Annotated in this window: 60 protein-coding genes, 1 other RNA gene and 1 pseudogene (2 of these 62 only partly in view); 49 read left to right on the top strand and 13 right to left on the bottom strand. The window is 49.2% G+C overall.

Annotated features, from left to right (window positions below):
- Positions 1-630 carry the final stretch of a DNA gyrase/topoisomerase IV subunit A gene (locus VSQ62_RS16920; RefSeq protein ID WP_334635957.1) on the top strand. 1,611 nt of this gene lie to the left of the window's left edge, so the window shows 630 of its 2,241 coding nt (coding positions 1,612-2,241); its start codon lies beyond the left edge, outside the window; its stop codon occupies positions 628-630.
- 4 nt (positions 631-634) lie between these two features.
- Complete coding sequence (gene nudC, locus VSQ62_RS16915; RefSeq protein ID WP_334635956.1) at positions 635-1,516, top strand: NAD(+) diphosphatase; 882 nt, start codon at positions 635-637, stop codon at positions 1,514-1,516.
- Between the two features lie 50 nt (positions 1,517-1,566).
- Here nudC and VSQ62_RS16910 read toward each other — a convergent pair whose 3' ends face one another.
- Complete coding sequence (locus VSQ62_RS16910) at positions 1,567-3,354, bottom strand: aminopeptidase P family protein (RefSeq protein WP_334635955.1); 1,788 nt, start codon at positions 3,352-3,354, stop codon at positions 1,567-1,569.
- 287 nt (positions 3,355-3,641) lie between these two features.
- On the opposite strand from VSQ62_RS16910, the gene VSQ62_RS16905 reads away from it, so the two are divergent.
- From VSQ62_RS16905 to VSQ62_RS16875, 7 genes are all read left to right on the top strand, one after another.
- Positions 3,642-4,499, top strand: a complete 858-nt coding sequence (locus tag VSQ62_RS16905; RefSeq protein WP_334635954.1) for a metallophosphoesterase — start codon at positions 3,642-3,644, stop codon at positions 4,497-4,499.
- Between the two features lie 88 nt (positions 4,500-4,587).
- Positions 4,588-5,337, top strand: a complete 750-nt coding sequence (locus VSQ62_RS16900; protein WP_334635953.1) for a segregation and condensation protein A — start codon at positions 4,588-4,590, stop codon at positions 5,335-5,337.
- Positions 5,338-5,408: 71 nt separating this feature from the next.
- Complete coding sequence (scpB, locus tag VSQ62_RS16895; RefSeq protein ID WP_334637694.1) at positions 5,409-5,987, top strand: SMC-Scp complex subunit ScpB; 579 nt, start codon at positions 5,409-5,411, stop codon at positions 5,985-5,987.
- 39 nt (positions 5,988-6,026) lie between these two features.
- Positions 6,027-6,557: a dCTP deaminase/dUTPase family protein gene (locus VSQ62_RS16890; protein ID WP_334635952.1), complete on the top strand. Its 531-nt coding sequence runs from the start codon at positions 6,027-6,029 to the stop codon at positions 6,555-6,557.
- 129 nt (positions 6,558-6,686) lie between these two features.
- Positions 6,687-8,048 (top strand): spore germination protein, encoded by a 1,362-nt coding sequence (locus tag VSQ62_RS16885; protein ID WP_334635951.1) that lies wholly within the window; start codon positions 6,687-6,689, stop codon positions 8,046-8,048.
- A 178-nt stretch (positions 8,049-8,226) separates the two neighbouring features.
- Positions 8,227-9,609: an MATE family efflux transporter gene (locus VSQ62_RS16880; protein WP_334635950.1), complete on the top strand. Its 1,383-nt coding sequence runs from the start codon at positions 8,227-8,229 to the stop codon at positions 9,607-9,609.
- The gene (locus VSQ62_RS16875; RefSeq protein WP_334635949.1) at positions 9,606-10,469 is read left to right on the top strand and encodes a DegV family protein; all 864 of its coding nucleotides are present in this window, start codon (positions 9,606-9,608) and stop codon (positions 10,467-10,469) included. The genes VSQ62_RS16880 and VSQ62_RS16875 overlap by 4 nt, the downstream gene beginning before the upstream one ends.
- Positions 10,470-10,500: 31 nt before the next feature.
- Here the strand turns inward: VSQ62_RS16875 and VSQ62_RS16870 are convergent, their stop codons facing one another.
- The gene (locus VSQ62_RS16870; protein ID WP_334635948.1) at positions 10,501-11,370 is read right to left on the bottom strand and encodes a LysR family transcriptional regulator; all 870 of its coding nucleotides are present in this window, start codon (positions 11,368-11,370) and stop codon (positions 10,501-10,503) included.
- Between the two features lie 21 nt (positions 11,371-11,391).
- A complete protein-coding gene (locus tag VSQ62_RS16865; protein WP_334635947.1) occupies positions 11,392-12,747 on the bottom strand; it encodes a sodium-dependent transporter in 1,356 nt (451 codons plus the stop codon).
- Between the two features lie 357 nt (positions 12,748-13,104).
- Here VSQ62_RS16865 and infC point away from each other — a divergent pair, with 357 nt between their 5' ends.
- Genes infC through rplT form a run of 3 tightly spaced genes read left to right on the top strand, consistent with a single transcriptional unit; the run spans position 13,105 to position 14,224 of the window.
- Positions 13,105-13,599 (top strand): translation initiation factor IF-3, encoded by a 495-nt coding sequence (gene infC / locus VSQ62_RS16860; protein WP_159750712.1) that lies wholly within the window; start codon positions 13,105-13,107, stop codon positions 13,597-13,599.
- Positions 13,600-13,633: 34 nt separating this feature from the next.
- Positions 13,634-13,831, top strand: coding sequence for a 50S ribosomal protein L35 (gene rpmI, locus VSQ62_RS16855; RefSeq protein ID WP_334635946.1), 198 nt, complete (start codon positions 13,634-13,636; stop codon positions 13,829-13,831).
- A gap of 36 nt (positions 13,832-13,867) precedes the next feature.
- The gene (gene rplT, locus VSQ62_RS16850) at positions 13,868-14,224 is read left to right on the top strand and encodes a 50S ribosomal protein L20 (protein WP_334635945.1); all 357 of its coding nucleotides are present in this window, start codon (positions 13,868-13,870) and stop codon (positions 14,222-14,224) included.
- Positions 14,225-14,325: 101 nt separating this feature from the next.
- Here rplT and VSQ62_RS16845 read toward each other — a convergent pair whose 3' ends face one another.
- Positions 14,326-14,751 (bottom strand): hypothetical protein, encoded by a 426-nt coding sequence (locus VSQ62_RS16845; protein WP_334635944.1) that lies wholly within the window; start codon positions 14,749-14,751, stop codon positions 14,326-14,328.
- A 135-nt stretch (positions 14,752-14,886) separates the two neighbouring features.
- On the opposite strand from VSQ62_RS16845, the gene VSQ62_RS16840 reads away from it, so the two are divergent.
- Positions 14,887-15,777, top strand: a complete 891-nt coding sequence (locus VSQ62_RS16840; protein ID WP_334635943.1) for a LysR family transcriptional regulator — start codon at positions 14,887-14,889, stop codon at positions 15,775-15,777.
- A 68-nt stretch (positions 15,778-15,845) separates the two neighbouring features.
- Here VSQ62_RS16840 and VSQ62_RS16835 read toward each other — a convergent pair whose 3' ends face one another.
- Complete coding sequence (locus VSQ62_RS16835) at positions 15,846-17,564, bottom strand: L-lactate permease (RefSeq protein WP_334635942.1); 1,719 nt, start codon at positions 17,562-17,564, stop codon at positions 15,846-15,848.
- A gap of 340 nt (positions 17,565-17,904) precedes the next feature.
- Here VSQ62_RS16835 and VSQ62_RS16830 point away from each other — a divergent pair, with 340 nt between their 5' ends.
- From VSQ62_RS16830 to rnpB, 14 genes are all read left to right on the top strand, one after another.
- Positions 17,905-18,540, top strand: coding sequence for a TetR/AcrR family transcriptional regulator C-terminal domain-containing protein (locus tag VSQ62_RS16830; RefSeq protein ID WP_334635941.1), 636 nt, complete (start codon positions 17,905-17,907; stop codon positions 18,538-18,540).
- A complete protein-coding gene (locus tag VSQ62_RS16825; RefSeq protein WP_334635940.1) occupies positions 18,534-19,361 on the top strand; it encodes a glycine/betaine/sarcosine/D-proline family reductase selenoprotein B in 828 nt (275 codons plus the stop codon). Before VSQ62_RS16830 ends, VSQ62_RS16825 begins: the two co-directional genes overlap by 7 nt.
- Before the next feature lie 374 nt (positions 19,362-19,735).
- Positions 19,736-21,019 (top strand): fluoroacetate reductase subunit FarE, encoded by a 1,284-nt coding sequence (farE, locus tag VSQ62_RS16820; RefSeq protein WP_334635939.1) that lies wholly within the window; start codon positions 19,736-19,738, stop codon positions 21,017-21,019.
- 12 nt (positions 21,020-21,031) lie between these two features.
- Positions 21,032-22,351, top strand: coding sequence for a glycine/betaine/sarcosine/D-proline family reductase selenoprotein B (locus VSQ62_RS16815; protein ID WP_334635938.1), 1,320 nt, complete (start codon positions 21,032-21,034; stop codon positions 22,349-22,351).
- Between the two features lie 136 nt (positions 22,352-22,487).
- Positions 22,488-23,663, top strand: coding sequence for a M20 metallopeptidase family protein (locus VSQ62_RS16810; protein WP_334635937.1), 1,176 nt, complete (start codon positions 22,488-22,490; stop codon positions 23,661-23,663).
- A gap of 321 nt (positions 23,664-23,984) precedes the next feature.
- Complete coding sequence (locus VSQ62_RS16805) at positions 23,985-25,076, top strand: alpha/beta hydrolase (protein ID WP_334635936.1); 1,092 nt, start codon at positions 23,985-23,987, stop codon at positions 25,074-25,076.
- Positions 25,077-25,114: 38 nt separating this feature from the next.
- Positions 25,115-25,531, top strand: coding sequence for a hypothetical protein (locus tag VSQ62_RS16800; protein ID WP_334635935.1), 417 nt, complete (start codon positions 25,115-25,117; stop codon positions 25,529-25,531).
- 29 nt (positions 25,532-25,560) lie between these two features.
- Positions 25,561-26,691 carry an alpha/beta hydrolase gene (locus VSQ62_RS16795; protein WP_334635934.1) on the top strand — a complete coding sequence of 377 codons (1,131 nt, stop codon included), beginning with the start codon at positions 25,561-25,563 and terminating at the stop codon, positions 26,689-26,691.
- Positions 26,692-26,719: 28 nt separating this feature from the next.
- Positions 26,720-27,136 carry a hypothetical protein gene (locus VSQ62_RS16790; RefSeq protein ID WP_334635933.1) on the top strand — a complete coding sequence of 139 codons (417 nt, stop codon included), beginning with the start codon at positions 26,720-26,722 and terminating at the stop codon, positions 27,134-27,136.
- A 138-nt stretch (positions 27,137-27,274) separates the two neighbouring features.
- Positions 27,275-27,745, top strand: coding sequence for a MogA/MoaB family molybdenum cofactor biosynthesis protein (locus VSQ62_RS16785; RefSeq protein ID WP_334635932.1), 471 nt, complete (start codon positions 27,275-27,277; stop codon positions 27,743-27,745).
- Positions 27,746-27,827: 82 nt separating this feature from the next.
- Positions 27,828-28,511 (top strand): MBL fold metallo-hydrolase, encoded by a 684-nt coding sequence (locus VSQ62_RS16780; RefSeq protein ID WP_334635931.1) that lies wholly within the window; start codon positions 27,828-27,830, stop codon positions 28,509-28,511.
- Positions 28,512-28,534: 23 nt separating this feature from the next.
- Complete coding sequence (gene rnhA / locus VSQ62_RS16775) at positions 28,535-29,008, top strand: ribonuclease HI (protein ID WP_334637693.1); 474 nt, start codon at positions 28,535-28,537, stop codon at positions 29,006-29,008.
- A 24-nt stretch (positions 29,009-29,032) separates the two neighbouring features.
- Positions 29,033-29,971 carry a glutaminase A gene (gene glsA, locus VSQ62_RS16770; protein ID WP_334635930.1) on the top strand — a complete coding sequence of 313 codons (939 nt, stop codon included), beginning with the start codon at positions 29,033-29,035 and terminating at the stop codon, positions 29,969-29,971.
- Positions 29,972-30,016: 45 nt separating this feature from the next.
- Positions 30,017-30,370: RNase P RNA component class A (rnpB, locus tag VSQ62_RS16765), an RNA gene on the top strand.
- Positions 30,371-30,462: 92 nt separating this feature from the next.
- On the opposite strand, the gene VSQ62_RS16760 is transcribed toward rnpB, so the two are convergent.
- From VSQ62_RS16760 to VSQ62_RS16750, 3 genes are all read right to left on the bottom strand, one after another.
- Positions 30,463-30,909, bottom strand: coding sequence for an aspartate carbamoyltransferase regulatory subunit (locus tag VSQ62_RS16760; RefSeq protein ID WP_334635929.1), 447 nt, complete (start codon positions 30,907-30,909; stop codon positions 30,463-30,465).
- A gap of 12 nt (positions 30,910-30,921) precedes the next feature.
- Complete coding sequence (pyrB, locus tag VSQ62_RS16755) at positions 30,922-31,839, bottom strand: aspartate carbamoyltransferase (protein WP_334635928.1); 918 nt, start codon at positions 31,837-31,839, stop codon at positions 30,922-30,924.
- A gap of 356 nt (positions 31,840-32,195) precedes the next feature.
- The gene (locus VSQ62_RS16750) at positions 32,196-32,579 is read right to left on the bottom strand and encodes a putative ABC transporter permease (RefSeq protein ID WP_334635927.1); all 384 of its coding nucleotides are present in this window, start codon (positions 32,577-32,579) and stop codon (positions 32,196-32,198) included.
- Between the two features lie 116 nt (positions 32,580-32,695).
- Between VSQ62_RS16750 and pheA the strand changes: the two genes are divergently transcribed.
- The 3 genes from pheA (at position 32,696) to VSQ62_RS16735 (ending at position 35,594) form a co-directional block, all read left to right on the top strand.
- Positions 32,696-33,826 carry a prephenate dehydratase gene (gene pheA / locus VSQ62_RS16745; RefSeq protein WP_334635926.1) on the top strand — a complete coding sequence of 377 codons (1,131 nt, stop codon included), beginning with the start codon at positions 32,696-32,698 and terminating at the stop codon, positions 33,824-33,826.
- 31 nt (positions 33,827-33,857) lie between these two features.
- Positions 33,858-35,150, top strand: a complete 1,293-nt coding sequence (locus tag VSQ62_RS16740) for an ATP-binding protein (protein WP_334635925.1) — start codon at positions 33,858-33,860, stop codon at positions 35,148-35,150.
- Positions 35,151-35,234: 84 nt separating this feature from the next.
- Complete coding sequence (locus VSQ62_RS16735) at positions 35,235-35,594, top strand: hypothetical protein (RefSeq protein ID WP_334635924.1); 360 nt, start codon at positions 35,235-35,237, stop codon at positions 35,592-35,594.
- Between the two features lie 56 nt (positions 35,595-35,650).
- Here VSQ62_RS16735 and VSQ62_RS16730 read toward each other — a convergent pair whose 3' ends face one another.
- Positions 35,651-37,396, bottom strand: coding sequence for an Rqc2 family fibronectin-binding protein (locus VSQ62_RS16730; protein WP_334635923.1), 1,746 nt, complete (start codon positions 37,394-37,396; stop codon positions 35,651-35,653).
- Positions 37,397-37,536: 140 nt separating this feature from the next.
- Between VSQ62_RS16730 and VSQ62_RS16725 the strand changes: the two genes are divergently transcribed.
- The 8 genes from VSQ62_RS16725 to saoC all read left to right on the top strand — a co-directional run bounded on the left by VSQ62_RS16725 (position 37,537) and on the right by saoC (position 44,741).
- A complete protein-coding gene (locus VSQ62_RS16725) occupies positions 37,537-38,418 on the top strand; it encodes a YicC/YloC family endoribonuclease (RefSeq protein WP_334637691.1) in 882 nt (293 codons plus the stop codon).
- 13 nt (positions 38,419-38,431) lie between these two features.
- Complete coding sequence (gene gmk / locus VSQ62_RS16720; protein WP_334635922.1) at positions 38,432-39,052, top strand: guanylate kinase; 621 nt, start codon at positions 38,432-38,434, stop codon at positions 39,050-39,052.
- Between the two features lie 3 nt (positions 39,053-39,055).
- Entirely contained in the window at positions 39,056-39,328 is a 273-nt protein-coding gene (gene rpoZ / locus VSQ62_RS16715; RefSeq protein ID WP_334635921.1) for a DNA-directed RNA polymerase subunit omega, read from the top strand.
- 94 nt (positions 39,329-39,422) lie between these two features.
- Positions 39,423-40,748 carry a 30S ribosomal protein S12 methylthiotransferase RimO gene (gene rimO, locus VSQ62_RS16710; RefSeq protein ID WP_334635920.1) on the top strand — a complete coding sequence of 442 codons (1,326 nt, stop codon included), beginning with the start codon at positions 39,423-39,425 and terminating at the stop codon, positions 40,746-40,748.
- Positions 40,745-41,287 carry a CDP-diacylglycerol--glycerol-3-phosphate 3-phosphatidyltransferase gene (gene pgsA / locus VSQ62_RS16705; protein ID WP_334635919.1) on the top strand — a complete coding sequence of 181 codons (543 nt, stop codon included), beginning with the start codon at positions 40,745-40,747 and terminating at the stop codon, positions 41,285-41,287. Before rimO ends, pgsA begins: the two co-directional genes overlap by 4 nt.
- A gap of 3 nt (positions 41,288-41,290) precedes the next feature.
- Positions 41,291-42,547, top strand: coding sequence for a competence/damage-inducible protein A (locus VSQ62_RS16700; protein WP_334635918.1), 1,257 nt, complete (start codon positions 41,291-41,293; stop codon positions 42,545-42,547).
- A gap of 1 nt (position 42,548) precedes the next feature.
- On the top strand, positions 42,549-44,000 hold the full coding sequence (locus VSQ62_RS16695) for a GNAT family N-acetyltransferase (protein WP_334635917.1): 1,452 nt from the start codon (positions 42,549-42,551) through the stop codon (positions 43,998-44,000).
- Positions 44,001-44,177: 177 nt separating this feature from the next.
- Positions 44,178-44,741, top strand: a complete 564-nt coding sequence (gene saoC / locus VSQ62_RS16690) for a Cys-Cys-COOH (seleno)protein SaoC (RefSeq protein WP_334637690.1) — start codon at positions 44,178-44,180, stop codon at positions 44,739-44,741.
- A 39-nt stretch (positions 44,742-44,780) separates the two neighbouring features.
- Here saoC and VSQ62_RS16685 read toward each other — a convergent pair whose 3' ends face one another.
- Positions 44,781-45,488: a response regulator transcription factor gene (locus VSQ62_RS16685; RefSeq protein WP_334635916.1), complete on the bottom strand. Its 708-nt coding sequence runs from the start codon at positions 45,486-45,488 to the stop codon at positions 44,781-44,783.
- 98 nt (positions 45,489-45,586) lie between these two features.
- Between VSQ62_RS16685 and VSQ62_RS16680 the strand changes: the two genes are divergently transcribed.
- Positions 45,587-47,203, top strand: coding sequence for a sensor histidine kinase (locus tag VSQ62_RS16680; RefSeq protein ID WP_334635915.1), 1,617 nt, complete (start codon positions 45,587-45,589; stop codon positions 47,201-47,203).
- 65 nt (positions 47,204-47,268) lie between these two features.
- Here the strand turns inward: VSQ62_RS16680 and saoX are convergent, their stop codons facing one another.
- The gene (gene saoX / locus VSQ62_RS16675; RefSeq protein WP_334635914.1) at positions 47,269-48,546 is read right to left on the bottom strand and encodes an ABC transporter substrate-binding subunit SaoX; all 1,278 of its coding nucleotides are present in this window, start codon (positions 48,544-48,546) and stop codon (positions 47,269-47,271) included.
- A 198-nt stretch (positions 48,547-48,744) separates the two neighbouring features.
- Here saoX and VSQ62_RS16670 point away from each other — a divergent pair, with 198 nt between their 5' ends.
- Positions 48,745-49,653, top strand: coding sequence for a selenium metabolism-associated LysR family transcriptional regulator (locus tag VSQ62_RS16670; RefSeq protein ID WP_334635913.1), 909 nt, complete (start codon positions 48,745-48,747; stop codon positions 49,651-49,653).
- A gap of 89 nt (positions 49,654-49,742) precedes the next feature.
- Here VSQ62_RS16670 and saoP read toward each other — a convergent pair whose 3' ends face one another.
- Complete coding sequence (gene saoP / locus VSQ62_RS16665; protein WP_502957758.1) at positions 49,743-50,564, bottom strand: ABC transporter permease subunit SaoP; 822 nt, start codon at positions 50,562-50,564, stop codon at positions 49,743-49,745.
- A gap of 247 nt (positions 50,565-50,811) precedes the next feature.
- Here saoP and saoT point away from each other — a divergent pair, with 247 nt between their 5' ends.
- The 7 genes and pseudogenes from saoT (at position 50,812) to VSQ62_RS16630 (ending at position 55,020) form a co-directional block, all read left to right on the top strand.
- The gene (saoT, locus tag VSQ62_RS16660) at positions 50,812-51,018 is read left to right on the top strand and encodes a thioredoxin-like (seleno)protein SaoT (protein ID WP_502957757.1); all 207 of its coding nucleotides are present in this window, start codon (positions 50,812-50,814) and stop codon (positions 51,016-51,018) included.
- Positions 51,015-52,175, top strand: coding sequence for an efflux transporter SaoE (gene saoE, locus VSQ62_RS16655; RefSeq protein WP_334635910.1), 1,161 nt, complete (start codon positions 51,015-51,017; stop codon positions 52,173-52,175). The genes saoT and saoE overlap by 4 nt, the downstream gene beginning before the upstream one ends.
- Before the next feature lie 4 nt (positions 52,176-52,179).
- Positions 52,180-52,965, top strand: coding sequence for an ABC transporter substrate-binding (seleno)protein SaoB (gene saoB, locus VSQ62_RS16650; protein ID WP_311184833.1), 786 nt, complete (start codon positions 52,180-52,182; stop codon positions 52,963-52,965).
- A 31-nt stretch (positions 52,966-52,996) separates the two neighbouring features.
- Positions 52,997-53,854, top strand: a complete 858-nt coding sequence (gene saoA, locus VSQ62_RS16645; protein WP_334635909.1) for an ABC transporter ATP-binding protein SaoA — start codon at positions 52,997-52,999, stop codon at positions 53,852-53,854.
- Positions 53,841-54,455 (top strand): annotated as a pseudogene (gene saoL, locus VSQ62_RS16640) (MerB-like organometallic lyase SaoL); the annotation flags it as partial. The gene saoA and the pseudogene saoL, both read left to right, overlap by 14 nt.
- A gap of 22 nt (positions 54,456-54,477) precedes the next feature.
- On the top strand, positions 54,478-54,810 hold the full coding sequence (gene saoD / locus VSQ62_RS16635) for a DsrE-related protein SaoD (protein WP_334635907.1): 333 nt from the start codon (positions 54,478-54,480) through the stop codon (positions 54,808-54,810).
- Between the two features lie 9 nt (positions 54,811-54,819).
- Positions 54,820-55,020, top strand: a complete 201-nt coding sequence (locus VSQ62_RS16630; RefSeq protein WP_334635906.1) for a metal-binding protein — start codon at positions 54,820-54,822, stop codon at positions 55,018-55,020.
- A 46-nt stretch (positions 55,021-55,066) separates the two neighbouring features.
- Here VSQ62_RS16630 and VSQ62_RS16625 read toward each other — a convergent pair whose 3' ends face one another.
- Positions 55,067-55,381, bottom strand: coding sequence for a putative Se/S carrier protein (locus VSQ62_RS16625; RefSeq protein WP_334635905.1), 315 nt, complete (start codon positions 55,379-55,381; stop codon positions 55,067-55,069).
- A 155-nt stretch (positions 55,382-55,536) separates the two neighbouring features.
- Between VSQ62_RS16625 and VSQ62_RS16620 the strand changes: the two genes are divergently transcribed.
- Both VSQ62_RS16620 and VSQ62_RS16615 read left to right on the top strand, forming a co-directional pair.
- Positions 55,537-56,229 carry an iron-sulfur cluster assembly scaffold protein gene (locus tag VSQ62_RS16620; RefSeq protein WP_334635904.1) on the top strand — a complete coding sequence of 231 codons (693 nt, stop codon included), beginning with the start codon at positions 55,537-55,539 and terminating at the stop codon, positions 56,227-56,229.
- A gap of 65 nt (positions 56,230-56,294) precedes the next feature.
- Positions 56,295-56,329 carry the beginning of a GGGtGRT protein gene (locus tag VSQ62_RS16615; RefSeq protein WP_334635903.1) on the top strand. It continues 976 nt past the right edge of the window, so only the first 35 of its 1,011 coding nucleotides appear in the window; it begins with the start codon at positions 56,295-56,297; its stop codon lies beyond the right edge, outside the window.

Below are 56,329 nucleotides of genomic sequence, written 5' to 3'. Positions count from 1 at the left end.
GACACCAATACCTATGGGAGGAATAAGGAGGCCGCGGATGCCGAGAACAAGTATATCCTCTCAATTATGAATACCGGGAAACTGTGCATCTTCACCAATACGGGGAAGATGCATCAGATCAAGGTCTTAGATCTGCCGTACGGTAAATTCCGGGATAAGGGCCTGCCGGTGGATAATGTCAGTAATTTTGACAGTACCCAGGAGGAGATTGTCTATATCTGCGATGCGGAACAGATGCGGTATTCGAAACTTTTCTTTGCCACGAAGCAGGGGATGGTCAAGCAGGTAGAGGGAAGCGAATTCCAGGTGGCGAAGCGGACGATCGCCGCCACGAAGCTGCAGCCGGACGATTCAGTGGTGAATGTGCAGGTGATCAGCGAGAATCAACGTGTGGTGTTACGGACGAAGGACGGATATTTCCTCAAATTCGCTGCGGAAGAGGTGTCTGAGAAGAAGAAGGGCGCCATCGGTGTACGCGGAATCAAGCTTCGCAAGAATGACGAGGTGGAGGAAGCTTATTTATTCGAAGAAGGAACTGAGATGAAGGCAGCCGTCGGAGAACGTGAGGTGTCGCTGAACCGGTTGAAGATGGCTAAGAGAGACGGAAACGGAACGAAAGTGAGAGGATGACAGGATGATACAGGATATAGCGCCGTACCAGTTTCAGAACGAATATAGACCAAAGCCTCCTGCCAAAGAGGATTACCTGCTTTGTTATAACGGGAACAGGGCGCTTGTCCGGCAGCAGGACGGTATGATCGCATTTCCCACATTCGGGGAGGCAGAGGCGGGCGTTGACGCGGACAGGCTCTATGGTGATTACACGTATTTGTTTGCCGTTGACGGCGTGAGGTATTATCTGGGAAGTGGTCTTGATATGGATTTCCTTGCGGGAGATGGAGAAGCTGCGGCAGACGGCAGCAGGTATGTATGGGAAGATCGGCAGATATTCCGCAATGCAGGACCGAAACACTTATGCTTTGCGGGGGTTACGGGCTGGCAGTTACATAGGTGGTATGAGAGCCGCCGTTACTGCGGATGCTGCGGTACGCCTCTTAAGAAGGATCAGAAAGAGCGGATGCTTTACTGCCCCAAGTGCCGCCAGATGGAATATCCTAAGATCTGTCCGGCGGTCATTATCGCCGTGACTCATGGGAATCGTCTCCTGATGTCCCAATATGCCGGGAGAGAATATAAGAAATACGCATTGCTTGCCGGCTTCACGGAGATCGGTGAGACGGTGGAGGAGACGGTAGCGCGGGAAGTGATGGAGGAAGTAGGGCTTAAGGTCAAGAATATCACGTACTATAAGAGCCAGCCCTGGTCATTTTCAGATACTCTGCTGATGGGGTTCTTCTGTGAACTGGACGGAGAAGAGGATGTGACGCTGGATGAGGAAGAACTGGCTCTTGCCCAGTGGTTTGAGCGGGAAGAGATACCGGCAGAGCCGGATGATGTGAGCCTTACGAATGAGATGATGATGGTGTTTAAAGAAGGCAGGGATAGAGAGAGATAGATGTTATTGGGGACGTAGTAAAATGCAGCTTTACTACGTCCCCAATTGGGTTAAATGGCTCTGGTATATTCTTTCAGCCACTCTTGTTCTTCTTCATTGAGATGCGGAGCGATCAGCTCATACACCTTAGCGTGATATGCGTTGAGCTGTTCCTTATCTTCTGGCTTCATAAGTTCAGGCTTAACCGCATCCAGGTCGATCGGCACGTAGGTGATCGGCTCAAAGTAAAGGAACTGTCCGTATTCGGTCTTCTGTCCTTCTCTCACCACCATCTCGTTCTCCGTACGGATACCGTGGGAGCCTTCGATGTAGAGGCCGGGTTCGTTGGTGAGGACCATGCCCGGCTCTAGCGGGCATTTCTCATGGCCGCGTACGGCACAGCGGAAACCGGAAGGACCTTCGTGGATGTTCATCAGGTAGCCTACGCCGTGGCCGGTGCCGTGGTTGAAGTCAAGTCCGCGCTCCCAGGCCGGGATCCTTGCCAGTACATCCAGGTTATAGCCCGCAGTACCTTTCAGGAACACGGCGCGGGCCAGATGCAGGTTGCATAGCAGGACGGTGGTGAAATCTTCCTTCATACGGTCGGTCAACTCCCCAAAGGCAAATGTTCTTGTGATGTCTGTGGAGCCTTCCATATAACCGCCGCCGGTGTCTGTCAGGAATAAGCCGTTGGTGGTTACCGGGATATTGGTCTCAGGTGTTGCGGAATAATGTACAATCGCGCCGTGTTCTCCGGATCCGCAGATCGGGTCGAAGCTCTGCCACAGATAGCCTTCCTGTTCCTTGCGGAAGGAATCAAGCTTCTCGGCGGCGCTGATCTCTGTAATCTCGGTCTTGCCTATATTCTTCTTGAGCCAGTACATGAATCTGGTCACAGCGACACCGTCTTTTATGTGCGCGTTGATGATATTTTTGATCTCCGTCTCATTCTTCATTGCTTTCATGAGAATTTCCGGATTTGGTTGCTCAATCACCTTGGCTTCAGAAGGAATATTGTTGTAAAGCGCGTAATTCAGCTTGTCCGGATCTACCAGTACGGCCTCATTTGCGCCGAGTTTCTTGATATCTTCGTAGATGTCATTGTACGGGCAGATCTTGATGTTATTCTCGGCGAGGTCTGATTTCATCTGGTCGGTCAGCTTCTGCCCGTCCACATAGAACCGCATATCGTCCATGGAAATGATGGCGTAGGACAGAAGAAGCGGGAAGAATTCGATATCATCCCCGCGCAGGTTCGTGGTCCAGCAGATGTCGTCCAGCGAGGCAAGCACGTGCACGGTTGCCTTGGCTTCTTCCATAGCTTTGCGGATACGTGCAAGCTTGTCTTTGGTGCTTTCTCCGGTGTACTCGGTTCCAAGTGCAAATGCCGGCTTCGTAGACAGCGGCGGCCGGCCTTCCCAGATCAGGTCGATCAAATCTTCGGAGTAGTTGATCTTGGCATGCTTGTCTTCCAGAGCCTTCTCCAGAGCCTTCCCTCTGCCCATAGATACGACGCGTCCGTCGAATCCGAGAGTTCCGCCTTCCGGCATCACGTCGGCAATATAATCCTCCAGTGTCGGTACATCCGGCTGCCCCATCTTGAAGAGCGTGATACCGCTTCCTTCCAACTGATTGGCGGCCTGGATAAAGTATCTGCCGTCCGTGAACAGCCCGGCCTCTGTCTTCGTGATGACGGCCGTTCCGGCAGATCCGGTAAAGCCTGTGATGAATGCTCTCGCTTTAAAATGTTCCCCCACATATTCGCTCTGATGGTTATCGTCGGTGGGGACCAGATATACGTCGTATCCCCGGTCCTCCATCAAAGCCCGAAGCGCGGAGAGTTTTTCAGGTATTGTCATGTCAATCCCTTCCTTTCTTACTATATTTCCTAATAAATTATTCTAACATATCCATTTGCAAAATAACAGGAATAATTATATAATGAGTTACAGTTCACTCGTCATTCATTATCAGGATAAGTTTGTGCTGGCACAAGGACGCATCCTGATGGTGAATGGCGCGGAGTGAGCGTGCGTGTTTAGAGCGGAATTGAGGTATTTTAGGATTGCGGGAGTGCATAGCACGGAGCAATCCGAGTATCATGGACGCCGAGAACGGCGGGAAAGCATCGAAGAGGAGAAAAAGATTGAAACCATTTATTATAACAGCCCTGCTTGGTCTGCTGGCGGCGGTCGGTGAGATCATCCGTGAACTGCGCTGTTTTCAGGTAACACATTACACAGCGGATTCGCCGAAGCTTGCCGGACTTGAACGGGGCAGAAAGCTTATATTCTTAAGTGATCTTCACAATTACCGGTATGGGAAGAAGAATGAGATATTGTATGAAGCGATCGCCGAAGAGAAGCCGGATCTGATCCTGATCGGCGGGGATATGCTGATCCGGACGGACGGATATTCTTACGGGCATACGGCCGAATTCCTGTCGGGTCTGCCCAGGATCTGCCCGGTATATTATGCTAACGGCAACCATGAGCAGAAGCTTAAGGAACGGCCAAGGAAATACAGGCAGTCGTACCGCGAGTATAAGGAGCGGCTTCTTAGGGCGGGGATCCATTTCCTGGAGAATGATTCTGCGGTCTTTCGATGGGGTCGGGCAAGGGTACGGATCACAGGGCTGGAGATCCCGATGCGCGGCTATGAGCGCGCTGCTAAGGGGAAGGTCCGGGTGAAGGATATCGAAGAGCGGGTCGGGAAGGCCGGTGAAGCTTATGAGATCTTGCTGGCACACCATCCCGGGCATGTGGAAGCTTATCAGGAGTGGGGGGCAGATCTTATCCTGTGCGGACATTATCATGGAGGAGTGGTAGGCATACCAGGGATAGGAGGCGTGATCGCGCCGGATTTCACACCGTTTCCGAAGTTCTCAGGCGGCTGTTACCAGGCCAAAGAAGCATGCGTGGTAGTGAGCAGAGGGCTTGGAGTACACTCGGTGCCGATTCGGCTGTTTAATCCTGCTGAGGTAATTGCGGTGGAGCTAAGATAATATTTTCAAACTTCTGACTTGAGAAATAGAGGAAAATCCTGTATAATATTACAATTGTGTTATCGAAAGAAGGGTATGGGAGAGGTTTATGGGAATTCCGGTAAAGCTGCAGGTCTTCGAGGGACCGCTAGACCTGCTTTTACATCTGATAGATAAGAATAAGATTGATATCTACGATATTCCGATTGTCGAGATCACGAACCAGTATATGGAGTATATCCGGGAGATGGAGAAAGAAGACCTGAATATCATGAGCGAATTCCTGGTAATGGCGGCGACGCTTCTGGATATCAAGTGCAGGATGCTTCTCCCCAAGGAAGTCAATGAAGAAGGCGAAGAAGAAGACCCGCGCCAGGAACTGGTAGCGCAATTGCTGGAATATAAGATGTACAAGTATATGTCTTATGAGCTTAAGGACAGGCAGGTGGAGGGAGAACAGGTGATGTACAAGAAGCCCACGATCCCGGAGGAGGTCCTGGGATATGTGGAGCCTGTAGATCTGGACGAGCTGCTGGCCAATGTCACCCTTGTGAAGCTTAACAAGGTATTCCGGGAGGTTATGAGAAGGCAGGTGGATAAGATCGATCCTGTCCGCAGTAAGTTCGGGAAGATAGAGAAAGAGGAGATCACTCTTCCGGATAAGCTGCTCTATGTCACGGAATACGCGAAGAATCATCGAAGGTTCGGTTTTCGGATGCTTCTGGAGAAGCAGAGATCGAAGACGCAGATCGTGGTGACCTTCCTTGCGGTTCTGCAGCTTATGAAAGAAGGGACGATCATGATAGAACAGGAACAGCCCTTTGACGAGATCATGATCATGTCGAAGGTCTTCGCCTGATATTTTTGCAGTGTATCAGACGCGGCGCGGGAAGCCGCATGCAGATAACAGATATGGTGGAGAAGGGAATCATGGAAGAAGTGGAGATCAAGAGATTAGAGGGAGTTATAGAGGCGGTATTATTTACCATGGGAGAGTCCGTGGATCTTACGAAGATCGCGGCGGCGGTCGGGCATGACACGGATACGACCAGGAAGCTGATACACCGGATGATGGATAAGTACGAGGCGGAGGACCGCGGAGTGCGCATCATAGAGCTGGAGGATGCATTTCAGATGTGTACCAAGAAGGAGATGTATGAATATCTGATCCGCGTGGCGAAGCAGCCGAAGAAGTATGTGCTGACGGATGTACTGCTTGAGACGTTATCGATCATTGCCTATAAGCAGCCGGTGACGAAGCTGGAGGTAGAGAAGATCCGGGGGGTGAAGTCTGACCATGCGGTGAACAAATTAGTAGAGTACAATCTGGTCTGTGAGAGAGGAAGGCTTGATGCACCCGGCAAGCCGATTCTTTTTGGGACTACAGAGGAATTCTTAAGAAGGTTCAGCGTTCAGTCGGTGGATGATCTGCCAAGCCTGAATCCGGAACAGGTGGAGAGTTTCAAGGAAGAGGCAGAAGAAGAGGTTCAGTTGAAGCTGGATATCTGATTACCCTTTTGCTATAATGAAAATAAAGGTGGTGAGAACGTGGCAAAGAGAATTGCACAGTTTCATAAAGTAAGTTTTGGACAGTTTAAGGAAGGATACCAGGATGTCTTTGGTTCCGCAGCCGGAGATGACGAGATTCAGATGGTCTATGATGGGATCCGTCTGCCATGCAGGGCAACATCGGGTTCTGCCGGGTATGATTTCTACGCGCCGGTGGAGATTACGATGGAGCCCGGAGAGACTGTGAAGATTCCCACAGGGATCTGCGTGGAGATGGAGGACGACTGGGTGCTTAAGTGTTACCCAAGAAGCGGGCTTGGTTTCAAATACCGTCTGCAGCTTAACAATACGGTAGGGATTATCGACAGCGACTATTTCTATTCGGATAACGAGGGTCACATATTCGTCAAGTTAACTAATGACAGCAGGGAAGGGAAGACGGTCAGGATAGAAGCAGGCACAGGGTTCATGCAGGGGATATTTGTGGAGTACGGAATTACGGTGGATGATGACGTGACTGCGGTACGCAACGGCGGATTGGGAAGCACGACTGGTTATTCGGTGCAATAGATGAAAAGTATGATACAGAAGAGGGCAGCAAAGATTACGCTGTCCTTTTTGTATGCTTTTGGGTATATTTTCTGAGAATGCGGGGGATGCTAACGCTTATAGATTCAGTAATTAAGCGGAGGAATGAATATGTCAGACATAAAAAAGATAACAGCCTCGCGGGAAGAGAATACTGCATATATGAATCAGGTACTTCCGATAAAAGAAAGCTTTGATATCATCCGGCGGGATATCATGATCGGCGGACGTTGTGCTACGTTCTATTTTATAGACGGATTCACGAAGGATGAATCCATGCTTAAGATCCTGGATTCATTCTTGGGAATCACAGAAGAAGATATGCCGGGTGATGCGACCAGCTTCTCGAGAGAGTGCGTCCCTTATGTGGAGGTGGATGTCCTGGGCGATTTTGACCAGGTCATGAAGAACCTGCTGTCCGGCGTCACCTGCCTTTTTATCGAGGGTTATGAGGCTTGTATCGCTATAGACTGTAGGACTTATCCGGCAAGAAGTGTGGAGGAACCGGACAAGGACAAATCGCTTCGGGGTTCCCGGGACGGATTCGTGGAGACGATCGTATTTAACACGGCGCTTATGAGAAGAAGGATCCGGGATCCCCATCTGATCATGGAGATGGTGGAGATCGGAGACAGTTCCAGGACGGATGTTGCGATCTGCTATATGAGCGACCGGGTGGATCAGGAGCTTCTGAAGAATGTGTCCGACCGGATCAAGAATATCAAAACAGACGCGCTGCGGATGAATCAACAGAGTTTGGCAGAAGAATTATATAAGCGCAAATGGTACAATCCATTCCCCAAATTCAAGTTTACCGAGCGGCCGGATACGGCGACCGCTTGTCTGCTGGAAGGGAAGATTGTTCTGCTGGTAGATAATTCGCCGTCGGCAATGATACTCCCCACGTCGATCTTCGATATGATCGAGGAAGCCAATGATTATTATTTCCCGACCCTGACCAATGTATATCTGAAGGTCGCCAGAGGTCTGATCACATTTATGACGGTATTTTTAACTCCGGTGTTTCTGCTATTCATGCAGAATCTAAACTGGCTTCCGGAAGTATTTGCCTTCGTGTCGGTAAAGGATACGGTCAATATCCCGCTGATCTTCCAGCTGCTGATCCTGGAAATCGCCATTGACGGCCTGCGTCTGGCGGCGCTTAATACGCCGAGTATGCTGAGTACTCCCTTAAGCGTGATCGCAGGTCTGGTGATGGGCGAATTCTCGGTGCAGTCCGGGTGGTTTAATGCGGAGGTCATGTTATATATGGCATTCGTGTCTGTTGCGAATTACACCCAGCCGAACTTCGAACTTGGCTATGCGCTGAAATTCATGCGTCTGGAGCTGCTGATCCTGACTGCGCTGTTCAACTGGTGGGGCTTCCTGATCGGAACATTGATCATTGTATGCAGCATTTGCTTTAATAAGACGCTGTCGGGGAGAAATTATCTGAATGTGAAATTAAATTAATAACTGTATTCGGATGCCGATATGTCTTTACAGTATTTGCCGTACATGTTATACTGAGCGTCAGATGTGCACAGACGCATATTGTAAACGCACATCTGACGCATATATCAAGCACATTATTCACCGTTATTTATGCAATACTGTGCTGGGACGTTGAATCAGAAGGTGGGATTTACATATGGAGAAAGAGATGAATAAGGAAAGGCTCGGCACGGAGCCTCTGGGGAGGCTTATGGTCTCTCTGGCCGTGCCGGCCGTGGCAGCGCAGCTTATCAACGTGCTGTACAACATTGTGGACAGGATCTATATCGGGCATATCCGCGGCTACGGGGATATCGCCCTGACGGGGGTGGGAGTTACATTTCCCATCATCATGCTGATCTCCGCGTTCAGTGCATTTGCGGGGATGGGAGGAGCGCCCTTAGCGTCCATTGAGCTTGGGAAGAAGGATATCCGCAAGGCAGAGCAGATACTTGGAAATTCGGCGGGTATGATCGTGTTGTTCTCGATCGTGCTTACCATAGGATTTTCGATATTCAAGACACCGGTGCTATACGCGTTTGGTGCCAGTGAAGTGACGATCGGGTATGCCAAGAGTTATATCGGTATCTATCTGGTCGGTACAATATTCGTTCAGATCGCAGTGGGTTTGAATACGTTCATCAGCGGGCAGGGAGAGTCGAAGGTTGCCATGCTGTCGGTGGTGATCGGAGCGCTGCTCAATATTTGCCTGGATCCGGTCTTGATCTTTGTGCTGGATATGGGGGTGAAGGGCGCGGCGCTGGCAACCGTCGTCTCCCAGGCAGTCAGCGCGGCATGGGTAATCCGTTTCCTGACGTCTACGAGAAGCTCGATGAAGCTTAAGACGGAGCATATGCGGCTTAAGAAGGAGATTGTGGTCCGCATCGCAGGTCTTGGGGTATCTCCCTTCATCATGCAGAGCACGGAGAGTATGGTGGGAATCACGCTGAATTCCGGGCTGCAGAATTATGGAGGAGACTTGTATGTGGGAACTATGTCCATCATGACCAGTATCATGCAGTTGATCTTGATTCCGGTTCAGGGGATCTCTCAGGGAGTCCAGCCGATCATCAGTTATTGCTATGGAGCAGGAGATAAGGATCGGGTGAAAGGGACATTTACAAGGCTTTTGATCTCCGGGCTTCTGGGAACGCTGATCCTTGGCGGGGTGGCAGTGCTTGCCCCGGGCGTCTATGCGGGGATCTTTACAAACAATGAGGATCTGATCCGGCTAACTTGCCAGGTGATGCCGGTATATTTCCTTGGTATTACGATCTTCGGGCTGCAGTCTGCGTGCCAGTCTACCTTCCTTGCTCTTGGACAGGCGAAGGTATCTCTGTTTATCGCGCTTCTTCGGAAGGTGATCCTGCTGATCCCGCTGGCAGTGATCTTCCCCAAATTTATGGGGGTCATGGGGGTCTACAGGGCAGAGCCGGTGGCGGACGTCATCTCAGTGGTGACGACTTGCGTGTTATTTGTACTTACGATGCGAAAAGTTTTAAGGGATATGGATAATGATCAAAAGGAGGCTGTAAATTGAGTGATTATGTGATAACAGTGAATAGTACGGTAGATCTTCCTAAGGAATGGCTGAGCGCGAGAGGGGTGCCGGTGATTCCGTTAAAATATACGATAGACGGCAAGACTTATGAGGATATGAGCGGGTTGTCCCCCAAGGAGTTCTTCGGCAAGCTGAGGGAAGGAAAGATGGCGGTAACCTCTCAGGTGAATCCGGATGAAGCGAAGACCGCATTTGAGCCGATCTTGAAGGAAGGGAAAGATATTCTGCATCTTGGCTTCTCGTCTGCGTTAAGCGGGACCTGCAACAGCATGAAGATAGCGGCGGAGGAGCTTCGTGAAGAGTACCCGAACCGGAAGATCATGGTGGTCGATACGTTGTGTGCCTGTATGGGCGAGGGATTGCTTCTGTATTATGCGTTGAAGCGTAAGAGCGAGGGTTATTCGATGGAAGAGACTGCCGAATGGGCGGAGGCGAATAAGCTTCATGTCTGCCATAATGTAACGATTGACGATCTGGAACATCTTCACAGAGGGGGACGTATCTCCAAGACGGTTGCTGTGCTTGGCGGCATGGTGAAGATCAAGCCGATGATCCATATGGATGACGCGGGCGCTCTTCAGGTGATCGGCAAGGAGCGGGGGCGCAGGAAAGCGCTTGGAAAGATCGTGGAGACTTCCGCGAAGCAGGCGAAGGGCTGGGAGAATGATATCATTATGATCACCCACGGGGACTGCCGGGAGGACGCCGATTATGTGGCGGGACAGGTAAGAGAGAAGATGGGGATCGACAATATCCTGATCAATAATATCGGAACCGTGATCGGAAGCCATACCGGGCCGGGAGTGGTTGCGGTATTCTGCATGGGGGATCAGAGATGATCAGAGAGGTCTGAATAACAAGAAACTATCTTCAGGAGAGAAGATAGTTTTTTGCATATTGGATAAATATTTTCATTACAGGCGACATATTGGCGGAAGACGCCACTGCCATCCCAAGTCTGCGGTAAGCGTTCGGTTTCAGAGGACGCGCCTCGAAATTCCCGGATTTGTTGCGCAGAACAAGGGAGGGAAGGATGCTGATTCCAAGGTTATGTTCCACCATAGATAAGATTGAGTAGTCGCTGTGAGTTGTGTATCGGATATCGGGTGTCACGCCTGCTGCCTTAAGGATCCGGTGGACGTCATTCAAATAGCTATAATCGGACACAACGAAAGCGGCATCCGCATATAATTCGATCGGAACCTCGTCGTATGCGGCGAGGGGATGGCCTTTCGGCATGACTGCCAGCATGGGATCATCATATACGGGGATGAAATGATAAGAAGAATCGTCCTGGTAGCTGGTAAATGCGATATCAACCTTGTGATCGCGGATCCAGCAGGACAGCTCGTATTCATTCCCCTCTGCGATATCAAAAAGAATACCTGGGTATTCTTTTTTAAACGCTTGGATGATTTCAGGGATCCAGTGGATAGAGCAGCTTGTGTAGGCGCCGATCTTGAGGGTTCCCTTCTTGGCTCCTTTAAGAAAGGAGATCTCCTGGTTCAGAGTCTCGTTGGCGGAAAAAAGATTGCGGATGGAGGGGAGGAGTGCTTCGCCTTCTTTTGTAAGGGACACCCCGTGGTGTCCCTTGTGGAAGAGAGGAAAGCCAACCTCCTGCTCAAGTGATTTCATCATCTGAGTGATCCCAGACTGGGTATATCCCAGTCCTTCACCAGCCTTGGTAAAGCTGCCGGAATCAACAACCGCAAGAAATACATTCCATTTTCTAAGTTCCATAGTGACCGCCGCTTTCAAAGGTTAGATCTTGAACCAGCCAAGTCCGCTTGCAATAGAGCTTGCAAGGATGATAACCAGGAAGATCGGAGCCACCCATTTGATCATAATGTTGAACATACCCTCTGCCTTGAAGGGTTCGCCAGTTTCTTTCACTTCGTCGGCGATCGCCTTAGGCTTGATAATGAATCCGACGAAGATACATGTGAAGAATGCGACGATCGGCATCAATACGCTGTTGCTTAAGAAGTCCATGATATCCAGGATGGACAGATTATTCCAGGTAATGAAGCCAAGAGGTCCGAATCCAAGCGAGGAAGGAATCCCCATGAGTGCGGCAAGTATAGCTACAAGGATACCTGTAAACCGGCGTTTCCACCCGAATCTGTCCATGAACACGGATACGATGGTCTCCATCAGGGAGATCGCTGATGTCAGCGCCGCGAAGAGTACCAGCAGGAAGAAAATCGTACCGATCGCTCCGCCGAATTTCATGCTCGCGAATACCTTAGGAAGGGTCATGAACATCAGACCCGGGCCTGCGCTCAAGGCAGAACGGTCGCCGCCGGAGAACGCGAATACTGCCGGGATGATCATAAGTCCGGCCAGGAATGCGATCCCTGTATCGAACAATTCGATCTGACGGACGGAGCTTTCCAGGCTGTCAGTCTTCTTCATATAAGAACCATAAGTGATCATGATACCCATTGCCAGGGACATAGAATAGAAGAGCTGTCCCATAGCCGCAAGGATCGTCTTGGCAGATACGTCTGCCATATGTGGTTTGATATAGTAGACCAGGCCTTCCATAGCGCCGTCAAGAGTCAGTCCGTATACTGAAATGATGATGGTGAGCACGACAAGGATCGGCATCATGATCTTGCTTACCTTTTCAATCCCCTTCTCAACACCGCACAGTACAACGACAGCGGTGAGTGCAAGGAACAGCAGGAACCATCCGATAGGCTGGAAAGTGCCGCCGATAAAGTCGGTAAAATAAGTATCTCCGGCGGAAGCCTTAACGCCTCCGCTTATGAATACGGCGAAATACTTTACCACCCATCCGCCGATGACGGAATAGTATGGAAAGATGATGACCGGAACGACGACGGCAAGTATCCCCAGGAAATTAAACCGCTTATCCAGCACCTTGAAGGCGCCGATAGCGCTTAAACCGGTCTTGCGGCCAATGGCGATCTCTGCGGTCATCAGCGTGAATCCGAAAGTGACTGCCAGGATCAGGTAGATCAGCAGGAAAGTACCGCCGCCGTACTGCGCGGCAAGATAGGGGAACCTCCAGATGTTCCCAAGCCCTACGGCCGATCCCGAAGCTGCAAGGACAAAGCCGAGCTTGCTAGTAAAATTACTTCTGTCTTTCATTTAAAATCCTCCTCAATTAATAAATAATCATTCCCAAAAAAACAGATCTTGCTCTATTATTACATGAAAGGACAAGTTTTTCAAGGATTTTTAATGAAAATAGACTCTTGACATTCCTGGATAGTTGTGGTAGATTAATATTTGCGTGAAGTAGAAAACAAAGTAGAGTATCCACTCTCACCATAGCACGATCGGGTGACTATCGGTTTGATATTGAGTATTAGGGTTTGCGTTGTAATATTGTCGGGTATGATAATATGATAAGCCTGTTGTACAGATATGTAAAGTGGATAGTCTGAGTGCTGTTCACTTATTTTTATATTTTTATGATGGGGGTGCAAGACAATTAGCGATTTAATGATTAACGGGCAGATCAGAGACAAGGAAGTAAGATTAATTGGAGAAGATGGAGAGCAGAAGGGAATCATGCCGATCAAAGAGGCAATGAGACTGGCTCAGGAAGCAGAACTGGATCTTGTGAAGATCGCTCCAAAGGCTCAGCCGCCGGTATGCAAGATTATCGATTACGGTAAGTACAGATATGAGCTTGCAAGAAAAGAAAAAGAGGCTAAGAAGAAGCAGAAGACCGTTGAAGTGAAGGAAGTGCGTCTTTCACCCAATATTGACACGAATGACCTGAATACGAAGGTCAATAATGCCAAGAAGTTTATCAGTAAGGGCAACAAAGTAAAGATTACCCTGCGTTTCAGAGGCCGCGAGATGGCGCATGTACAGCAGAGCAAGCACATTCTGGACGATTTTGCAGAACTGCTCAAGGATATCGCTGTTGTGGAGAAACAGCCGAAGCTGGAAGGCCGAAGCATGAGTATGGTTTTAACTGAAAAACGTTAAAAATATATTTACTAATTTTAAGGAGGAAATCATTATGCCAAAGATCAAGACAAATAGAGCAGCTGCAAAGCGCTTCAAAAAGACAGGTACAGGAAAGTTAAAAAGAAATAAAGCGTATAAGAGCCATATCTTAACTAAGAAGTCTCCGAAGAGGAAGAGGAATCTTAGAAAATCAATCATTACTGACGAGACAAATGTAAAGAACATGAAGAAGGTATTACCATATCTGTAAGATATTGGATCAAAGTATTGAAGGAGGAAACGAGACATGGCAAGAATTAAAGGCGGAATGAACGCTAAAAAGAAGCATAACAGAGTTTTAAAATTAGCAAAGGGATACAGAGGAGCACGCTCCAAACAGTACAGAGTGGCTAAGCAGTCTGTCATGAGAGCTCTCACATCTTCCTATGCAGGAAGAAAGCAGCGCAAGCGCCAGATGCGTCAGCTCTGGATCGCACGTATCAACGCAGCTGCAAGGATGAACGGTTTGTCATACAGTAAGTTCATGCATGGTTTAAAGCTTGCGGATGTTGATATGAACAGGAAGATGTTAGCTGAGATGGCAGTGAACGACGCAGCCGGATTTGCTACTCTTGCAGAGACAGCGAAGTCAAAATTAGCATAATGGAATATATGCCCCGGCCGAACCAGCCGGGGTATATTTTGCAGAAATAGAAAGACCATCGGGAACCCCTTTCCTGATGGTCTGTTTTCTATATCGGATTCTTATCTGGCCAACTGTCCGCGGAATAAAGCTTCCAGGAATCTTGTATTGTCAGCGTGAAGATCATGCGCCGGAATACGGAACTTCCTGCCGTTCTCTGCATGAACGGTATAGCTCTTGACCGCCTTATAGGTTCCAAGTACCTCTGACAAGTATTCCGGATTGAGCTGTTCGATCTCGGAATGAGCGATCTCCTTCTCCGGAAGTATAAGCCACTTGCGGGTGATGGAGGTATCTGTGATCTGGAAGCGGATACAGGAGCGGAGCAGTCCGTACAGTAATACCAACAGCATACCTCCTGTGAAGCAACGCCCTGTCCAGGTCATCTCGCCGGAAATCTCGCATCCGATACACGGAATCAGAAACAAAACGAAGCACACTGTAAAAAACATCGTATTCCATCTTCTATAACCAATCGTAAACTTCATAATAACACCTCTTTCTCTATGACATCCTCTCTATGACATCTCTTTTTTGTTGATTTTATTATATACAAAAATGTCCAAAAATGGAAATATTGCTTTGGAATCGAAAACCATAACTTTTTGGAATGGATATGTGGTATGATAGAAAGAGAAAAGTATCAGGGAGGAGATATGGATACAAAGGATTTTACAATTTTAAAAGTATTGGGGGAGACGGGAAGTATCACCCGCGCGGCGGAGCTTCTATTCATGACACAGCCTGCGCTCTCGAAGAGGATCAAGCTTATGGAGGCAGAGTTTGGCAGAGAACTGCTGATCCGTTCCCATCAGGGGATCCATTTCACACCGGCGGGGGAGAAGGTACTGCAATTCAGTAAAGGGGCGGCGCTTGCGATGGACAAGCTTAAGCAGGAGCTGGATCTGTCCAAGGGGGAGATTTGCGGGACTTTGCGGGCAGGGTATTCGCTCAGTTACGGGACGTACCGCCTTGCCGGGCAGTTGGCGGAATATTATAGAAGCTATCCCAAGGTAAACCTTCAGATCATCATGGATCAGAGCGGACAGCTATACCAGCAGATGCTTGACGGTGCGCTCGATATTGCGATCATCCGCGGCGAGTATACATGGGAAAGAGGCCGGTATCTGCTGGCAGAGGAGAAGGTCTATATGGTGTGCAGCAGGGAGAATCAGGACAGAAAGCTGGAGGAATATCCATATATCAGCCGTGAGACGGATCCGTATCTGTCCGGGCAGCTCCTCAGATGGCTCCGTGAGAAAGAGATCTCTACAGAGTCTTCCAGAATCTGCGTGGATAATATCACGACCTGTGAAGAATTGGTAGAATCAGGAGTCGGGTGGGCGATTCTTCCTGAGATCGCGCTGGAGAATTTCTCGGGGGTCAAGAAGCCGCTTGCCTTCAAGAACGGGGAGCCGTTCATCAGACGGACCTATGTGTTCTGCCAGAGGGAAGCGCTTAAGCTTCCGCAGGTGGATGCATTTATCAAGGTGATCCGCAAGATGCACATATAGACGCACAAACAGCCAGAGAGACCGGGGGTATGGTCATTCTGGCTGTTTGCTGTCAATATTCTAATCTATTACTGCAGCAGTTCCGGCATCGGATTGATACCGGCTGCGAGGAAGATACCGACTACAGCGGCAACGACCGCACAGTAGATCATACACGGAACGATATTCGTACGGATCAGCTTGCCTTCATTGCCGTTGGTTCCCGTGGTCGCACATACAGACACGATATTGTTGACGCAGACCATATTGCCGATGGCGCCGCCGCAGTTCTGCAGAGCCACGATCAATACCTGTGATAAGCCGACCATCGTTGCCGTCTCAAATTGAAGAGGCGAGAACAGAGTGTTGGATACGGTACAGGAACCGGACATGAACGCTCCAAGCACACCGATCAGCGGAGCTACGATGAAATACGCGCTCTTGAAGATATTGGCAAGCGCGCTCGCCATTACATAGAGCATACTGCTGTTGGCGAAGGTAAATTCTCCGGAGAAATCAGCGGACGCGACTGCCGCGCCGATATCTGCGCTGCTTGTATACCGATAGAGCTGTACCATGGCGACGCCGAACAGCAGGGCGATTGCCGCGCCGGAGATCTGCTTGAAGGAATCCTTCACGGCCGTTACGGCTTCTTCTTTTGTCATCTTATGGATGAAAATGGTGATCAGCGCAATTACAATAAACGGCATGATACCCGCGTTCCAGAGGAATTTGAAATCCCAGCTGATGTCTTCAAATCCCAGGATATTCCTGATATGTATGATGAACGGTTCATCGTTTAAGATTGGTTTGATCCTGAAGACGGCAACACGTGACAGCACCAGAAATATGCCAATGACTACATAAGGAAGCCATGCCATAACAGCAGACATCCCTTTGCTTTTTACAGATGCAACTTCCTGAGTCGACATCCAGGACTTGTCGCCCCATTCTTCCATGCCGTCGAAGGTCCATACATCCTTGGGAACCAGGAAACCCTTCTTCACAGCGAAGATCAGAATCGGCAGGGAGCCAAGGAAAGCGACCATGGAGGTAAGCTCTGCGCCTGCGAAGAATGCCATGGTAAGATAGATGACGCCAAGCACGCATCCGGTAAACAGACAGAACGGAATCACCGGCAGTACATCCTTGAAGGATTTTTTCTTGCCGAATACCTTCACCAGCACAGCGACGCCGAGGATGATGATGAAGAAACCCCCGATCAGATGAGGGATACAGCTCCATCTTGTCAGCATCGTCAAGAATTTGTCCGGGTCACCGCCAAGGTGTGTCACGGAACTCTCTATGGTCTGTGCGGCGGTCAGTGTGGGAACACCGACAGGTCCCGGCACAACCGGAGTGGAGTTGTAGATCAGACACACGGCTGCGGCGGCAAGCGGCGGGAAACCAAGGCTTATAAGGATTGGGGCAGCAAGCGCCGCGGGAGTTCCGAATCCGGCGGTGCCTTCGATGAATCCGGCGAAGATATAGCCGACCAGAATAGCTTGGATACGCGCGTCTCTGGTAATGTTGGAAAAAATACTATTAATAGAAGCCATAGCTCCGGATTGCTTCAATACGTTCATGAGAAGTATTGCTCCAAAGATGATACACAGGGTTTCGAATGCACTTAAGAATCCGGCGATCGTCCTTGCGCCTATCTCCAGGAAACCCATCTTCCAGAGAGTTCCGGATACCAGGCAGGCAATCAGCCAGGCTGCCGGCAGTGCACGTTTTGCCGGCCAATTAAAACCGACCATTGTGACAACGGTAAAAAGAATTGGTACGGCTGCAATTAAAGCATACATAACAGTTCCTCCTAAAATTTGAATTTTATAAAACAGTGATTCTGACTTGTTGATAAAAGTCTAACAAGATTTTAGTTATTTTTCATTTGACAGAAAAATGGGTTGTTGCAAAATATGGACAGAGATCTGATTGTGTATAAAAATGCCGTATGGAATGAGGAAAAAGAGGTGGGAAAAGTGTTCAATTTTATTACAAATTTAATAAGTGCACAACATCATGATTTTTTATATTGAATATAGAAAAATCCTATAATATAATGAATTATATACAAAGCAATACAATCAAATGAGAAAGTTTTCGTAAATATGACGGAAACTGCGGAGGGTAAGAGAAGCGCGTATGTCAAATAACCGAATTACAAAAGAGGCGCTTGCGAGTGCTTTGAAAAAGCTTTTAGAGCAGCAGCCATTATCCAAGATTTCTGTGAAATATATCACAGATTACTGTGATATCAGCAGGAATACGTTTTATTATCATTTCAAAGACAAGTATGAGTTGATCAACTGGATTTTTTATACAGATATGCTGGAGAATGTCAACACGTTTAACGATCCGTCGAAGCTTACAGAGAGTTTTGTGAAGGTATGCAAATGCCTGTATGCGAACCGGAAGTTCTATCTGGCGTGTTTCCAGTATATGGGGCAGAATTCATTGTTTGAATATCTGTATGAGATCTACTATGAATTATGGAAGATCAATATCGATATGGGATATTCCGAATGCGGATTCAAGCTGTCGGAGAATGAATTAAGCCTTATGGCGAAGTTGAAGGCTCATGCGTTGGTCGGGATCATCAGAGATTGGGTGAATGAAGGAATGAGAGACAATTATATGAAATATTTTGAACAGATCCGTGAGATCTTGGATTCTGAGGCGTCGGGGTATTCAATATTGTCGAATCAGCGGATGATGGAGCAGAGAACCAAAAATTTTGATAAAAATCCAGTTAGAAAGAAGAATTTAAAAGTATGTTAAATCAGACGGATTACATATATTCCAATCCGGAGAGCAGAAGGAAGGGCAGCGGGAATCTGATTCCGTTCATCAACTATCAGAAACCGGCTCCCGCCAGATGTCTGGATATGCTTCTTGCGAAATACAACGGGGAGCCGTTCCAGAGCGAGGTCCTTATGGAAGCTATGGATACTGTCCGTATTCCGAATCTGAAGTGTCCGTTGAAGGATGCGGTGATATTAGTGATCACGGACGGCGGGCTGGTTCCCAAGGGGAATCCGGACCGAATACCATCGACGAATGCCGGCCGCTATGGAGTATATGATATAAGAGGAAAGCTAAGATTAGAAAAAGAAGAATATGAGGTCTGTCATCAGGGTTATGATAATCGCTATGTTGAGGAAGATCCCAACCGCTTGGTTCCGGTGGATGCTTTGCGGGAACTGGAGAGATGCGGGAAGATCGGCAAGCTATATGATAGTTTCATTGCGACAACGGGCGTGATGACATCGGCAGAAAAGAGTATCCGGCTGGGAAGGCGGATCGCTTCTTATGTTATGGAGAAACAGGTGGATGCCGTGATCATTACCTCGGCATGCGGAACCAGTACCAGATGCGGGGCCTATATAGGGAAGGAACTGGAGTTAAAGGGGATCCCGGTGGTGCAGGTGACGAACCTGACGCAGATCGCAGTCGATACGGGTATCAGCCGTGTGATAAAGGGAGATAATGTCTGCTATCCTTTTGGGAAGCCTTCTCTGGCAGGACAGAGAGAATATCTGTACCGCGTGCAGATGGCAGAGGACGCGGTACAGCGCCTACAGGAATATCGGAAGAAATAAAATCGAGGTTGTTGTTCAAACAGCCTCTTTCTATTTTAGTATTTTTCGACAATATCTATAAGTTTTGTATGATTATTGGAAATATTTTGTGCATATTACGCATGTGTAATAGAATTAAACAAACAGTTTATTTGTGTGTTGTAACGGATGATGAAGCAAAAGTAAAATAGAATTACAGTAGATTTCTGACAAAATTATAAGTAATACAGAGTATATCCAACTATTATATACTCATGGCTGATGGAATCTGCCGTGGGTATCGCGCCGGACGCAGCGGAAAAATTCTTAGTGCGGCTGTGTGCAGCGCATTATACGGAACGGCAGATTGATCTGGCGCTCAGTATGACATCTCAGGGAGAAAGGAGAAAGAGGATATGAGTAAGAGGTTACAAATTGATTATGTCCGCGTGAATAAAGTACAATTTGGCGAGACTACCAATTTGACAGACGGAGTGCTGACGGTGAATAAGGAGGAATTGACGGATATGGCCAAGAGCGAGATGTTCGGAAGTCTCGACATTAAGCTTGCCGTTCCGGGTGAGAGCTGCCGTATCTTAGGGATTCATGACATTATGCAGCCGCGTTGTAAGGCAGATGCGCCTGAGACATCCTATCCGGGAATCTGGGGAAAGCTTGCTCCGATGGGGGAGGGGCGCACGGTTGCTCTTAAGGGAGTCGTTGTCTCTGACATTTATTATGCAAAATGCAATATCAAATATTATATGGACATGGGAGGTCCATGTGCGAAATATACACATTTCTCCAAACATTATCACATTATTCTTGATGCGGCGCCGGCGGAAGGCGTCAGTGATGCAAGCTATGCGGAGGCTTTAAAGCATGCGTCCCTGACCATCAACGTATTCCTGGCGAAGCTTGCGATCGAGATGACGCCGGATGAGACGGAAGAGTTCGAGATGGGTCCGGTAGGTCCGGGACCGGACGGCAAACCGCTTCCGAAGGTAGGATATCTGGTTGTACATATGGCATCCCATGATACCTGGAACTTCCATTTCTATGGGCAGAGCGCGCTGAATTTCCTGCCGATGGTAGTGCAGCCTACAGAGATCCTGGACGGCGCTATGGTATGGCGTTACTGGGAGCCGAATTATTATCTGCAGAATGAAGTGTATCTGAAAGAGCTGCTGAAACGCCACGGTAAGGATATTGAGTTCGTGGGTATGGTGATAACGAATAATGTAATGAAGATTGACGGTAAGGATACAATGGGTATGATCGCGGCTACACTTCTTAAGGAGACCTTGAAGGCAGACTGTGTCATCGTTAACAAATCCGGTATGGGCCACTGTCAGCTTGACCAGGCATTGGCATTTAACTGGGCGGAGAAGATGGGCATGCCTTGTGTGATGAATCTGTCAGCGGTATCGAATGATAAGCCGGGTGACATGCTGGTAATCTCTGACCCGAAGATTGATGCGGTTATCAACAGCGGAAGAAACTATGACTTAGAGCACCCGAAGGTAGACCGCGTGATCGGAGAAGGGACCAATGTACCAAGCCTTATGGGATATGATGTACAGGGTCCTTTTACCCACACGACGAACTTCGCTTATCAGGGAATCTGGTCACAGCTTGGTGACTGTTATGTGACAACAGACGGTGATCTGCCGAATGCTGTGGAGAATACAGGCAAATAAGGAGGAAGAGACATGGCAGAGAAGATTAGAGTCATACATTATATCAATCAGTTCTATGCTGGAATGGGCGGAGAAGATACGGCCAGTGTTGGTATTAGTGTGAAGGAAGAGCCGGTTGGGCCTGGTTTGCTGCTTAGGGGCCTGCTTGGCGATGATTATGAGATCGCGGCAACGATCATATGCGGCGACAATTATATTGCCGAAAATACAGAGAAAGTATGTAATGAATTCCTTGAGATCGTGAAGAAATATAACGGCCAGCTATTTATCGCGGGTCCCGGATTCAATGCGGGGCGTTACGGGCTTGGCTGCGGGGCGGCTGCGGCTGCGGTGACGGAGAAGTTAAAACTCCCGGCAGTGACCGGGCTTTATTCCGAGAATCCCGGAACAGATCTCTACAAAGACCGTGCGTATATCCTGCAGACAGAGAATAATGCCGCCAAGATGCGCAAGGCCATGAAGGAGATCGCAGCTTTCGCGAAGCGTCTGGCTGAGGGTGAGTTTATCGGCGACGGTAAGAAAGAGGGCTTCCACGGTTCCGGACCGGCGATCGATATTGATTATACTATGCCGGCGTCCGCACGAGGGCTGAATATGCTGCTTAATAAGTTCTATCACAGGAACTTCCGTACAGAAGTTATGATGCCGAACCACGAGGATATTCCGCTTCCGGTCCTTGAGAAACCGCTTAGCGAGATCCGTCTTGCATTCGTAACGGACGGAGGTCTGGTACCCAAGGGCAATCCGGACAATATGGTTCCCACCAACTCCAAGTATTTCAAGAATTACTCCTTTGGAGACGTGGAGAGGCTGGATGCGGCAGATTATGAAGTCAGCCATCAGGGCTATAACAATGCGTTTGTCCTGCAGGATCCGAACCGTCTGATCCCTGTGGATGCTGCCGTTGCACTTAAGAAAGAGGGTAAGATCGGGGACGTCCTGACGTCTTATTATACCACTGCGGGCGTTATGACGCCTATGGATGTGGGTAAGAAATTCGGTGAAGGAATCGCGCAGGGATTGCTGGATAACCAGGTGGATGCGGCGATCCTGACCTCCACATGAGGTACCAGTTCTCGCTGCGGTGCAGTGATGGTTAAGGAAATCGAGAGGGCCGGAATCCCGGTGATTCATGTAACGAACCTTACAAAAATTTCCGAAGGTATCGGTTCACACAGAATCCTTCGCGGCAACAGTGTACTCCATGTATTTGGCAACCCGTCTCTTCCGGCAGAACAGGAAGTGAAGTTCCGTAAAGGGCTGGTAGAAGAGGCGCTTAAGATGCTGACTGAGGCTCCCGAGGAAGGACAGCATGCATTGATCCATGAGTAATAGAAGGGGGATATCCTGATAAGATAGGCAGTATACCGGTCCGGCAGATTGCGGGAATAAGTTCTCATACAATCTGCAGGGCGGATATACTGTCTGATTTTGGTTTACCGGGAAATTGGATGGATGAGGATGAAAAATGGAAAAAAAGTATGAGAGTGTTCAAAAATATATTGTGAAGCTTCGGAGGGACCTGCATCAGATCCCGGAGCTTGGTACAGAGCTCCCCAAGACGAAGGAATATATCGTAAAAGAGCTTGAACGTCTGGAGATCCCTTATATATGTTCGGAGAAGGACAGCGGTATCCTGGCGACGATCAAGGGCGGAAGAAGAGGGCGGACGGTGGCGCTTCGGACAGATATGGACGCGCTGCCGCTGGAGGAGGAGACGGATCTCCCTTTCGCATCCGTACATCCGGGGTGTATGCATGCCTGCGGTCATGACGCTCATATGGCGATCCTCCTGGGTGCGGCAAGGCTTCTGAATATTCAGAAGAAGAATCTTTGCGGAACGGTGCGCTTGATCTTTCAGACGGCGGAAGAGATCTCAAGAGGATCGGAGATCGCGATCGCCAACGGCTATCTGGAAGGTGTAGACGCCGTCTTTGGGCTTCATATCGGCAGTATCCTGGGGAAAGAGATCCCAAGCGGTACATTGATCTTCCCGCGGGCGTGCTGTATGGCGTCTTTCGACAAATTTATCTTGAAGATCCGGGGGAAATCCTGTCATGGCTCCACACCGGAGAAGGGGGTTGATCCGGTCAATATAGCGGCGCATCTGATCCTGTCGCTGCAGGCGATCCAGACGAGGGAGATATCCGGGAGCTCTGCTAGTGTCATTACGATCGGGAAGATTGCAGGAGGGGCGCAGTATAATGTGATACCGGATGAGGTGGTCCTTGAAGGTACCATCCGTGCGTTGGATGAATCTGTCAGACACTATGTAGCGCAGAGAATCCGCGGGATGGCGGTGGCGACTGCGGCGGCATTCGGCGGAAGCTGTGAGTGCGAGATTATATGGGGAGCTCCGCCGGTGGTGAATGATGAGGAGATGGCGGAGCTTGCGGCGGAGTCTGTAAGCGATCTGTTCGAGCCGAAGGACATCATCGATAATTTCCCGATTCCTAATATGGGTGGGGAGGATTTCGCGAATTATCTGCAGATCGTGCCGGGGGCGTTCTTCTTCTTGAGTTCCTCGAATCCGGAGAAGGGAACGGATGTGCCGCACCATAATCCGCAGTTTGATGTGGATGAGGATGTGATGTGGAGAGGGGCGGTGACTTTCGAGCGGATCGTGATGCGGCTGCTGGGGTAGTTCTGTGTTGTCCGTCTCTGTATACTTTGTAATTGGCTCCATAGAAAACCTCCTTATTTAATTATGGGGAGATCTTCAAGAAATATACAATTTTTAGAGACTGACGGTAATTGTACAAATTAATCAAATGACACATTTGAAAAGTGTTTAAATTCATTACAATTTTTTTGAAGTGTTTGAGTTTGGGAGAGTTCCTGTTGACTTTTCTGATAGAAAAGAGCATGATTGATTTATAGAATTTGTGAATGTATTACAATCAATCATTAGAGGATTTGATAGATAAAATATTCACAACAGTAAAGTCGAAGGAGGATTATATTTATGGGACTTGAGAAATTTAGGATTCGTGATGATGCAAAGTGGGGACACCCGGAACTTGAAGTGGCTTATTCACTGATGGGCAATTCTGTCGGATACGCAGAGGTTCTGTTGAATGATGATCTTTCGTTTGAGGAGAGACAGAATTTCGCAGCGCATGCAGAGGACGGATTTAAAGATTATCTGCCGGACTATGACTGGTCGCGCGTAACGGAATATGAGGCCCCTGGCTGTATTGACGAGCCGGATGCACCGCCGGTTAAGATGTTGGTTGCAGTTCCGAAGGAGAAATGGCGTTATAAGAGAAACAGCCCATGTATCCTGATCATCCCTGGCGGCGGACTTACCACATGCTTCCGTTTCACTGCTGATATCGAGAACTGGGCAGACAAATTCGGAGTGCCGGTTGCAACGCTGAATTATCGTACACTGTGTATGGGAGCAAAGTATCCGGAGCCGGTAAATGACTGTGAAGCAGCTTATAATTTCCTGGCAGAGCATGCAAAAGAGCTGAATATCAGTGCGAACAAGATCATCCTTCATGGTAACAGCTCAGGCGGACATCTTTCACTGGCGCTTTGCCACAGGCTGAAAAAACGCGGTGTTACACCTCGCGGATGTATGGTATGGGTTCCGATCATTGACGACCGTCCGCTGCCGCAGTATCGTTCACTCAGCATTAATTCCGCATTCTGGGGCGGATCCGATGCAGCACAGTCTGCACGCCAGTACCTTGGGAAGCTTAATAACTCTGTAGACGTACCGGCTGAAGCATTCCCGGGACGTGCTACGGTTGAAGAGTGTGTAGGTCTTCCGCCGACATTCATCCATGCGATGATCAATGACAATGGTTTGGACCAGACATCTGAGTATATCAGCAAGCTGTCCGCAGCAGGTGTTTACTGCGAGATGCATGCGTGGGGCGGCAGCCAGCATTGTTCCTTAAGTACATCTGCGAATGTACTGGACAAGGATGATCCGGATGCGGCATATGCACAGCTGTTCAACAGAGTATGCGAGAAGGAACTGGTAGACATGTTTGAATATGACCTGAGACGTCCATGGACCGTTGAAGAGTTCAATTCAGAAGACTAAGAGTTCAGAAGATTCTGAAGATCAGGAGGAAGATTATTATGGTTGAATTTTATGATTACGAAGGACTTGGAAATATAATTGATCCGGAGAGCGACACAAAGCAGGTGTTCATCCCTTCACCGCCGACTATGACGACAGTTAAGACAAATCCTCGTTCAACGATTCTTTATATCACCGGCGGCAGGATCGTAGAAGGATATGAGAAGTTAGAAGAGCTGAAGGCTTACGCGGAGGAGAATAAGGTTGTGTTTGTGTGTCCGTCCTCCAAGGATCCGGAAGAGGTTGCAGAGACTTTCAATTACATCCAGAGCAAATACAAAGTACTCAATGTAAAGCGTGACGAGATTGCGGTTATGGGTGATGCGGATACGATGGATGATGCTCAGGCAGTTGTAGATTATCTCGTTGACGAGTGCGATGCAGACATTGATGACGCTGAGGAATTTTCTTTATAAAAATATCAAAAAGGAGGAAATTATCAATCATGTGGGAAAAATTTGAAGGCGATCGCAATAAGAATGGTATTATCGTAGAAGATGGCCGTATGATCGATATCACTGATCCTAAGTGGGGACATCCGGACGGACGTGATTTCTGGGATCTGGATCCTAAGCTGAATGAGGGAACTGCAATGCTGTACAGCCCGTCTGTTCCTCAGGAGGAGAAGCTGGCGGCAGGAAATGCAAGGCAGGCTTCCTATATGGAGCAGTGGTGGTCAACCGAACATACCTGTGACGTTGAGAAATTCGAGGTTCCGGGATGTGAGGAAGAGCCAGATACTCCGGTTGAGGTATGGGTAGTGAAACCGAAGAACCTGAAGAAGAGGAAAAACCGTGTTCTGTTCTACGTTGTAGGCGGCGGTCTTACAGGCTTGAATCCGAATGCATATCCGATCGAGCGTATGTGCGAAGAGCACAAATGCGTAGGTATCGTTCCGATCTACCGTCTGTCCTGGCAGGCACAGTATCCGGCAGCGATCAATGACCTTCATGCGGCATATAAGTGGATGTACAACAATGCGGACGAACTTGGAATCCATAATGATAAGGTAGTGATCAGCGGTTCCTCCACAGGCGGACATCTCGGACTTGCAGCGGCATTCCGGCTTAAGAGATATGGCTACAGCCCGAGAGGGATCGTGGTGGTAAGCGCTCAGACGGATGATCGTGAAAAAGACGGCGATTCTTTGTATACGGGTATGTGGGACGCTGTAGAGCAGCATGACGGACTGTATAACTGGCTTGGAAGAAACTTTGCTTCTAACAGAGTGGGTCCTGAGGCGCTGCCGAACCACGCAACCGTAGAGGATTGTATCGGATTCCCGCCGACCTTCATGTATCAGAGCGAGATGGATCCGGATATCTTACAGAATGTGGAGTTCTATACCAAGCTTCTTAAGGCACATTCATTTGTAGAGTACCATGTATACGGCGGAGCACATCACTCCAATGGTATCTGGGCCGTTATTAAGAACTGCGGCGAACCGAATGAATACTCCACCAGGGCATCGATCAGTTTTGAGAGCAATATCGAGGACTGCTTCAAGTATGATCTGCGCCGTCCATGGGTAGTGGAAGACTACAAGGCAGCATTCAAGAAGAAATTCGGAGAATAAGAAGATTCTAAAAGGAGAGGTACAGATTATGAATGTAGACTTTTATGAATACAACGGTCTGGGTTACATTGTTGACCCGGAGAGCGATACAAAGGTTGTAACCGTAATTCTGATTGGAAAGCAGACGGTAAAAGCGAATCCTCGTCCGGCGGTGATCTATGTGACCGGCGGTAAGATCAACGAGAGCTATGAGAAGCTTGAGGAACTCAAAGCATACTGTGCAGAGAATAAGGTTGTATATATTTGTCCGACTTCAACGGATGCAGATGAGCTTGGCAAGACTTATCAGTATGCAATAGATAAGTTCAAAGATCTCAACATCGTGAAGGAAGAGATCTCTGTAAAGGCTGACAGCGAGAATATGAGTGCGGCTCAGGAGCTTGTAGAGTTTGTATTGGATGAGTTCGATGATGAGCTTGATGATGCAGAGGAGTTCAGCCTGTAGGATTGTCAGTAAGTACCTGAAAACTATATATACAAGAGAAGACCAGGGACATAAGTTCTCTGGTCTTTTGCTTGCATTATTCTTAGAATACGGTATAATGAGTTTAATATGCGGATGTTAGAAAAATGGAGGTACGTCATGAGAGTTGCGATCATTACGGCGAGTACGGATATATATAGAGGAAATGAAGAGAATGCAAGCGGTGAGGCGATCAGGGAATTGATAGAAGAGGCCGGAGACGAGATTGTATTCATGCGGGCCCTGCCTGTTGACAGGGAAGTCCTGTCGACGGTGATGACAAGGCTTGCGGATGGGCAGCTTGCCGATCTGGTGCTGACTACAGGCGGGGCGGGCTGTGCGCCTGGGGATTGCGTACCGGAGGCGTCCATGGATGTGATCGAACGTCCGATCCTGGGCATACCCGAAGCTATGCGTGCATATACGATGCAGATGACAAAGCGTGCCATGCTGAACCGCGGCGTTGCAGGGATTCGCGGCGATGTTCTGATCGTGAATCTTCCGGGGAAGTCCCGGGCGGTTAAGGAGACTTTGAAGTATCTGCTGCCGGAGCTTACACATGCGGTGGAGATTATACGAGGTGAGGGATAGATTCCCTAATGTATGTGAATCAGACATTTCGGATTATACAGACATAAAGAGTGATATAATGAATATAAGGAGAGAAAGCGGCGTGAAGATTACATTTCTGGAACACAGCGGATACGTGATTGAAGAAAGGGATAAGGCTCTGATCTTTGATTTTTATAAGGGAACGCTTCCTGCGTTTTCTAATCGGGTGAAGGTCTATGTCTTTGCAAGCCATGCTCACGGAGATCATTTTAATAAGCGGATTTTTGAATGGGAGGGTCAATATCCAGACATTCATTATATCCTGTCGGATGATATCAAAGACAGGGGACCGGAAGGGAAATGTACATATATCGGGCCGCGCCGGCTGATACAGCTGGATGAGATGGAGATTCAAACGCTTCGCTCAACAGATGAGGGAGTTGCTTATCTGGTGAAGCTTTGGGATAAGAAGATCTACCACGGAGGAGATCTGAACTGGTGGCACTGGGAAGAGGAGAGCAAGGCGTATAATGAGATGATGCGCCGCAAATACCAGCATGAGATAGGGAAGCTGGAGGGGGAGCCGATAGATGCGGCGTTTCTCCCGTTAGATCCAAGACAGGAAGAACAGTATGCCTGGGGATTGGATTATTTCATGCGGCACACGCAGACAAGGCATGCATTCCCCATGCATATGTGGGGCCAGTATGATATCTGTAGTAAGCTGCTGGCAAGCCCGGTATCCGGGCCTTACAGGGATAGATTCATGCGTGTGGATGCACCGGGGCAGGTATTTTTGATATGAGGAAGAGAGAAGGTGGAAGGCTGATGAAAGTGAAGATCTATACGGACGGTGCGGCAAGAGGGAACCCGGACGGGCCGGGAGGTTACGGCACCGTACTTGAATATGTGGATACGAAGGGGGAGCTGCATACCAGGGAACTGTCCCAGGGGTACAAGAGGACGACGAATAACCGTATGGAATTGATGGCGGTGATCTCAGGTCTGGAGGCGTTAAACCGCCCCTGTGAGGTGGAGGTATACTCGGATTCTCAGTATGTGGTGAACGCGTTCAACCAGCGTTGGATCGACGGATGGATCAAGAAGGGCTGGAAGCGCGGGAAGAATGAACAGGTGAAGAATGTAGACTTGTGGAAACGGCTTCTTACGGCGAAGGAGCCGCACGATGTGACATTTATCTGGGTGAAGGGGCATGCCGGCCATCCGCAGAACGAGAGGTGCGACGCCTTGGCGACGGGGGCCGCCGACGGGAAGGACTTGATTACGGATGAAGGATTGTAGACAAAGGATTACAGGGGAATGAGTATGGAACAGTTATTGGACAGGATATTAGAGGATGCACTTAATAATGCGAGAAAGATGATCGAACTTGGGAAGACGGCAACGTACATACCAGAACTAGGCCGTGTGAACAAGGAATATCTGGGTGTGTGTATCTGTACCGGAGACGGGAGATACCATGTAAGTGGTGATTCGGATGTGAGATTTACCATTCAGAGTATATCGAAGGTGATAGCTCTGGCGGCGGCGCTTGAGAGATGCGGGTTTGAGAAGACGTTCGACAGGGTGGGGATGGAGCCTTCGGGAGATTCCTTTGACTCCCTGGTGCGGCTGGATCTGTCAAGCGACTATCCGTCTAATCCGATGATCAATTCCGGCGCTATCGCCATCGCAAGCCATCTGTCCTGTGAGGTGAGCTTTGAGCGGATGCTTGCATTCACTAAGAAGCTCTGCATGGATGATGAGATCACGCTGAATGAGAAGGTGTACCACTCGGAGATGGGGCACATATCCAGGAACAAGGCGATCGCATATCTTCTGGAGAGCAAGGGAATACTGGAAAGCAGCGTGGAGGATAGTCTGGATCTGTATGTGCGGATGTGTTCGCTGAATGTGACGGCGAGAAGTCTCTCGGGATTCGGCCTGGTGCTGGCATCTGACGGGATCAACCCTTTGACCGGGGAGAGGCTTCTTCACAGTAAGGTGGTGCAGACGGTCAAGTCCATCATGCTGACCTGTGGGATGTACGACGGTTCCGGGAGATTCGCGGTGGAGGTGGGAGTGCCTTCTAAGAGCGGTGTAGGAGGAGGGATCCTCTCGGTGGTAGATAAGCGGATGGGGATCGGGATCTTCGGACCGGCCCTGGATACGAAGGGGAACAGCATCGCGGGACAGCATGTTCTGAGGGAGTTGTCATCTAAGATGAGGCTTCATATGTTCGCGGATCATGTGCCGGAATATTAATGTGCTCTTGCCAGGAGCGGGTATAGTTTGTTATAATGAGAATTGCAAGTAAGACAGGTAATCGCAGCTGCAGGAGCCGAAAGGCAGCAGGTGAGGAAAGTCCGGGCTTCACAGGGCAGGATGCCGGATAACGTCCGGTGGAGGCGACTCCAAGGATAGTGCAACAGAAATGAACCGCCGTGCGGGACCCGCACGGTAAGGGTGGAAGGGCAGTGTAAGAGACTACCGCCCTGCTGGTAACAGCAGGGGCATATGTAAACCCCATCCGAAGCAAGACCGGAAAAAGACGATGTGGCGGCCCGTCACGTCTTAGGTAGGTCGCTTGAGCCCATCGGCGACGGTGGGCCTAGATAGATGATTACCCAACGACATAACCCGGCTTATCGTTTTGCTTGCCAGATCAAACAGATCAAAAATGGGCTGCTGCGTGATATGATGTCCGCAGCAGCCCATTTTCCGGTGCAAAAGGTATCATTCTTGCACGGGATCATTTATTTTAATTTCCCGTGGTATTTTTCTTCGCAGTATTTGCAGCGGTAGATCTTATTCTCTATGTCGGTCAGCACAAATACATGGTCTAATCCCTGTTCGATCGAGGTGATGCATCTTGGATTCTTGCAGCGGATAATGTTCGTGATCTCTTTTGGGAGATGGAGACTCTTCTTGGCTACGATCTCGGAATCCTTGATGAGGTTGATAGTGATATTGTGATCGATGAATCCAAGCACATCCAGGTCGATAAAATCAATGGGGCATTCAATCTTCATGATATCTTTCTTGCCCATCTTGCTGCTCTTGGCATTCTTGATGATGGCGACACAGCAGTCCAGCTTGTCCAGGTGAAGATATTTGTAGATATCCATGCTGCGTCCGGCCTGAATATGATCCAGTACAAATCCTTCTTCGATACGTCCAACGTTCAGTGTATTTTTTACCATAATGTATTCCTCCTACACTTCGATATTCAGCAGCGTCAGAATCAGTGCCATACGGATGTAGACGCCGTATTTTGTCTGTTTGAAATAAGCCGCTCTCGGATCGTCGTCTACTTCGACGGAGATCTCGTTGACACGCGGGAGGGGGTGGAGTACATACATGTCTTTCGGGGCCAGTTCCATCTTCTTGGAATCCAGGATGTAGAAATCCTTCATCCGCACATAATCTTCTTCGTTGAAAAAACGTTCCTTCTGAACCCGTGTCATGTAGAGTAGGTCAAGCTTGGGAAGGGCGTCCTCAAGACGGACAACCTCTTTGTACGGGATATTCCCCTTATCCAGTACATCGAAGCGTATGTAGCCCGGAAGGCGCAATTCCTCCGGCGAGATCAGGATAAACCGGATTCCGGGATATCTGACCAGCGCATGGATCAGTGAGTGGACGGTGCGGCCGAATTTCAAGTCTCCGCACAGGCCGATGGTCATATCATTCAAACGTCCCTTCAGGCTCCGGATTGTCAAAAGGTCGGTAAGCGTCTGGGTCGGGTGCTGGTGTCCCCCGTCTCCGGCGTTGATGACCGGGATTGCGGAGTGCTGGCAGGCAACCATAGGCGCGCCTTCCTTGGGATGACGCATGGCACAGATGTCTGCATAACAGGAAACGGTGCGGATCGTGTCGGATACGCTCTCACCCTTGGAGGCAGAACTGGATTCTGCGGTAGAGAATCCCATAACATTTCCTCCAAGATTCAGCATCGCGGCTTCATGGCTCAGTCTTGTCCGTGTACTCGGCTCATAGAAAAGTGTTGCAAGCTTCTTCCCCTCGCAGGCGTGCGCATACTTGGCAGGGTTGGCTTCAATGTCAACCGCCAGATCCATCAGCCGGTCTAATTCCTCTACGGAAAAATCAAGTGGGCTCATTAAGTGTCTCATAAAAACCTCCTTATGATAGTAAATATGTTAAGATATATGTAAATCATCAGCGAATCTGTCCTAAGACATATCCGCAGTGACAGCAGGGGAGTTCGGCAGCACGCAATAGCCGCCTGAAAATACGAATTCTGTATAAAATATTAAAAATAGTTATATGGGATACTAATATGAACGAATCTGTAAGAATAAAAGAAGGATCAAAAGCAAAAGAAGAAATAAACCGGATGATCTGACTGATCAGCCAGGGAATCAAAAAACACAATAAAAATAACATAACGTAAGATAAGATCAACATCAAGTAATATCCTCCTGCTTTGAAAACCTTTTGTATATCATATACCAAATACAAAAGATTTTCAATGTCTGTCGAGGATTTTTTCAAATAATAATCCGGCGCCGAACCAAAGCGGCGCATAATCCAGGCGGATCAGTCCGTTGATATTCAGCGGAGCTTCGCTGTAATCCCAGGGGCATGCCTCGAATTTCTTAAGGAAAGAGCCGGTCAGATATTCGCCGCAGAAGATGCAGCAGGTATATACGCCTCCCCGCAATAACAGGCTTTTTCCTTTGAGAAGCCGGCATAAGGGCTTAAGGAAGCTTGCCATGCCGTAGATGGGAAACATCCAGATAGAGGTATTTCCCGTGAGTTTGGGATTCTCGTCCTTGAAGGAGTGGAGCCCGGTGAAGAGGATCTCCATACACCATCCGGTTGTTCCGCAGGTTAAGAAATTATGCTTCATATCTGTAAGTATGGCAAAGGAAGGTGGATTTTATACAGGAAATGTATTATAATACAACATAGTTTGCGGCAAAACCTGCGGACGGCATAGAAATACGGAGAAGAGGAAGAACACAGATGGAGATGATAGAGGAACTAAGAGAGAGGCTCGATGAGGTCGACGACGAGATCGTAAGACTGTTCGAGCGGAGGATGGAGCTTGGCGCGAGGATCGGTGAATGTAAGATCAGGGACGGCCTTAAGGTGGCTGACCGCCAGCGGGAGAAGGATAAGCTGCAGGATGTGGCAGGCAAGGTTTCTACAGAGTTTGGCAAGAAGGGGATCAGGGAGTTATTCGAACAGTTGATCGCGATGAACCGTAAGCAGGAGTATCAGCAGCTTGTGAAGGCGGGGGCGCTTGGAAGGCTGCCTTTTATTGAGGTTTCGGGCTTGGATGCGCAGAATGCCAGGATCGTATTTCCTGGAACGGAAGGGGCGTACAGCCAGGCGGCGATGCAGTATTATTTCGGAGAGAGATGCAACAGCTTCTATGTGCGCACCTTCCGGGACGCCATGGAAGCCATCGAAGAGGGGGCGGCAGATTACGCGGTGCTTCCCATCGAGAATTCGACGGCAGGCGCGGTGGACGAGATGTATGATCTGTTAGTAGAGTTCGAGAACTATATCGTAGGAGAGACGGTGATCCCCATCATGCATACACTGGCGGGGCTTAAGGGGGCAAGGCTTGAAGACATTGAACGGGTATACTCCAAGGGTGTAGCGCTGATGCAGGCATCCCGGTTCCTGGACAGTCACAGCGAGTGGCAGCAGATCAGTGTGGCGAACACAGCAATCGCTGCGAAGAAGATCGTGGAGGATCGGGATAAGAGCCAGGCGGCGGTCTGCAGCGCCTACGCGGCGAAGGTGCACGGCCTTGAGGTGCTGGAAGCGAATATCAATGATAACCCCAATAATTCGACACGCTTTATTGTGGTGACGAACCAGAAGATCTTCCTTAAGGATGCGAAGAAGATCAGTATCTGTTTTGAGGTGCCCCATGAGAGCGGATCGCTGTACCAGCTGCTTTCACATTTTATCTACAATGATCTGAATATGACGAAGATAGAGTCAAGGCCGGTGGAGGGAAGAAACTGGGAATATCGTTTCTTCGTTGACTTTGAAGGGAATCTGGCGGATCCGGCGGTCAAGAATGCCATCCGGGGTTTAAGAGAAGAGAGCAGGAGCCTTCGGATACTGGGAAATTATTAAACAGAACGGGTGATATAGGGAGAGATGACAGATGAGAACGAATGAACTGATGCTGTATAAGCACATGGATGAAGGCGGACTTCTTAAGGATATGACCTTCCTTATGGAGAACTATGATAACGACTATTACAACAGGGAGGATCTGAAAGGCCTCCTGTTTGACAGTATCAATAAGCTGCTGGAGATGGCTTCAAGCCATGGGTTTGCGGGGAATCTTTGGCATAATTACCTGACCTTTCTGCTGGCAAGCCACGAGAATGCTTATAGTACCGCCTGTGAGATCGTGGGTGCAGTCGGGGGAAGTATGAACGAGGTAGCGCTGCATGATTTTGCGGTATTCAAGGAACTGTTCGATTATGATTTCTCGGGAATGGAAGAGGCGCTTGGAGCGGATTGTCTGGGGATCCTTTTCAGATACGAGGGAGACTGCGGCCACGGGAAGGTGTTCAATAAGAGGATCCGTGACCGGATCTGCAGTCTTAGCAGAAGCCTTGCCGCAGCCAAGGACGAGAGAGAATTCAAGATCATCCTGACACAGTTTTACAAGGAATACGGTGTGGGGAAGCTGGGGCTTCATAAGGCGTTCCGGGTAGAGCATAAGGAAGACGGAGCGAAGATCATCCCGATCACGAAGATCGCGCATGTGCATCTTGACGATCTGGTGGGATATGAGATCGCGAAGACGAAGCTGATCGAGAATACAGAAGCATTTGTGGAGGGAAGACGGGCGAATAACTGTCTGCTTTTCGGGGATGCCGGAACCGGCAAGTCTTCTTCCATCAAGGCGGTCCTGAACCAGTATTATGACAGGGGGCTTCGCATGATCGAGGTGTATAAGCACCAGTTCCAGGATTTGAATGATATTATTTCACAGGTCAAGAGCCGCAACTATAAGTTTATCATCTATATGGACGATCTGTCGTTCGAGGAATTCGAGATTGAATACAAGTACCTGAAGGCAGTGATCGAAGGAGGGCTGGAGAGGAGGCCCGAGAATGTACTGATCTATGCAACCTCCAACCGCAGACACTTGATTCGCGAGACGTTCCGGGATAAGGCGGACCGGGACGAGGAACTCCACACGAACGACACGGTCCAGGAGAAGCTGTCGCTGGTGGCAAGGTTCGGCGTGACCATCTACTTCGGCAGGCCGGAGAAGAAGGAGTTCCAGGAGATCGTGCGCCAGCTTGCACAAAGGAGCGGGATTGAGATGCCGGAAGAGGAGCTTCTTCTGGCTGCGAATAAGTGGGAACTGAGCCATGGCGGCCTGTCGGGGCGGACGGCCCAGCAATTTATCGATTATCTGGCAGGGACTGGCAGATGAACCAGTAATTACAGTGCCATTCTTCCGGCTTTTCTGTGGTAAAATGATTCTGTATCATATATTCAAGGAAGAGAGGAGGATAAAATGGCTCAGGAAGTCAAGAAAAATGCAGAGATCGAGAAGGTCTACGAAGTGTTTGAGGACTACATAAAGGCCAGTCCCTATATTGACTGGCTCTGGTCTGACAAGCTTGGGTATATTCTGATGGAGATCAGCCTGGAGTACAGGGAGATCATGGAGAGCAGGATCATCACGGACGCGGAGAATCTGTGTCTGATCATGTTCCATGAGATTGCAGATGATGTGCTGGAGATGACCCAGAATGATCACATCCCGCAGGAAGCAGACCCGCTTGAGAAGGCAGAGATCAAAAAGCGGCTGAAACCGTATATTGACCGGCTGCCTCAATATACTTTTCTCTGTGAGAAGCTGTTCGAGGAGTAAAAGGCATCGTACAGTGGAAAGGCGGTCCGGGAGAATCCCGAACCGCTTTTCTTTGACTACTGATCTGCAGCAACCTCTATCCCGGAGATATCCGAATCTATCACCAGTGAATAATTGGTGTAATATACGACAAATCCAGGCTTGGCTCCGTTTGGTTTCTTCACATGCTTCTTCTCCACATAATCAATCTCGACCTTGTCGCTCCCGCGGTTCTTGGAATAATAAGCCGCCAGCCGTCCTGCTTCCTCGAAGGTGCGGTCAGGAAGTTCGTCTCCGTTGGTTTTCACGATCACGTGGGAGCCGGGAGCACCTTTGGCATGGAACCACCAGTCATTGCCGACGGCAAGAGAGAAGGTCAGCTCGTCGTTCTGCAGATTATTCTTCCCCACATACATATGATAACCGTCGCTGGAAATATAATGCATAGGCCTGCTGGTCAGTTTGACCTTCTTCTTGGAGTTCTTTCTTCGGATATAGCCGCTCTGTATCAGCTCTTCTTTGATCTGGATGAGATCGGCCTCATTCATGGCGATATCCAGCGCGTTGCTGATGGTTTCCAGATACCGGATATCATCGGCGGTCTCTTGGATCAGTTCAGAGAGCGCTTCAAAGGTCCGTTTCTGTTTGTTATATCTGGCGAAATATTTCTGTGAATTCTCCTGGGGGGTCAGCGTGGGATCTAAGGGTATCGTGATCTCCTGGTCCGTGTAGTAATTAAGAGCAGTCATTTCCTTCGATCCTGAAGGCAGGCCGTAACCATAGATATTGATCAGCTCGCCGTATACCCTGTATTTCTCCCGGTTATTGGTGTCCTTTAACTGCCTGGCCTGCAGGTCGTATTTCTTACGGTTACGCTCAAGGGAGGTCTGGACTACATGGCGCAGGTCGGTGCTCTTCTGACGGATCCTGGTCTGAGTGTTCTTCGTGGCATAATAGGTCTTGAGCACCTGGGAGATGGAGGGAAATTCACGTGCCGTATAGCCTTGTTCGTAATGGGACAGCGAAAGCGCGCAGAATTCCTTCGGGGAGTTCCCTTTGTAGTATATTGTCGGATGGTATTCTCCTGTCTTGATATTCTCCATATAATAAGCAAACTGCCGGTACAGATGGGCGAGCATATCGGCCGACAGATCCTTTGCCGTCACGCCGGATTCCAGACCGGCAAGGCAGCAGATCTCTTCCGCCGCAACAGGGCTTATACCGGTGAAGCTTGTGTAGACAGCCTTGCCAAGAGGCATGGGCTTCGAAGTCAGCGCCTGAATGAAGGTATCAGGGCTTACATCCAGGGGATTCTGCTTCGCCATGGTATCCGGTATAAAATAAGCCCGCCCCGGAAGCACCTCCCGGACGGAGCTCATCTGTGCGTTGACATGCTTGATACTGTCTATGATCATATCCTTGTCATCACAGAAAATGATATTGCTGTGTTTCCCCATGATCTCGACGATCAGCTTCTTCTTACAGAGGTCTCCAAGTTCATCTAAGTGCTCGATATCCAGATGAATAATACGCTCAAGGCCTGGCTGCGACACCCCGGTGATCCGTCCGTTGCCGATGTGCTTGCGAAGAAGCATGCAGAAATTCGGCGCGGTCATAGGGCTTGGCTTGTTCTCGTCGGTCAGATATATGAGAGGGAGCGAAGCGCTGGCAGAGATATACAGCCTGCTCGCCCCCGCGGGTGTCTTGATGGTAAGTAAAAGCTCGTCCGCCTCCGGCTGCGCGATCTTCGTGATCCGTCCGCCGGTAAGGACATTCTTAAGTTCTTGCGTAACAGCCGCAACTGTAATGCCGTCAAATGCCATAATAACATTCCTTTCTACTACAATGTTAATTCAATGTTAAATACAAGTTATAGTTCAGTATAACATGGTTGACGCAATTTGCCAAATGTCTTATAATAAATGAGATTACAAGAATGATTATTAGGGAAGAGGTTCATATCATGATAAAGAGTATGACAGGCTTTGGACGCTGTGAAGTTTCAGAAGGGGAACGGAAGTTTACTGTGGAGATGAAGGGCGTGAACCATCGTTATCTGGACGTGAATATCCGTATGCCTAAGAAGCTGAATTTTTTTGAGACGGCGATCCGCAATTTGCTGAAGCAGAGTATCCAGAGAGGAAAGGTGGATATTTTTATCACCTATGAGGATCTGTCGGAGAACCAGATGTCGCTGAAGTACAATGAGAAGCTGGCGGGTGAATATATGGATTATTTCAGTCAGATGGAAGAGAGCTTCTCGCTGGACAATGATATCCGGGTGTCCACGCTGCTGCGCTGTCCGGAGGTGCTTACAATGGGAGAGCAGGCGGTGGATGATGAGGAGCTGTGGAACGGTCTTAAGAAAGCTCTTGAAGGAGCAACTTCGCAGTTCGTTGAATCAAGGACGCTTGAGGGGGAACACTTAAGGAATGATATCATTAAGAAGCTTGACGGGATGCTTGATCTGGTAGGCTACATAGAAGAGCGTGCGCCGAAGATCATCGCACAGTACCGTGAGAAGCTTGAGAATAAGGTTCGTGAGCTGCTTTCGGATACGCAGATCGAGGAGGGGCGGATCGCAGCAGAGGTCGTGATATTTGCCGATAAGATCTGTACGGACGAGGAGGTCGTGAGGCTTAGGAGCCATGTTGTACACATGAAGGAGACGCTTAAGTCAGAAGAAAACGGGATCGGAAGGAAGCTTGACTTTATCGCCCAGGAGATGAACCGCGAGGCCAATACGATCCTGTCTAAGGCCAATGATCTGGAGGTTTCCAATGTGGGGATCGATCTGAAGACAGAGATAGAGAAGGTCAGAGAGCAGATTCAAAATATAGAGTAGAGAGGGTATGTTCATGAGCGAGAGAGGAATATTGATCGTGGTATCAGGATTCTCAGGCGCAGGCAAGGGGACGATCATGAAGGAGATCATGCGCCGGTATGATAATTATGCGCTGTCAATCTCAGCGACGACCAGGAAGCCCAGGTCGGGAGAGGAAGAGGGCAGGGAATATTTCTTCAAAACCGTAGAAGAATTTGAAAAAATGATTGCGAAAGACGAATTGATAGAGTATGCTAGATACGTGGACAATTACTATGGAACGCCGCGGGCATATGTGGAGGAACAGCTTGAAGCCGGGAAGGATGTGATCCTGGAGATAGAGATCCAGGGTGCGCTTAAGGTGAAGGAGAATTTTCCGCAGACTTTGCTTTTGTTCGTGACGCCTCCAACGGCCGGAGAATTAAGAGAGCGTCTTAAGGGACGCGGGACGGAGACGGAGGATGTGATTGATTTCCGCATGAACCGCGCGAAGGAAGAAGCGCTTGGGATGGACCGGTATGATTATCTGCTGATCAACGATATGGTCGATGAGTGTGTGGAGGAGATGCACCAGATCATCCGGGGAGAACACAGAAGAAGTTATCGCAACATGGCATTTATAGAACGCATGAAAGAAGAGCTGAAAGGAGAATAGCGTATGCTGCACCCATCTTACACAGATTTAATGAAGGTAGTGAATAAGGATGTAGAGGAAGGTGAGACGAAGGTTGTTAACAGCCGGTATTCCATCGTTATGGCGACCGCAAAGAGAGCCAGGGAGATCATCGACGGCAACATGCCCTTAGTGGCGGTCAAGAACGGAGAGAAGCCGTTGTCTGTTGCAATCGCCGAGCTGAATCAGGCCAAGATTAAAGTGGTCGGAGAAGAGGAAGATAAGCAGAGTGTGACTGAGGAGGCCGTGCTTTCATAGATTAAGCCTGCAGGGGATTCTGCAGTGCAAAAGGGGCAGATGCCGTGAGGTATCTGCCTTTCTTCAAAGAAGCTATTTACAGAAGGGAGAAGAGATGAATCTATTATTTATTTCTCTGGGATGTGATAAGAATCTGGTGGACTCGGAGGTCATGCTGGGGATTCTCGAGGCGGGCGGCTATCAGATCGTGGATGATGAGATGCAGGCGGATGTCATCGTAATCAACACCTGCTGTTTCATCCATGATGCCAAGGAAGAGAGTATACAGACCATCCTTGAGATGGCAGAGTATAAGAAGACGGGCAGGCTTAAGGCGTTGATCGTCGCGGGATGTCTTGCCCAGAGATATCAGCAGGAGATATGCACGGAGATTCCGGAGGTGGATGCTGTTCTGGGGACTGCTTCCTATGACCAGATCGTGCAGTCGATAGAAGAAGCGCTTGCCGGACAGGGGGGCGTAAGGCTCGCAGAGCTTGACACATTGCCGGCGGTGCAGGAGAGACGGCTTGTGACCACAGGCGGGCACTACGCTTATCTTAAGATCGCGGAGGGGTGTGATAAGCACTGTACTTACTGTATCATCCCGAAGCTTAGGGGGAATTACAGGAGCGTGCCGATGGAGCGGCTTTTGAAGGAAGCGGGTGAACTTGCGGATCAGGGCGTGAAGGAACTGATTCTGGTAGCCCAGGAGACGACACTGTATGGGAAGGATCTCTACGGCGAGAAGTCTTTGCACAGGCTTCTTAAGGAACTGTGCAGGATCGGCGGGCTTCGCTGGATCCGGATTCTCTATTGTTATCCGGAGGAGATATATGACGGGCTGATCCAGGTGATGAAGGAAGAGAAGAAGATCTGTCATTATATAGATCTCCCGGTCCAGCATGCCAATGACGAGATATTGAGGCGGATGGGCAGGCGGACGTCGAGGAAGCAGTTAGGGGAGATCGTCGGGAAGCTCCGGAAAGAGATCCCTGATATTGCGATCCGTACGACGCTGATCACCGGATTTCCGGGAGAGACGAAGGAACAGCATGAGGAGCTTATGGAGTTCGTAGATGAGATAGAGTTTGACCGCCTGGGAGTATTTACCTATTCGCCGGAGGAGGATACGCCGGCGGCCGATCTGCCGGATCAGATTCCGGAGGAGGTCAAAGAAGAGCGTCAGGCAGAGTTGATGGAGCTTCAGCAGGAGGTCGTATTTGCACAGGCGGAGGAGATGATTGGAAGAGAGGTCCTGGTGATGATCGAAGGCAAGGTAGCCGATGAGGACGCTTACGTGGGAAGGACATACAGGGACGCGCCCAATGTGGACGGACTGATATTTATTAATACGCAGGAAGAGATGATGTCCGGGGATTTTGCGAGAGTGAGGGTCACCGGGGCTTTAGAATATGATTTGATAGGAGAGTTGATATCATGAATTTACCAAACAAGTTAACTGTACTGAGAGTGATTATGGTTCCGTTTTTTGTATTTTTTATGCTGACGGATGTGGGAGGGAGTGCGAACAAATGGATCGCGCTTGTGCTGTTCTGTGTGGCAAGCCTTACGGACATGCTGGACGGTAAGATCGCACGCGCCAGGAATCTGGTGACGAATTTCGGGAAATTCATGGATCCGTTGGCTGATAAGCTCCTGGTCTGCTCGGCCATGATCTGCCTGATCCCGTCAGGAAAGCTTGAGGCGTGGTTTGTCATCGTGATCATCGCGAGGGAATTCATCATCAGCGGTTTCCGTCTGGTTGCGTCTGATAACGGGATCGTGATCGCGGCAAGCTACTGGGGCAAATTCAAGACCGTATCACAGATGGCGATGATCATTGTACTGATCGCGGATTTCGGAGGAGTATTTGATATGATTGGAATAGCGCTGATCTGGGTATCCTTAATACTGACGGTTGTTTCTTTGATCGATTATGTCGCAAAGAACGTACAGGTATTGACACAAGGGGGTATGTAGAAGATGACGGTAGAATTGATATCTGTTGGGACAGAGATCCTGCTTGGGAACATCGTGAACACCAATGCGGCGTTTCTGTCAGAGCAGTGTGCGGCGCTTGGGCTTTCCTGCTATCATCAGAGCGTGGTGGGAGACAATGAGGAGCGTCTCCTGGAAGCGGTCCGCCAGGCGTTGTCCAGGTCGGATATCCTGATCTTGAGCGGCGGGCTTGGGCCTACGAAGGATGATCTGACCAAGGAAGTGACGGCGAAGGCATTCGGGAAGGAATTATACGAGGATGAGCACACGAAGAAGCGGATCGAAGAATATTTCCGCAGGGTGCACAGCGACCAGGTTACACCCAACAACTGGAAGCAGGCGCTGGTTCCTGAGGGGGCGAAGGTGATCGATAACCATAATGGTACCGCTCCGGGATTGATCTTGGAGGAGAACGGGAAGATTGCGATCCTTCTTCCGGGGCCGCCCAATGAGATCGTGCCTATGTTCGAGCGGGATGTGGCTCCTTATCTGAACCGATTGCAGCCGGAGGGTATCTACTCGAAGATGGTGAAGATCAGTTCGATCGGGGAGAGCAAGGCGGAGACCATGATCGCGGATCTGATGGAAGCACAGACTAATCCGACCATCGCGCCCTATGCGAAGACCGGCGAGGTACATCTGCGTGTGACGGCGAAGGCCGCAAGCGAGGATGAGGCCGAAGAGCTGATCGCTCCGGTGATAGAAGAATTATTTGCGAGGTTTGGGGATAAGATCTACACAACGGAAGAAGAAGTGACTCTTGAGGCGGCGGTCGTGAAGCTTCTTGAGGAACAGAAGATGACCGTGACGACGGCGGAATCCTGTACGGGAGGACTTCTTGCGGGAAGGATCATGAATGTGGCGGGAGCGTCCAACGTGTACCGTGAAGGGTATATCACCTATTCCAATGACGCGAAGGAGCGTCTTCTGGGTGTGAAGAGAGAGACGCTTATGGAGTACGGCGCGGTAAGCCGTCAGACGGCATGCGAGATGGCAGAAGGCGCAGCCAGGGCGGCAGGCGCGGATGCAGCGCTCAGTGTGACGGGAATCGCCGGGCCGGGAGGCGGGACCAAAGACAAACCGGTAGGGCTTGTGTACGTGGGCTGCTATGTGAAGGGACATGTCTGTGCAGAGGAATTTCATTTTACAGGGAACAGGGATAAGAATCGGGAATTTGCTGTGGCGAGAGCATTGACATTCCTTCGTGAGGAACTTCAGGATAAAGCGGTAAGGAGGCTTTAATATGGAAATCAGAAGGCTTGGGCAGTCTGAGCTGCTCGCGGCGCTGCATCTTACATGGGAGGTATTCGCAGATGAGATCGCACCGGCGATCTCTCCCGAAGGTGTTGCGTCGTTCCAGAAATTTATCAAATATGATTATATCAGCCAGGTATGGCAGAGGGGGAATCTGATCTTTTTTGGCGCATACGAGGGAGAGGAACTTTGCGGCACGCTGGCCTTGAGGCCGGACGGCCACATCGTCCTCTTCTTTGTGAAGAAGCAGTATCAGGGCCAGGGTGCGGGGCGGATGTTATATGGGGCCGCCTACCATTGCTGCGCCGAGCTGCTTCGCGCGGGCCGGATGACGGTGAATGCCGCGCCGGGAGCGGTTGATAAATATATACATATGGGGATGCGTCCTGTCGGGCAGGAGCAGGAGAAGGACGGAATACGCTATGTCCCCATGGAGATGTATGTGAATCTTAATATGATAGCGAAGACAGGGCAGAAGTCGAAGGCGCCGTGGATCGCGCTTGGAGTATATGCTTTGGTTCTTGTGCTGATCTTGTCAGGGATCGGAATCAGCGTCGGCCGCGATCTTAGAGAAGAGATCCGGGGCTATAATGATTCATACGATTACCGGGATGATGAGTACGGAGAGGATGATTACCGGGATGACCTGCCGTATGATTATTCAGAGGAATATGACAGCGGCGGGTACGAGGAAGAGCTTTCCGGCATAGCTGCGATCCCGGAAGATATAGCCAGTAATCTTCCCTATGAGATCGAGGATGAGTTATATACATTTTCGGATGAAGAGAAGCAGTCCATGGTGATCGAATTCCATGTGAATTATCCGAAGATCAGCGGTCTGTCTGATTCCGGTACGGAAGATAAAGTGAACAAGATATTGAAGGCCCGCGCTATGGAGACAGTAAAGAAGATCTACGAGGATCCGGTTCCGGAGATCAAAGAGAGGGTCTTAGGAGAGCAGAATCCGGTGCTGATCAGCTATGTAGAGTACAAGGTCTGCTATGCGTCCGAGGATCTGATCAGCGTGGCTTATAATGATCTGAGCTATGAGGGCGGCCAGGCATATGCATACCAGCATCTTCGGACATGTAACATCAGTCTTAAGGACGGGACGGCCTACGAGGTGAAGGATATTGTAAGCCTGGATAACAGATTTGTAGATCAGTGGCTTCGGGTGATGCGCAATGAGACGGGAGACGACGATTTCTTATCGGAGCTTGACCAGACGGAGATGAAGAAGGCTCTGGAGGGTGACAGCAAAGAAGGAGTCTATGTGGTGAACTTCTTCCTGGATGCCGATGGGATCGAGATTGGTTTTGACTTGAATTACGAAGACGGGGACCCTAATGATCAGGGGTACGTGTGGGTGACCGCGCCGTTTACCCTCGATGAGATCCGGGAGTATGCGTCGGGGAGCGGATTCTGGAAGGAGATCGAGTAACAAAATGGGGACGCGGTAAAATGCAATTTTACTGCGTCCCCATTTTCAATATGCGGTGTTCGTGCGCTCGGAACTGCTTTACAAGCCGCAGAAATAAAGATAAAATATATTACAGATTATTAATAAAGTTGAGGAAGTACGGTGGATAAAGTATTTTTGAAAAAAACAAGAGGGAAGATGGTTATCATCATTCTGGTAATATTGGCAGGTTTCCTGATCCGGGGGAGGCTTGACGGCCTGTATGAGCGGCAGCAGACGCGGGAAGGAGAGGGAGAGGTCAATGTATATTCCGAGGGAGACAGGGTTGGCAGGGCTTTGGCTTACGCCGAGAATGTACCGGATGAGCATCCGACCCTTGGAGCTTTTCATAAGGAGCATCCGGAGGCGGAGGTGTTGGCGGCTTGTGAGGAGGATCTTACCAATGACGGGCTTAAGGATCTGGTTGTTATATTTGCTACTACGGAAGATGACGAGCATGTAGGGACCGAGAATCTTGGACGGCATAAGCATATCCGGCTTACGGTAGCCATTGATTCCGGGGACGGAGTGAATTATGAATTCACAGAGCCGATCCCGGCACCTGTGGAGAACCAGAAGATCCAGTTCCAGAACATAGACAAGAAGGACGAGATAGAGTTCGTTCTCCAGGGGCAGAAGGACAATAAGGTAGGATACGGAATCTTCCGTGTGGTGGAAGGGGAGACCGTCAACCTGTTCGGCGAAGGGATGGAAGACTGCTGATAGGCGTAGATTGATCTGCCGGCGGCAGATAAGCCAGTCTTAAGAGGGATGGAAGCAATATCCCTTGCCCCACACTGTGGTCAGGTGCTTTGGCTTGGAAGGGTTGTCTTCGATCTTATCACGGAGACGCTTGATGTATACAAGGATGGAGTTATCATCCAGAGTCTCGCTCTTCCATACCTTGGTGAAGATCTCCTGTTTGGTCAGGAGCACCCCGGGATTCTCCATAAAAAAGCACAGCAGGGAGAATTCCTTGGAGGACAGGGAGATCTCCTTGTCATTCTTATATACGGTCTGCGAATCAAAATGCAGAGTGAAGGCACCCACCTGTGCAGTTGTGGACAGAGGCGCGCCGGAAGAAGCGGCGGGGATATACTGCTGTGTGCGCCTTACGATGGCACGGATCTTGGAGACCAGCACGGCCTTGCTGAAGGGCTTGGTCATATAATCGTCCGCGCCGAGACCAAGACCCTCTACCTGGGCCGAGTCTTCTTCCCTGCCGCTTAGGAGGATCACAGGGGTTAAGATCTTCCGTTCCCTAAGTTCCCGCAGCATAGAGAAGCCGTCCTGACCCGGCATCATGATATCCAGAAGGATCAGGTCAAAGGTCTGACGGGCAAGGCATGCGAAAGCGTCCGTGCTGTCGGAAGCGCAGACGGCGTCTATCTGTTCATGCCTTAGTACGGAGGATATAGCTTTTAATACGGGTGCTTCATCATCAACAATGAGAACGGTGATATTGGACATATGATTGATTCCTGCCTTTCTGTGAGTGTTGTGCTTCTGTTATCATAGATTATATCGGGCAGCGTTTTTGATGTCAAATATTTTCCAAAAGAGGTATTATGAATAAGAAGAGACTTAGGAGGCAGATCCTAGTGACGGCAGCTGGAGTGGCGGTATTGTTCGGGATTGCCGTATTCAGCTATCAGGATGTGAGAAGATCGATCGTTTTAAATGAACAGGAGAGCTTAAGAAGCCTTGCTCAAGTGAATGCCAAGAGTCTCCAGTCGAGCCTGGAGGCGAAGGCGAATCTGCTCTATGCGGTGTTCTCAGGCGGCATGAGGAAGGAAGAGGATATTGAGACCGGACTTCTACGGCTGCGGGAGAAGGGAAGCTATATTCCGATCGAAGAGTTAGAGGAACTGAGAGATTGGGAGCACAGACTCTGTGAGCGGGCAGGAGAAAGCCCCGGAGCCGTTATTACCGGACCGGTGAGGAAGTCAGAAGAGGGATATTACATCCTGTATATGACAAAGGCAGTAGGAATGGGCGGGAGGATCTCAGGGTATGTGATGGCTGAGCTTAATCTGGATGAGATCTATGCCCAGGAACAGGCATTGTCAGGACTCTGGCTTGAGAACGGCAGGTATTGTATCGTGAAGGGGGCGGACGGAACCACCGTGATGCCGGGAAAGGATGCGAAGGAAGAGATCTCTCTTACCCATATGGATCGTAACGGCTGTACGATCGAATGGGTCTATGAGACGGAGAGCGGAACGCCGACGAGAACGAGAAAGCTTGTCGCCTATGAAGCCCTGGAGATAGGAGAAGAGGAGTTCTATCTTTATATTATTGAAGATTATGAGCAGATCATAGAGCCCATCGAGCAGATCGCTTTTTATTTCTGTCTGCTTGGAACTGCGGCAATCCTCTGTGCCGCGGCGTTGATCTATAAGATCACGGAACAGAGGAAGAAGGAAGAGCTTCTGGTGAGGGAGTTACAACACGAGAAGACCCTGAATGAGACGATGAGGCAGCAGGAGGGACTGATGCAGAGATATAATCACTCGAAGACTATGAGTGTGCTGACGGGATCCATTGCCCATGAGTTTAACAACCTTATGACGCCGATCGTACTGTATGCCGATCTGTTGGAGGAGAATGAGACAGTTTTTAACGAGATGCCGGAGGAGGTTACGGAGCTAAAGAGCGCCGCGGGCAGATGCGAGGAGCTGGCGAGACAGCTTCTAAGCTACAGCCGTCAGGGCAGGGCGGAGAAGGTGTATACGGAATATGACGCCGCTCTTGCGATACAGGAGGCGGTGAATATCGTGAAGAAGCTGCTTCCCAAAGAGGTGAAGCTAAGAGAGAACCTCAGCAGGAACTCTTACTATATCCGCGGACAGGCAGGCGCTTTGAATCAGATCCTTCTGAACCTGACGACCAACGCCCTCCATGCGATGAAGGAGGGAGGGACGCTTCGGATCCAGTTCGGACTCAGCGTGGATGATGAAAAGACTGTCCGCCTCGTGGTAGAGGACAGCGGAACCGGGATCCCGGCAGATATCAGACAGCAGGTATTTCATCCGTTCTTCACGACGAAAGAGGGCGGGGAAGGAACGGGGATTGGGCTTACGGTAGTAAAGAGGCTTACGGAGGAGCATGGAGGCTCGATACGTGTGAAGACAGAGGAAGGAAAGGGGACGATGTTCATCTTAGACTTTCCGCGGGTGAGATGACAGGAATCGGGCAATAATATACAAGGCGCCGGAACATGACAGATTCACGGCGCCTTATATTAAGCCTATTCTTCTTCCAGATTCTCGTTCAGATAAGGTGTTGCGGTATCGGTAATGTCGACCGCATCTTCGTCTGAGATATTGTCGATCTTCTTAGCGGCATTGTACCAGTCTTCGAAGGTCATTCCAAGCGGGAACTTGTCTTCCACGGAATCCTTGATGAATTCATCAAAGTCCGGAACACCGGCTTCTTCAAAGATCTCGTTGGATAGTTCCAGAGACTTCATAGAATCCTTGGCAAAGATGATATCCTCTTCCGGTACGGCCGGATCCTTCCACTGTGTCTGGAAATCTTCATTGTTCTGCATGGTCTGTTCGGACCACTGCCAGGTGATGGTCCGGCCTTCTGCTACCGTCTTCATATATACGGTACGAAGTCCTACGTAAGGGTCTACATCGAAGCCGTCGGCGAACATCATGGCTGCGTTATACGGATGCTCGTATAAATATTTGACAGAGAGCATATGGGCATAGACAAGACGGCGTGCAAGCTCCGGATACTTCTCCCTGAAAGCGACAGACATGGCGTAGCTGCAGCAGGTTCCGGCATTCTCTTCGGTGAGAAGCTCGCCTTCTTCCAGGTTCGCGCCCCAACTGATACACATGATCTTGCCGAAGCCTTCGAATTCTGCCTGGGAAGCGTATGGGTCGCAGCAGGTGAATGCGTCGATCTGTCCTGCCTTCAGCGCGAACATGGCATCCTTCTGTCCCATGGCAACGATGTCGTAATCCTCTGGCTGGAAGGAGAAGCCGTATTCTTCGGACCATTTTCTCCACTCGGAGTTAACCTGCGGTTCGGCATCCATGGAAATGGTCTTGCCTTCGATGGAGAGCGGATCGTCTACATCGATATCGTTGCTGACTACGAGATACCGGGAGCCGCCTAAGTGGTTGGCTGCTGCCTGATAAACAGGGGAGTCATCTGACATCAGGTTCTTGCTGAAGAAGATGTATCCCACGTCCATGGCGCCGCTGATCAGGGCATTCACTGTCTCAGGAGATTTGGTAAGGTTGACCTTCAGGCCAAGAGCCTCGTAGATCCCGGATTTCTCTCCGATAATGGAGGCACACATATGGTCACAGTTGAAGTAGCCCATCTCCACGGTATAGTTCTTCTCTTCCTCGCTTAACTCGCCGAACTCATAGTCCTCCACTGCCTTCTTGGGATCAAAATCTGTGGATTCAACATCTACGGTATTGGTCTCGCTGCTGTTATGGCATGCTGTGAGAAGAGAACAGAGCATAGCCGCAGCCAGTAGTGATGCAATTAATTTCTTTTTCATTGGTATCCCCCTTTAAAAAATTAATATTTATTAATATTTACATTCATCATAGCAGAAGAGCCTGAGAAGAAAAAGGACTAATAAAATATATTATCATTTCAAATAAAGAGGTTAAATATATCATCATTTTCAATTAGACCAGAATAGTAAAAAGCAATATAATAAATGATGAGATATTTTAGGATCGAGGGAGAAGATATGCGTTTAGAATACGTAAGAAGCTTTATTGGAGTCGTTAATTATAAGAGTTTTTCACTGGCTGCAAAGTATCTGTATCTGTCGCAGCCCACGATCAGTACACATATCAAGCAGTTGGAATCGGAGCTTGGAGTACAGCTTCTGGTGCGCTCTACGAAGGATATCGTTCTCTCTGAGGAGGGTAGAGTATTCTATCCGTTTGCGCTGCAGTTATTAGAGACAGAGAATCAGGCATTGGAGCAGCTGAACCGGAATGAGAATGAGGCGGGCCGGGTAGTTTCCATGGCGGTTTCGTCCGTTCCCGGGAACTATATGTTCCCTCAGTTCTTAGCTTCATTTCGGGCAAAGAATATGGATATCAGCTTCAAGGTATCGGAGGGGGACAGCGGGAATGTGCTGCAGAAGATCTTGAATTATGATGTGGAGATCGGGATCGGCGGCCTGACCAGCGGGAATGATAAGATCTATTCGGAGATCCTCTTTGAAGACGAGATCATATTGATCACGCCGAACCAGGCCAAATACAGGAACCTGAACGGGGAGTTCCCCATTGAGCAGCTCCGCCGGGAGTGGTTCGTGATACGGGAGCTTGGCAGCGGGACCAAGACGGCCTCTGAGAATGTGGAAGAGGGACTGAAATTGAATCACGCATCCCTTCATGTGGCGGCGCAGTTTGAATCATCGGAGCTGGTGCGCCGGGCGGTAGAGGCCGGCGGCGGAGTCGCATTCATCAGCAGGACGGCGGCAAAGGAATCATTGGATAAACAGAAGGTGTTAGAGTTTAATTTTGAGAATGTGAATACGAAGCGTCAGATCTATCTGATGTATCACAAAGACAGGAAATTAAGCGTCGTGTCGGAACGGACCATAGAAGCGCTTCGAAGATACTGCGCAGAAAAATACTCATAAAAGGCTGCTGCATAATGACAGGATCATATATGCAGCAGCCTTTTGCTGACGGCGGCAACCCGGTGGCCATGCCTTTGTTCCGTCCGAAATTATTCTTTCCATCTAAGCAGTGCTCTCTCGCACAATACCAGGATGGTATCCATCAGGTATCCGATCAGACCGGCGATCACCATATAAGCGATGACGCGCTCTGTCTCTAACCGTCCCTGTGCTTCCACCATTATGTAACCGAATCCGGCACTTGTCGCAATGAACTCCGCTCATATGACGGACATCCAGCCAAGTCCGATCGCCAGACGTATGCCGGTAAGCACTCCGGGGAGAGAACCCGGAATTACGATATCTTTGATGATATTGAATGTGTTCGCGCCCATGGATCTGGCGGCATTGTAGAAATCCTTACTAATATCCTGTACGCCGGAAACGGTATTGAGGATGATCGTAAAAATACCGCTGAACGCGATCAGGAAAACAGTAGGTCCGTCCCCGATACCAAACCATACGATGGTGAGCGGCACCCAGGCCATGATCGGTACCTGACGCAGGGAATTGATGAATGGGGACATGGTCTGTAAAAGCTTTGGTGAATATCCCATGACCATTCCAAGCGGGAATCCGATCAGGAATGCGTACAGAGAACCGGTCACGACTCGCCGCATGGTGATGGCAAGATTCTCTAAAACATACATATCGGTTAATGAATAAACGACCTGATAGGCCACATTCTCCAAATACGGAAATATAAACGGGGCTTTTACTGCGTGAGCGGCAAAATACCAGATCACACAGATCAGGGCCAGGGAAAAGATCGCGCCCTTGTTATAATTCCTGCCGCCCATTTTCCGCCAATTCTGTCGGTCTTTTGTCTTGGTAGCGTGTATCATACGATCTACCTGTTTGTTATCTCCCAATTGTTCACCTCCCTTATGAATTGAGGATAATATATACAGCCAAATCATAACAAAATTTTAATAATTATAATAGAAATATTATACAAAAAAATAAAGTCGGTGTCGAATATTGTATTTTTTTATAAAACCGGAAAGTGCGGGCGAATAAAGCTATAATAGCTATAATTAAGATGGAATAAATTGTTGGGAGGTGCCGTGAATGAAGAAGCCTTGCATCGAATATATCAGTGCATGTGCATGATGTGAAGTGTTTGGAGACTTGGTTCAAGTCCTGGAGAAAGAATATGAAGGAAGAGTGAATGTGAAGATCTATCGCGCAGGTCAGGATTTTGATTATATCAAGAAGTACGGTGCGGTGACCAAGAGTATGCTGGTCATCAACGAGAAGAAGGCAGTGACGAAGCTGACCAAGCCTGCCGTGCGTAAAGCATTCGAGGAGGCGTTGAAGATATGATAGGAGATTTGTGGGGGTTTCTGTCCAGTATAGTAGTGTCAGCGTGGTCGATGCTCAACAGTTCATCACCGTGGCTGGTATTCAGTTTTGTCGTAGCTGGTCTGCTGCATGAATTTCTGAAGCCTGAGAAGGTACAGAAGACGTCCATCGGCTCAAAGCGGGCGAGCGGTGTGTTCTGGACGACGGTGTCAGGGATGTTTATACCGATCTGCAGCTGCGGAACGATTCCTCTTGGCATCAGTATGTATTACAGCGGGGCTTATCTGGGGCCGACGCTGGCGTTCATGACCAGTACGCCTATGATCAATCCGCTGGCGGTGATCCTATCCTGGGGGCTGTTGGGCAAAGAGATTACCATTATCTATGTTATTACGGGATTTGTCGCGCCGATGATCATCGGCATGGTGGCGAATAAGTACGCCGGCGACGAATTACATATCGGGATCAATAAGATCCATAAGAAGCAGGAAGAAGAGGAGGGAAGGATTACGCTGGAATCCGACGACGAGGATGCGCCGGCCATGATCCAGCTTGAGTTCGAAGAGCCGTCGTTCTGGGAGAAGGTAAAGAGCGGGCTTCGCTGGTCACTGACCGAATTGAGTGTGACCATCAGCAAGTACACGGTTACGGGGATGCTGATCGCGGGTTTCTTATTCACGGTCGTGCCCCAGTCTTTCGTGCAGGATTATCTTGGGAATCCGGGCATGATATCCCTTCTCGGGATCACGGTGGTTGCAGGACTTATGTATGTCTGTGCGGTGGGTCATATCCCGTTTATTGCGGCGCTGGTTGCCAGCGGGGCGGCGCCTGGAGTCGCCATCACATTCTTGATGGCGGGAGCCGGGACGAATATCCCGGAATTATTGACGATCACAAAGACCATTGGGAAGAGGGCTATGATGATGTATTTTACCATGGTAGTCGGAATCTCCAATCTGGTGGGCTGGATCACGAACAAATTACTGATGCCGGGATTTGTTCCGGTGCTGGATTTTGACAGGACATCGAATACTATCGCGCATGCGAACAAGCTTATGGTCACCATACCTGAGTGGGGAGAGTGGATCTGCAGCCTGGTCCTGATCGCATATGCTCTGTATTCTCTGTGGAAATATATCAGATCCGGACTGGTGCATTCCAGAATGAAGGAAGCGTAAGCAGATGGAGCACGGCAGGAAGATTGCGGTCTTTATATCAGGCCTGATACTTGTTGGTACACTTGTGTCAGTGTTTTTCCCAAAAGAGGAGCGGCAGAATAAGGATGCGCCTCTGAGGGTCGGAGCAGGAGCGGATATCTCCGGAGTCCTGATGGAAGCAACGGTGGAGGAATTCGGCAGGGTATGTAAGGTTACGGAGGATTATGAGAGTTCGTCATTTCAGGACTGCTGAAGTAATCTTGCTCAGTGGGCACTGAGTGCGGAGGAGATCAATGTGGCGTTCTACTGCAGCCATATCGCTATGCATACCATAGAGGAGAATGAGAATGTCATGATCTACGGCCCAGTCATCATGAATGCGGAAGTCCTGTGTTATAAGAGTGATCTGGCGGATGTGAGAACTGTCGGTATCAGTCAGGGAAGGCAGAATGAGAAGGAGCAGGCGAGGGAGACCTATCCACAGATCGAAGAATTTCAGGAGATCACCCAGAAGGGGATTCTGTATTCACTGGAGAACGGACAGGTGGACGGAGTAGTTCAGGATATATCGAAGGCGGCGAATGTACCGGATTATCTGTGTGCGCCTATTTCAGAGACGGACTATATATCTTATGTGCTGGTAGTGGATAAGAAGTTTGTGGAGACGGAAGAATTTGGAGAATTTATAGAAAATTATAATCGGGCGGCCGAGAGTCTGAATGATCCGGAGATTCTTGCCGGGAAGCTTGGGGTGGAAGAAGACTGGCTTAAGGATAAGAAGATTCGGTTTCTGACACTGGGGCAGCCATAGATGAATAGAGATAGAGAGAGAGGATTAAGGAATGTCCATATCTGTAGAAGGGATAACGAAGGTATTTAAAGGAAGGAAGAAGGGGGATCCGGAGAATGTGGTGCTTAAGGATGTCTCTTTTAATGTAGAAGAGGGTGAATTCGTATCACTGCTTGGGCCGTCCGGCTGCGGTAAGACTACGACGCTTACAATCATCGCAGGTTTTCGGAAGGCGAATGAGGGTAAGATCGTAGTGAATGGCAATGAAGTGAAGAAGCCGGGCACGGACCGTTCATTTATGTTCCAGAATTATGCGTTATTTCCGTGGCTTAAGGTGGGAGAGAATATTGAGTATCCTATGAAGAAGATGAAAGTACCGAAAGCACAGCGTAAGGCGCAGCTTAAGGAGCTGCTTGAGATGGCGCAGCTTACGGCTTACGAGCATTATTATATTCATGAGATTTCCGGTGGTATGAAACAGAGAGTAGCGCTTCTTCGGGCGATTGCGTGTGATCCGCAGGTGCTCCTGATGGACGAGCCCCTTGGGGCGGTAGATTTCCAGATGCGGCAGATGCTCCAGATGCAGCTTGAAGAGATCCTGCAGCAGAAGAAGACTACGGCGCTGATGGTAACCCATGATGTGGATGAGTCCATATACTTAAGCGACCGTGTTGTGGTGATGTCCAGAGACCACGGGAAGATCATTGAAGACCTGAAGATCGATCTTCCAAGGCCGAGAGACCGCACGGCGCCTAAGTATCATGAGTATGTGGACCGCCTGACGGTGATCCTTAAGGATGCGTTAAGCGGCGGCGTATTTACGCAGGAGGATAAAGACCTGATGGAATTTATTCAGGGACAGAAAGGCAAGAATGAGGAGGTAGAATTCGTTGGATCAGAATGTTCATAGAAAATTTACGGACAGGCAGAACGAACTGAGACTGTATATTATAGAATTTACGGTGGATCATGGGCGGGCTTATCATATAGAGAATGATAAGGAAGCTGCGTTAGAGTACCTGCATATGACGGAAGAGGAGTATAAGGAGATCACAGACTGTCTGCTAGAGAAAGACGGTATGGTGGTGGACGAGAAGGGGAAGGTGAACTTCATCTATCCGGTATCCGCCCTTAAGACGAACCACCAGGTTACGCTTGACGACGGAAGGCAGTTTTCTGCTATGTGCGCCATCGACGCCATCGGCGCCGCGTTTACGTTCCATAAAGATACCGAGGTAAATTCGGTGAGCGCGGTGAGCGGCGAGCCGATCTATATCCGGATCAAGGATGAGAAGGTGGATGAATATGAACCAAAGACGCTGCATGCGCTGACATTTCCTCTGGGAGAATTGTCAAACTGGGCAGGGTCTTGCTGAAATGTAATGAATTTCTTCTGCAGCGGTGCAGAATTTGATCAATACGTTACGGATATGGAGCTTGACCCGGATTCAATCATTAAGGCGGACATAGAGAAGGCAGTTGAAGAGGCAAAGGCAACATTTGAAGTATAAATCTAACACAGGAGGTGTAAGAATGAAGGTAGCTTATTTATTGGAATCGGAGCATGCGAGAGAGATTCTTGAGCACATGATCATTCCCCAGATGGAAGAAGACCGTCACGGAGCAGAGGTTGCGGGCATGATGTTCTTCTTTGACAATGCTTACATGCTGGTAGAGGGATGCGATATTGCGGAGAGACTTAAGAAGCTAAGCGAGAAGACAGGCGTGCTTCTGATGGCGTGCGACAGATGCTGCTATCAAAGAGACATTGCGGACAAGCTGATCGCCCCGGCAGGGATTGGATGCTTCCCGAATGTGTACGCTGCGCTGGCTCCGGCAGGTGTAGACCAGGTAATTACGTTATAGGAGGATGGAATGATGAGAGTATTCAGCGTACCGGAGCTTTGCTGTCCGGATTGTGCTAAGAAGATCGATGCTGCATTAGAGGATGCAGGAGTGAATCATGAAGTTGATTTTGAAGGCAAGAAGGTGTCCATCTCTGACTGCGACCATTGCCAGGAAGTAACGCTTGATATCTTAAAAGAGATGGGATTTGAGGCAGAGAGGATCTCATAAGAATACCGGTATGAGAAGGCTCTGGCTGCAGTGATGCGGCCAGAGCTTATCTGATTCTCTCGATGGGATGTCTTCCGCCGATCTTCTGTGTGTTCATCCTGTACAGGGTACCGTCCAGAGAACTGCTGTTAAGGAAGGCAAGGATCGCGGCTTCATCGGGATCTAGGAAACGGATTGCAAGCCCGCAGCCAGTGCTGATCTCCCGGGGAACGGGCATGATGGTGATGTGGAAATGTTCTTTTAAACAGGCTTCTGCCGCCATGACACTGTCGGTCGTGTCGAATGCCAGGATATAATAATCTTTGGGAGAGAGCATATAGATACCGCCTTTCTTCTTTTGTCCCTGGTACCATTCTATCATGATTTGTGTAATTTGTAGCAGAAAAACAGAAGAAAATATAAAAAGTGTCAATTGACGAATTTTATATAATGTGAGAGAATATAAACAAGTATGGTGTTAAAGTAATAACAAACCCTACGACAGAAAAATCATACATAGTTGAAAGGAGTTTTACAATGATTTATTCACATGAAGTAGAAATGATGTGTCCTGTGGCTCAGGGTGCAAATCACGGACCAGCTCCGATTCCGGAAGAAGCAAAATGGGTAAAGGCAAAAGAGGTAAAGGATATCTCCGGTCTGACACATGGTGTGGGCTGGTGTGCACCGCAGCAGGGAGCCTGCAAACTCACTTTAAACGTAAAAGACGGTATTATTCAGGAAGCATTGGTGGAGACACTCGGATGTTCAGGAATGACACATTCAGCAGCTATGGCTTCAGAGATCCTTCCGGGAAAGACTATTCTGGAAGCTCTTAATACGGACCTTGTCTGTGATGCGATCAATACGGCAATGAGAGAATTATTCCTTCAGATCGTATACGGAAGAACTCAGAGCGCGTTCTCAGAGGACGGACTTCCGATCGGTGCAGGTCTGGAAGATCTCGGCAAGGGACTTCGTTCTCAGGTAGGTACTATGTATGGAACATTGGCAAAAGGTCCTCGTTATCTTGAGATGGCAGAAGGCTATGTAACAGGTGTTGCACTGGATGATAACAACGAGATTATCGGATACCAGTTCGTTAACCTTGGAAAGTTCACAGACTTTATCAAGGCAGGCGATACACCGAACGATGCATGGGAGAAGGCAAAAGGGCAGTATGGACGTGTTGCGGACGCAGCAAAGATTATTGACCCGAGAAAAGAATAGCACCGGATTGAAGGAAGTTCAATCTGTGTCCGTAAAAGTAACGAAAAAATTAGGAGGACAAGTAAATGGCTTTATTTGAATCATATGAAAGAAGAATTGA

This window comes from Sporofaciens sp. JLR.KK001 (assembly GCF_036941055.1).
Classification (GTDB): Bacteria; Bacillota; Clostridia; order Lachnospirales; family Lachnospiraceae; genus Sporofaciens.
The sequence above is the reverse complement of the archived record's forward strand: the minus strand, read 5'-3'. Positions and strand labels throughout refer to the sequence as shown.

What these genes read in the sequence shown, in the direction of transcription:
- nudC (WP_334635956.1), top strand. Translation starts at nt 635, where the DNA reads ATGATACAGGATATAGCGCCGTACCAGTTTCAGAACGAATATAGACCA.
- VSQ62_RS16910 (WP_334635955.1), bottom strand. Translation starts at nt 3,354, where the DNA reads ATGACAATACCTGAAAAACTCTCCGCGCTTCGGGCTTTGATGGAGGAC.
- VSQ62_RS16900 (WP_334635953.1), top strand. Translation starts at nt 4,588, where the DNA reads ATGGGAATTCCGGTAAAGCTGCAGGTCTTCGAGGGACCGCTAGACCTG.
- scpB (WP_334637694.1), top strand. Translation starts at nt 5,409, where the DNA reads ATGGAAGAAGTGGAGATCAAGAGATTAGAGGGAGTTATAGAGGCGGTA.
- VSQ62_RS16885 (WP_334635951.1), top strand. Translation starts at nt 6,687, where the DNA reads ATGTCAGACATAAAAAAGATAACAGCCTCGCGGGAAGAGAATACTGCA.
- VSQ62_RS16880 (WP_334635950.1), top strand. Translation starts at nt 8,227, where the DNA reads ATGGAGAAAGAGATGAATAAGGAAAGGCTCGGCACGGAGCCTCTGGGG.
- VSQ62_RS16870 (WP_334635948.1), bottom strand. Translation starts at nt 11,370, where the DNA reads ATGGAACTTAGAAAATGGAATGTATTTCTTGCGGTTGTTGATTCCGGC.
- VSQ62_RS16865 (WP_334635947.1), bottom strand. Translation starts at nt 12,747, where the DNA reads ATGAAAGACAGAAGTAATTTTACTAGCAAGCTCGGCTTTGTCCTTGCA.
- infC (WP_159750712.1), top strand. Translation starts at nt 13,105, where the DNA reads ATGATTAACGGGCAGATCAGAGACAAGGAAGTAAGATTAATTGGAGAA.
- rpmI (WP_334635946.1), top strand. Translation starts at nt 13,634, where the DNA reads ATGCCAAAGATCAAGACAAATAGAGCAGCTGCAAAGCGCTTCAAAAAG.
- rplT (WP_334635945.1), top strand. Translation starts at nt 13,868, where the DNA reads ATGGCAAGAATTAAAGGCGGAATGAACGCTAAAAAGAAGCATAACAGA.
- VSQ62_RS16845 (WP_334635944.1), bottom strand. Translation starts at nt 14,751, where the DNA reads ATGAAGTTTACGATTGGTTATAGAAGATGGAATACGATGTTTTTTACA.
- VSQ62_RS16840 (WP_334635943.1), top strand. Translation starts at nt 14,887, where the DNA reads ATGATAGAAAGAGAAAAGTATCAGGGAGGAGATATGGATACAAAGGAT.
- VSQ62_RS16835 (WP_334635942.1), bottom strand. Translation starts at nt 17,564, where the DNA reads ATGTATGCTTTAATTGCAGCCGTACCAATTCTTTTTACCGTTGTCACA.
- VSQ62_RS16830 (WP_334635941.1), top strand. Translation starts at nt 17,905, where the DNA reads ATGTCAAATAACCGAATTACAAAAGAGGCGCTTGCGAGTGCTTTGAAA.
- VSQ62_RS16825 (WP_334635940.1), top strand. Translation starts at nt 18,534, where the DNA reads ATGTTAAATCAGACGGATTACATATATTCCAATCCGGAGAGCAGAAGG.
- farE (WP_334635939.1), top strand. Translation starts at nt 19,736, where the DNA reads ATGAGTAAGAGGTTACAAATTGATTATGTCCGCGTGAATAAAGTACAA.
- VSQ62_RS16810 (WP_334635937.1), top strand. Translation starts at nt 22,488, where the DNA reads ATGGAAAAAAAGTATGAGAGTGTTCAAAAATATATTGTGAAGCTTCGG.
- VSQ62_RS16805 (WP_334635936.1), top strand. Translation starts at nt 23,985, where the DNA reads ATGGGACTTGAGAAATTTAGGATTCGTGATGATGCAAAGTGGGGACAC.
- VSQ62_RS16800 (WP_334635935.1), top strand. Translation starts at nt 25,115, where the DNA reads ATGGTTGAATTTTATGATTACGAAGGACTTGGAAATATAATTGATCCG.
- VSQ62_RS16795 (WP_334635934.1), top strand. Translation starts at nt 25,561, where the DNA reads ATGTGGGAAAAATTTGAAGGCGATCGCAATAAGAATGGTATTATCGTA.
- VSQ62_RS16790 (WP_334635933.1), top strand. Translation starts at nt 26,720, where the DNA reads ATGAATGTAGACTTTTATGAATACAACGGTCTGGGTTACATTGTTGAC.
- VSQ62_RS16785 (WP_334635932.1), top strand. Translation starts at nt 27,275, where the DNA reads ATGAGAGTTGCGATCATTACGGCGAGTACGGATATATATAGAGGAAAT.
- rnhA (WP_334637693.1), top strand. Translation starts at nt 28,535, where the DNA reads ATGAAAGTGAAGATCTATACGGACGGTGCGGCAAGAGGGAACCCGGAC.
- glsA (WP_334635930.1), top strand. Translation starts at nt 29,033, where the DNA reads ATGGAACAGTTATTGGACAGGATATTAGAGGATGCACTTAATAATGCG.
- VSQ62_RS16760 (WP_334635929.1), bottom strand. Translation starts at nt 30,909, where the DNA reads ATGGTAAAAAATACACTGAACGTTGGACGTATCGAAGAAGGATTTGTA.
- pyrB (WP_334635928.1), bottom strand. Translation starts at nt 31,839, where the DNA reads ATGAGACACTTAATGAGCCCACTTGATTTTTCCGTAGAGGAATTAGAC.
- VSQ62_RS16750 (WP_334635927.1), bottom strand. Translation starts at nt 32,579, where the DNA reads ATGAAGCATAATTTCTTAACCTGCGGAACAACCGGATGGTGTATGGAG.
- pheA (WP_334635926.1), top strand. Translation starts at nt 32,696, where the DNA reads ATGGAGATGATAGAGGAACTAAGAGAGAGGCTCGATGAGGTCGACGAC.
- VSQ62_RS16740 (WP_334635925.1), top strand. Translation starts at nt 33,858, where the DNA reads ATGAGAACGAATGAACTGATGCTGTATAAGCACATGGATGAAGGCGGA.
- VSQ62_RS16735 (WP_334635924.1), top strand. Translation starts at nt 35,235, where the DNA reads ATGGCTCAGGAAGTCAAGAAAAATGCAGAGATCGAGAAGGTCTACGAA.
- VSQ62_RS16730 (WP_334635923.1), bottom strand. Translation starts at nt 37,396, where the DNA reads ATGGCATTTGACGGCATTACAGTTGCGGCTGTTACGCAAGAACTTAAG.
- VSQ62_RS16725 (WP_334637691.1), top strand. Translation starts at nt 37,537, where the DNA reads ATGATAAAGAGTATGACAGGCTTTGGACGCTGTGAAGTTTCAGAAGGG.
- gmk (WP_334635922.1), top strand. Translation starts at nt 38,432, where the DNA reads ATGAGCGAGAGAGGAATATTGATCGTGGTATCAGGATTCTCAGGCGCA.
- rpoZ (WP_334635921.1), top strand. Translation starts at nt 39,056, where the DNA reads ATGCTGCACCCATCTTACACAGATTTAATGAAGGTAGTGAATAAGGAT.
- rimO (WP_334635920.1), top strand. Translation starts at nt 39,423, where the DNA reads ATGAATCTATTATTTATTTCTCTGGGATGTGATAAGAATCTGGTGGAC.
- pgsA (WP_334635919.1), top strand. Translation starts at nt 40,745, where the DNA reads ATGAATTTACCAAACAAGTTAACTGTACTGAGAGTGATTATGGTTCCG.
- VSQ62_RS16700 (WP_334635918.1), top strand. Translation starts at nt 41,291, where the DNA reads ATGACGGTAGAATTGATATCTGTTGGGACAGAGATCCTGCTTGGGAAC.
- VSQ62_RS16695 (WP_334635917.1), top strand. Translation starts at nt 42,549, where the DNA reads ATGGAAATCAGAAGGCTTGGGCAGTCTGAGCTGCTCGCGGCGCTGCAT.
- saoC (WP_334637690.1), top strand. Translation starts at nt 44,178, where the DNA reads ATGGTTATCATCATTCTGGTAATATTGGCAGGTTTCCTGATCCGGGGG.
- VSQ62_RS16685 (WP_334635916.1), bottom strand. Translation starts at nt 45,488, where the DNA reads ATGTCCAATATCACCGTTCTCATTGTTGATGATGAAGCACCCGTATTA.
- VSQ62_RS16680 (WP_334635915.1), top strand. Translation starts at nt 45,587, where the DNA reads ATGAATAAGAAGAGACTTAGGAGGCAGATCCTAGTGACGGCAGCTGGA.
- saoX (WP_334635914.1), bottom strand. Translation starts at nt 48,546, where the DNA reads ATGAAAAAGAAATTAATTGCATCACTACTGGCTGCGGCTATGCTCTGT.
- VSQ62_RS16670 (WP_334635913.1), top strand. Translation starts at nt 48,745, where the DNA reads ATGCGTTTAGAATACGTAAGAAGCTTTATTGGAGTCGTTAATTATAAG.
- saoE (WP_334635910.1), top strand. Translation starts at nt 51,015, where the DNA reads ATGATAGGAGATTTGTGGGGGTTTCTGTCCAGTATAGTAGTGTCAGCG.
- saoA (WP_334635909.1), top strand. Translation starts at nt 52,997, where the DNA reads ATGTCCATATCTGTAGAAGGGATAACGAAGGTATTTAAAGGAAGGAAG.
- saoD (WP_334635907.1), top strand. Translation starts at nt 54,478, where the DNA reads ATGAAGGTAGCTTATTTATTGGAATCGGAGCATGCGAGAGAGATTCTT.
- VSQ62_RS16630 (WP_334635906.1), top strand. Translation starts at nt 54,820, where the DNA reads ATGATGAGAGTATTCAGCGTACCGGAGCTTTGCTGTCCGGATTGTGCT.
- VSQ62_RS16625 (WP_334635905.1), bottom strand. Translation starts at nt 55,381, where the DNA reads ATGATAGAATGGTACCAGGGACAAAAGAAGAAAGGCGGTATCTATATG.
- VSQ62_RS16620 (WP_334635904.1), top strand. Translation starts at nt 55,537, where the DNA reads ATGATTTATTCACATGAAGTAGAAATGATGTGTCCTGTGGCTCAGGGT.